This is a genomic window from Pseudomonas sp. P179 (assembly GCF_000478485.2).
Lineage (GTDB): Bacteria > Pseudomonadota > Gammaproteobacteria > Pseudomonadales > Pseudomonadaceae > Pseudomonas > Pseudomonas aeruginosa.
In genome coordinates, this window is the sequence record NZ_KI517358.1 from 1 (window position 1) to 41,716 (window position 41,716).

The window sequence follows — 41,716 nt, forward strand, 5'->3', positions numbered from 1 at the left end:
GGAAGGCGGCGCTGACTCGCTTTACGATCAGCTACGAAGACCGCCTGCCGCAGCAGTAACCCTAACCCCGGTTACACAAAATTCTGCACACCCTCACCGCTGGCGAGCGGGACGTAGTCATAGCTCGAGTCCAAGTTCCAAACCGTAGCCCCAGCGTAGAAAGTGTCACCATTTCTGGTTGGGGCGTTCTCACTGATGGACGCCTGGATTTCCTGGACACTCCTCCCCGTCACCCAGTAGTGCTCGACTTTAAAGTTGACCACGGGTTCGCCGGTGGGGTCAGCCAGTACGGTTGCAGGGGCTAGGCCTACCGCCATTACCAATAGCATGGCTGAGGGGCCCCTGCGGAAACTATCAAACTCCGCCATAGGTGAGGGTGACACCCACCTTCTTGGCTTGGTTCTCGATGTCCCGGAGTTCCTGTTTTAGCTTGTGGCGGTTTCCCAGCTTCTGCCCTTGCATGAAGGTCGCCAGGTTGAACGCGAAATTGAGTGCTTCCTTGTGACCGATCTGCCATGCCTGACGGAGGTATTCGAGAGAGGGCTGTAGCCTTTCTGCCTTCAGTTCCCGTTCGGCCAGATACACATTTGCGTCCGGATCGCCAAGCTGTGCAGCTTGAGCAAGCAAGGCCCAGGGGTCGATCCCTTGGATGTTCATCTGCTGGACGAACACGGCAAGGTCCGACATTGCCAGCGGATAACCGGCTTCGGCGGCCGCGCCAAAGCAACGCAAGGCCGTAGCTTGTTCCCCGGAGGACACCGCACCGTGCGCAAGAGCATATGCGCTCAAGGGATGCGCGGTATCGATACGTCGATACAGCTGAAGAGCTTTTTCTCGGCTCTCCTCATGCCCCGTTGCTTCGTATCCTCGTGCCAACGCAATCCCTGCATCCAATGCACCCTGATCGAAGGCGTGCTCAAGAGCAGATATGGCAGATTTACGCTTTTCAGTTTCTTTCGGGAGCGCCTGGCCGAATGAGAGCTTCACCCCTGCCGCCCAGATGAGAAGTTCTTCTCCTCCAGAAGGCATGGCTTTTCGCTTTTCGTTCCAGAGGTGGCCGAGAATTGCCAGACGATTGGATTCGTCATCATGCGCCAGCAGATGACCAGTTGTTGGCTCAACCGCCATATTGCCGAGGAGCCCTATGGGGATGATCCGGTTAAAGGCCACGCCGTTGATTCGCTGGCCGAGTGCCCATGAACTGGCAATGCCGCCCTCAAGGCGAAGTAGCGACAGAGCTGCCTTGACCAGGGCAACCTCGTTGTCAGCGCGCCGCACCTCGGAATCAGTCAGGTGACAGAGAACTGCTCCCCACCCTCCTTCCAGGCCCACGTTTCGGCTTGAAATGCCAAAGCGGTTGATCGCTTTGCTCCCCCTCTTCAGACCCTCCCCGAGCGGGACGAGATGGAGGCCTGAGCTGCTCAAGATAATGTTCTGTCCATGAAGGTCAGTCTCATTGAACACGCAGGCAGCGACGGGCACTGCTTTCTTCTGAAGATGCACTGCGATTTGGAGATAGTTCTGCTCATCGGGAGAATCGACTTCTGCGGCGGGGTGTACCCAGATCGCCAGATCAATCTCCGGTCGATCCGCAGCGAGGATTTCCTCATTGAGCATTACGCCGCAGTGCGGAAGCCGTAGGGCCTGAGCCACGGGATACATACTGGTAATGGCTTGCTCAGCCTGGGTTAGGAAAATTTCGACCTCTCCGGGGCGCCCGAGCATCTCGCCGGCAAGGCTCGCCCAGACCGAATGGTCCAGTCGAATCATGGGATCACGTCCAATGAGAAGAACACGCAAAGGCGTTTTCTCATCCGCAAGCCCGGTCTTCAGAATAACTTCCGCCACCAGAGCGGCAGGAGCGACGAGAGAGGCGGTATCTCCGACAGTAAGCTTCACCGTGGAAACCACGTTTTCAGCCTTAGTGCGGGCGGTTATCTCTCGTATCCATGCTTGGGTGAGGTCGCCCAGGTTCTTACTGGACTGCAACGCTTTTTGAAGAACCACCGAGGAGAGCTCCATTCATCGAATAGAGAGCATGGTAACGACTTCGGTGACGGTTCCAACTGAAAGGACGGTGCGGAGATCCCCCGGGGGACAGCGATGGCTAATCCTTACTCGGCCAGGGCTCCAACGTCGAAGTTGTTCGCCGCGTAAGTCATGTTGCAAGACCAGACCTTCTTGCCCTCGTGATAGAAATAAGCCGTATCGCCTTTGATGACCATTCTGGCCTCTGGCCAGATGATGGAATGCCCGTTCGAAGCTGCGGCCAATAGGCTCGACTCGCGACACCGCGCCAAGTACACCCCGTCTTTCAAGGTCTTGAACGTATTCCTCTTTGCCATTCCTTGTCTCCGTGGCGTGCCGATTGATCAACTATCCTTCGTTATGAAACGGGCCAGCAGCCCCAGGACTCCTGTCTTTCGGCTCGACAGCTAAGTTGATCGCAAACACTTCCACATGATGCGGGCCAAAGTGGCGGTGGATGATTGTTTCCCTTTGGACCCCTTTCCAAGGCAGTGTCAGCCGGTTCTCGGTATCACCCCGTTTAGGATATCCCCGCGCCAGCTCGATACAGTCGTAGGAGCGCCCTACCAGCCGCTTTTCCCAGTATGGGGTGACCAGTCTGTATTCCTTGGGCTTGCGGCCAGCCTTGATTTCATCGAAATACTCCCCTTTCAGGTGGAGGATCAGCTTTCGCATGGACGTATTCCTAGCTCTAGTGCCTGCGGGATGATGGTTTTCTTCATTCCCCTCAAAATAACGCTTGGTCCTCAATTTCCCACCTGGTTCCCGCAAGCTTTGATACTACAGAGATAGCCACGATGCCTTCACTTCCCTTTCTCGGCCGTTAAAGTGTCGATATCAAACTAAACGGTGTATGCGAATGAGCTTCCCCCGGACCATCGAAGAAGAATGCAGGGAGCTGATACCAACCCTGGACAAGTCACTCAAGGAACTGGCCTTCTTGCTGGAGAAATCGAAAGCACATATCCGGATCGACGCCCTTTTCCAGGTGCCTCTCAGGAAGTCTCCTACGGTTGACAAGAATGCTGGGATCGAAATCGCCACGCCAGATGGCGAGACGGGCATTTCCCTTGCCATTGAAACCCTGACAACCATTTGGCTGGGTGAGGGGCAAAGTGCCAAGGAAACTCTTCGCTCTCCTGGTGCCATAGGTCTGCCCGCATTGGCTTTGGATCGAATCCGCGAAACCAATAGGCTTCGAATGCATCTGTTCGACCTGATCGAGAAGGCCAAGCCTGCTGAGCGGAAGCGGATCTGGAAAGCGAAAGATCACTACGGCATATCCAGCCTGCAGGCTATGCGGGTAACCCCGATTCTGCATGACCCCCAGCTGATTCGCTTCTACTGGGATACGGGCTCGATAACGAAGCGATGGTTGGTGCGAGACCTGATCAAGGTCTGTGAAGACGAGCTTCATGCCACCTTTGGCCACCGGCCATCTCGCGACGAGGTAGTTCAAGGCTCGGTGGAAAGCAGCGTGCTGCTTTCGCTTGAACAGCTTGAGGAATTGCCTCTTGATGAACAGGTAGCGGTTCATCGACTAGGTACTCCCCATGTACGGGCAAGGGTGACCGATGGAGACATTGAGCCGTACATCTGCTCTGCACCGGTGCCGTTCGTTTATGACGTTTCCTGTGCCCGGCCGCTCATAAAGCCTTTAAAGAACTACTGCCCAATGGAAGAAAAAAAGAAGCGCTCGATCCGAGCGCTTTTGGAACCAGAGCCTCGCGTACCGGGAATGAACGTTCACCAGTACGACGTGAAGCACAGGGCTTTTGGGGCGTTTGAATCACGTAGCCGTGGGCGCAACAAGCGAGCAGCGCAAGAATGATAGGGAACACGAATTTGAGCCGTGCAGTAGACACCAAGAGCCGAGAAACCCTCCTGCGGCTTGCCAGCCTCACCAGAGATCTCTCATCCAATGATGATCGCTGCCGAGGGAATGCGTACCGCGACTTGCTGGAGCTTGCCGAGGAGGGAAGCAGCGATGCGATGTTCCAGGTTGCCCGGTGCTTGAATCAGGGGATTGGCGTGGAAGTCGATCAGGTCAAGAGCGATCACTGGCTCAGATTGGCGTGTGTGACCAATCCCCCCTCGAAGGTCGCCCTCTACTCATTCGGCATGCAGAACCTTCTTCGTAAACGACCCGATGCGGACCCCATGCTCGGTCTCAATCTCATCGAACGTGCTGCCACTGCGGGATACGTGACGGCGATCCTCGAGCTGGTAAAGCTCCTGGAGAACGGTACAGCTGACATCGTTCCTGATCTCCGCAGGGCATACCGCCTGCTAGCAGGCGCGATTACTGACCATTCCGATATGAAGCTGCACGAAGCCTATCTCAGCTTTGTCGAGCGCAACCAACCACTCTCTACGCTTTTGGACTCCTGATTCATGTACCAAATTCAGTGCAAACGCCTTGTCGACCAACTGGCCTTCGGCCTGTCGTTGTCCCAGGCTGAAGCCATAGTCGCCCGGGCCTATGGACGCGAGAGTTACAGCAGCACCTCTGACACCTTCGGTCCAGAAATCCCTGGGCTCCAGGCGATTCGCACTCCCGCGGAGATTCTTCAGCTTGAACGACCTCAACAAATGGTCGAGTTCATGCGCATGGTCTTGAACCTCACCCTGCCTGGCCCTGAGCCCGTTCACCAGCAGATCCCGCCGAAGAACTTGGTGGCAACCATGTACAACTTTGGCAACTTCGACGCCCTGGTGACGTATGTGAAGAACGATCCGATCGATCCAAACGATGACAAGCCCGAAACTCTTCTGAAGTTCAAGAACCGTTATGGCTACATGGCGAACTCTCAGGTGATCATGGGTCGGGGATATCATGGGCATACCTTGGTAGCCCAACCCGATGCCAAGTTGGCCAGCCGCTACATCGATCAAGAGGCGATCCTGAACAAGCTGAATGGGCTGCAGGTGATCATCGTTCGAGATCGGGTGGACGGTGACAGCTACATCAATCACTACAGCCGCAACCACCTGGTGATGCGACACGCTGCATCTGAAGACCTGAGTTCGCTGATACTCGGCTCTCGTGCAAAGGATGCCTGTCTCACTGTCTCGATCGTTCCTGCAGAACGGTATTCGCTTGAAGCGATCATTGCGCCTCATGTCGCAGCGTTGACGAAGAATTCACCGGCCGGCCGCTCTATTATCCTGGACGGCTTGAATATCGATGAGGATTCAGCGAGCTTCCAGGCAGGCCTGCGTTTAGCAAGCAGCCAGGGCATCAACGTTGTGCTCATGGCCCCGGTCCTCAAGGCATCGCAGTGGGACCATTTCGAAACCCGACTGATCTTCGGGTTCGATCTGCAAATGGCTCAGACTGCGAATGCTGAGATGAACCGGGCTATCGTCCAGGCGGCGCCTTACGTAGGGCTCAAAGGGGACAGAATGCAGTTCCTCTACTACTCGGCTGCATCCGGGGCGCGCTATGGGGCTATCCCGCTGATTCCCGAAGAGGAGAAGCGGGCCCCGCTTCTCAAGCGAATCTTCGGCAGTCCAGCCCGAGCTTAGCCCCTAACGCCCTCCCTGAGGGCGTTTTCAGTTTCGCATGCGAAACTCGGCTCATGGAACTTTTTCAGGCCACGACGGTCGTAGGTCATGCCCGGGCAGAGTGAATCGCCGACGAAATGGTGTGTTTAGTCGGTTGCGTCTGATGTCATCTGTTGATCTCGAATGCTCAGTCTGAGACAGAACCTCAATTTCTGCTAAATTGATTCTGAAATGAAGGCTATTGGCCTTCTCACAGGCTTCCGCTTCGGTGAAAATGTGGGCACAGGGGCAAATGTGTCGCTTAACGCTACGCCTTGTCCCTTCTGCCATGGCAGAGGTACTGAATTTTGCTTTTTGGGGAAACGCATTAGGTCCCTATCCTAAGACACCCCCCCCCTCAACATCGTCTGTGGTGCGCGCGTTTCCCCGACTTATAAATGCCCGACTCCATGAGTCGGGCATTTTATTCATCTAGGCCACTGGTCGGTACCGATCCTGCAGCTGCAGCAGGAACCCTTTTTCGCGACGGTCCGCCTCGGGCTCACTTAGGGCTACCCCAACTCGAAACTGGTGGGTGATCGGGTCCTTAGAGCAGTTGGCAACGGTGCCTTCGAAATCCATCACCCCGCCATCCTTTTCGGTCAGGCGCAACAGCACCTGATCACCGATCCCGATTTTCTTGTCCGTCAGAACCAGCGCGCCGGCGTAGGAGATGTCGCGCACCCGGCAATCTCCCCACCCCGCAAGGAAACCGAGCACCCCCTTGGTCTTGATCTGTTGTTTTTGCAGTGAGTTCTCTGGAATCGCGTACCGCGTATAACGACGATTGGCTGCCGTCATTCAAACGTCCTCATTTCGTACTTCTTGGGTGCATCAGCGACCGAAAATCCCGAGGGCAATTTGGCTGGTAGCTGTACAGGAACTCCATAGTATCAATGGCTTCCAACGTTTCGAGCCAAAAGCTATGCCCGCGATTTCCTCTTTCCTCACTTGGCCCAGGACCTGGTCTACCCGCTCTCACATCATCCCTTGGCAGCTCCATGCCCCACTATTCCTGGTCGTGTTTGCTCTTGTTTCGGCGCTGAACTCGATTCCCAGTGATGGGAGCTGGCGTGACCTGACGCTGAATCAGGTGCTGGAAGACTTTGGGGTTTTCATCTTCTTCACGGCGTTGTGGTGTGGGATCTACTGTCATTTCCGCAGGACTGTCGACTTGACTTGGCTGCTGATCATTTTCGTGCTTGCGATCTGCCAAGAGGAGTTCAACCTTTGGAACAAGCTGTGGCAACAGATCTGCCTTCTATTTGGGCATGAGATTTCTTCCAGCGAGCGCCAGCGCGGAGACGTGTTCATGATGGCTCTCGTGTTCGGATCATTGTTGGTCAGGTTTGTATTAGGGGGATTCAAGTCCTTCTTTCGTATCCACATCACCTTTTTCATCTGCGTTTTCGTCACATTTCAGGGGTGGATTCATTTCATCTTCCCCTACTACATCCAGCAGCACTTGCTGAACGAACGGTTGACTTACCAGAAGGAACTCACTGCTACCTACGAAGGCCGTTTCCGCTTTCAGTGCGATCATCTCCCCATCACTTGTTTCGAGTGGGTGGGTGATGCGGTTCCGGTCAGCTCGATCGCCAAACACGTTTCGACTGAGTCCATCACCCAAGTGCTGCAGTCGGTGGGCAATGCAACAACGAGTCTGACCGGCTGGCTGAGTGTGGTTGACCGAGGTGACGTAGAGGTTTTCCGAGGAGTTGACGCCAACCAGAAAGTGCTGGTTACGTTGTACAAGAATCACGAGCTCTACCGCGTTGTCGTCGACGACGAATACCCAACAGAGGCCCACAATGTGATCAGCTCAGCCTTACTCTCTTTCGCAACGCCTTTTGCGCTGGTCTGGTTTTTCGGCGGACTGGGGGTGGTTTTCATGCACCAGGCCCGGGTGTACCGGATAAAGTACGGCAAGCAATTCAGAGCAATGGAGAATCACCAGTGAAGCTGTTGGAGTCCTGGAAAAAGGCTGCGATCGAAACGGCGCTCGACCGGCACAAGAAAACCCTCACCGCTGTGCTCGAACTGGATGATCGAGCTCTACTCGATAGCTATGACCTGGTGTTGGGGATGCTGGCTGGGCCCAAAAGCATCCAGGTCAGGCGAAACCCGCGGGTACTGGATGTGCTGCGCATCCGTGGAAGCCAACGCTCCTTTGAAAAAGCCGTCTATCACGCGCGCAAGGCGCTGACCTACCAACAATAATTTTCACGAAACCCTGAAATAGGGGCAGTCAGTTTCCACTATTAGGGAAACTGACTGCCTCGAGGGGCTCGTTGAATGCTTGTGGAAGCAAAAACCCATGTTGCTTGGGACCTGGCCTCGCCCCGAGCGAAGCGAAGCCAATTTCGCGCCGACAGCTTCTACGTCGTTATCGACGGCTTGCACATCCAGACCGTTCGACAAGCTGCAACTCTGATCAAGAATGCCCTCCTCTCCATTGAGGGCGTACAGGTCAGGGGACCCCTGGCGCTGAAAACTGAGCGCCGGCGCTATGTCTTCCTTCGAGAAATGGTGAGTAAGGGCCAGAAGGGGCTCCGCATTCCTGAAGCGAAGCGACTCAGAAATGTCCTTCTGGTAATGAACCCCACGTCCATCGCTGTAGCGTCTCTGATCGCCTTACCCGTTCCATCAGGGGTGAACCTGCGGATAGAGACGTACCAAGCGCAATACGAACTGAAGGACCCTGCCAAATGCCAAACAGCACAGCCAAGCGACAAGTGACTGTGTCGGTACTCTCCACGCCAGAACCCAGCTGGTTCAAGAGTTCCTCGCTGACCGCGGGTAGCTGGGCTAGCTGGTTAATGATGGCGCACCAATACGGCCGAGTGGTCGACCACCCAGCCGGCATTGAAATCGACGCAAATCACGGTGACTTCTACATCCTCCTCAACGGGACGATGGTTGTTTCGACCGTCCCGCCGGACCCGAACTTGAAACCGCTATTCATTGACACACTGCGGCGCGGCGACATCATCGTTCCTTCCCGACATACCGACCTGAAATTCACCTATGTGGTCCGAGGGAGCGCTTCGCTCCTAAAAGTATCGAAGGACAAGTTCAACGCCTTCATGAACGACATGAAGAACAGTGAGGTCGTGCTGATGGCGGCCGAGCTGAACCTTCTGACCAAGCACGCAACCGCTGCTTCGACGGTGCAAATGAAGGACCAGGACAAGATCTGGCGTGTAGTCGTGAATCTGGCTTCCCACCCCGATGTCGCGCACCGGCCGGGTGGTGTAGAGGTGAAGGCCACGAGGGAAGAAATCCGCCGCCTCGCGGGCGTGGAACGCCGCTCAGCTTCTCGTGCCTTCCACCTGTTCCAGGAAAAGGGACTGGTTGTCTTCAGCGGCTACAAACGTTTCTTCTTTGCACATGGCAAGGAGGGCCTCAATGCCGACTGAAGCCAATATTGCGGTAAGCAAAATCGCTGCATACGCTGAGTCACCGGACGATTACATCAGGGCTGGCGGTAAAGCCTACAACGCAAAAGCTACCCGCTACGGTAATCGCGCTCATGAGACTATCGGCAAGGCACCGAGCAAACTCGCCTTCCTCATAGGTGCCGGCCTGCTCATCGCTGCTCTGATCTACTTCGAGGTTCTACCTCAATGAACCTAATCATAGTCATTTCTGTACTGTTAGCCGCATTTTTCCTCTACCTCGCCGTCAAAGGAAAATCCAAGGACGATATTTTCCGGGCTTTCGGTCTTGATCCGGCAGCTTACGAGTTAATCAGCTCCGATCTTGGGAAAGGGCATGCAAGGAAGAGAATTCGCTGGCGTGGTGTCGGTGGGGAGCCTGACGCAATCTTCCGCCATAAGCGTAGCGGTAGGATCATCGTCGGCGAGTTCAAGAGTCGGCGATGGGCCAGGCGTGTCCGGCCGAGGGAGTATTTTCAGATCGTGCTCTACATCGGTATCGCCCGGGCCGAATTCACCTCCAACAATGTGCTTGGAATCCTCGCTTTCAAGGACAAGATTCTGGAGATCGAGCACCACCCCGAGTTGTTCTCCAACCTGATTCAACTCCGAGCTGAGGTTCTTGCCTCGATGAAAAAGAAGAAGGCGCTTAATTCGCGCCCTCTCCTTTCCAGATTCCGGTTCTCGCTACCATTCAAACTGGAGCGCTTCTGACCTCAGGTCTCAGGCCACCTCAACCAGGCGGTCTACTGCCGGCAGGAAGAGCGCCAGCTTCACTGGCAGGGTGACCCCGGCATCCTGGACCGCCTGCTTGTATTCCCGCATTTTGGGCGCATAGCGATTCACTTCCCGGCTGAGGAACTGCTCAACAGGCATTCCTTCCGGGCAGTCCGGTGTTTTCCAGTCAATGATCCAGTACACCCCATCATCAACGAAGGGACGGTCCAGGTATCGATGCACCCACCGCGAGTTTCGGTAGGAGCTGACCTGGACTTCTTGGCCACCACTCTCCCGCTTTTTGAGAATCCACCGACCATGGGTGCTGCTGATAGTCCGCTCCACCAGGTGGTGGATTCGCGCAACACCAGCAGGGACTTCAGCGGCGGGATAACCTTCACGACGCAGAAGTGCGGCGATCGCCTGTTTCTTGGTTTGCAACCGCTCGATGCTCCAGGCCTCGATCCCTTCTTTGGAAATCAACTCGACGACTCGGTGATAAACAACCCCGATGGTCTTCGCTCGGTAGTCATTACCCTCCTCTTCCCTCAACTCGTCTGCCAGTTCGTTCTCGGTCGGGATCTGATCGTTACTCGCCGCAGGGATGAAGATGCCGCGCGGTAGTTCGACGGTGAACGATGCGCTCAGTCGCGCCTTCGAGGGAACCTCTACTGACACGTCAGCAGTAATGGGTACACCCGGTTCAGCCTCGTAGAAGTCCTCCTCCAGCTCAGGCCAGAGGCAGCTCAGCAGCGAACCGGAAGCTACTCGGATCGGCTTGTCCTCGTCGAATTTGTCGACAGCCGCCAGCAGGTAGCAATCGCATTTGGCGCGGGTAGTACCCACGTACGCCAGGCGCGACACCTCATCCAAGATGTCCTTCTTGACTTGTCGACCGATGAACTTGAAAAGCCGGCTCTCTGGAGAGGATTCGTCTTGGTCACCAACATTCGGGGCCAGGGCAAAGGTGCCGGCCAGGTTGCGCCAGTAGAACAGCGGTGTGTCGTCGGTTGCACCGGTGCGATTAAGGCCTGGCAGGATGACGCTATCGTATTCGAGGCCCTTGGCATTGTGGATTGTCATGACCTGGACAACCCCTGCTTTGGGGGATGCGTAGAGGTTATCCAGGGCACGGAAGAACGCTTGCGGGTCCTGCAGGGCCCCGTTGCTCGTGTGCTGAGCGAGCACGCGGAAGACGGTCTCCACATCAGCCATTTCGACGGAATCAACGGTAGCAGGGCCGCCCAGGGCAACCCAGGCGGCTTTCGCGGCCCAAACCAACTCAGTGCCGCGCGCGGAGCGTTCGATACGCTCCATTACCTTGTTCAGGCGCTCAACACGCACTTGGCCATCTGGGCTCAGAGTGGCAATCAGCTGATCATCTTTCAGGGCACCACGGATCACCTTGCCGCCCTGAGCAATGATCCGGCAATCGTCCCACGAAAGGCCTACGAACGCCGAACGGAGCATTGCCAACCACGAGGTACGATCAGCTGCGTGCCAGAGGGCGCGGATCAACGCGATTACTTCAGACACAGGGGCAGATTCGGCGATCGGATCGATATTCTGGCCAGCCGTAGGAATTCCGGCTTCCTTCAGGGCTGGCAGGATGTGCTTCAGGTGAGACCGGCCACGTACCAGGATAGCAATGGTCTGCTCCGGGTTCTTGGCCAGGGCCTCCTTGATGATATTCACCACCTCCTGAGCTTCACCAATGGGGCCAGTGGTGATGGGCCGAATATGCACGCCCCCGTCCACGGTTCGAAACGGAATCGACGGCACGAAAGGAAAGTCCGACTTGGCGAACACTTTTCCGTAGGCTCGGTTATTCCACTCCACCACACCCGGCGCAGAGCGGAAATTGACAGTGAGGCGGTGAATCTCCAGAGACTTCGGGCCGAACACCTTGCTCATCACCATGTTGATGAACAGCTCCACGGTTGCTGCTCGGAACAGGTAGATGGATTGGAAACCATCACCACAGAAAAATACCGATCGCGAGTCATCGTCTTCCCAGTGTGCGACCAGGCGCTGCAGGAGCTCGAACTGAGAGGGCGAAGTATCCTGAAACTCGTCCACCATCAGGTGGTTGATACGGTCCTCGTCCAACAGAGCGTCGCCGACTTCGTCACCGAAGCCCAAGGACTGAATTGCGCGCTGAGCGACTTCCTGGAAGTCGATCGTGGCGGTGCCATCGAAGGTGAGGGTTAGGTTCGCGAGCAGGTAGCGCAGAATCACTGTGAAGTGCTGACACATCGCGGCGCTGCCCTGGGGGTACTGCAGGTCTGGGAGAGTCTTGAGGGTGACCAAGGCTTCGCTGTAGAGCTCCACCTTTGGATCGTCCTTCAGCCCCTTGAGCAGGGCGTTCATGTCCTTGGTGAGCGGCTCGCCTGCGGGGAAGCCATTCTTCACGTTGACGGACTTGCGAAGAGTGTTTTCGCTTGTAAGAGCAAACCCGGCAAACCCGCGCAGATAGTCCAGGGAGGTCTGGTTGATGGCCAAAACGGGACGCTGGGCTGCCCACGCGAAACCATCGTATACCCCGGAAGCGTGCTGCAGGATGTCCATCGCCTGAGTCAACGGAGAGCCGCCCAGTACCGTGATGGCCTCGGCGGCATGCTTGGCAACCATTTCAGCGATCGCCAGCTCCATGCCTGGGATGTCCAAGGTCATGATCTCGCCGGCCCACTGATCGCGCTTGGAGAGCAGCGCCGAGAACATCGGCACCAGCAGTTCGAAACGGTTGCGGGCAAAGGTGAGCACTGCTTCCAGCGCTTCACGGAGCTCTTCAGGGATGTCATCCGAGTTCACGCTGCCAAGGGTGTCAAGAATCGCGCTGCGGTAGATCAACGCAGGGTCCTCGACGGTTTTACCGCCACCCAGTCCACTCATGATCGGAGTTTTGCCGGCCAGGTAGGCGCAGAAGGCATCGAACGTCATGATGCGCAGGCGAGACGGGTTCAGGATCAGGTTCCAGCCCAGCAGCCGATCACGTTCGAGAACCAGGCGGCCGAGCTGGTACAACGGCTTATCGTGAGCTTGGACCGGTTCCACTCCTGCGGCAGCCAGGGCCAGGGCACTGGTCACGCGCTCCAGAATCTCGCCGGCAGCCTTCGTAGTGAACGTAATAGCCAGAATCTCTTCCGGGCGCTCTACTACCGTGAGGCAGGCCAGCATGCGGAAGAGGAGCTGAGTGGTTTTTCCTGATCCTGCGGGGGCGAGGAGTGCCAGCGAGCGACGGGGGTCGATGGAGTCCGCCCGGGCTTGGCCGTCATGAGGATTAGCAGCTGCAATGGCTGCAAAGATCGGCTCAAGGTGCGGGATCGCAGGTAGGGATTGGAAAGCGGTCATCAGTGTGGCTCCGTTCGATTGATGGAGCCAGATTAACGACCGCTTTGTGTGCCACCACCCCTTACGGCTGAAGCCAAAAAGCGAGCTCAGGATACTGCGGTAGCGCTCTATACGGAGTCTTACGCCGTACACAGAAGCCACCATGGGAAAGGCCGTTGATGCCTATGTAGGAGTTGGCCTGTAACAGAATCCTGATGTTCCGACCTGAACCGTCGTACTCGTCGTCCTGGATTATTACCTCTGGCGGGATTCCCAGGAATCGCCCTGCCGCCCAGGCCCAGGCTGTAACCTCAGGGTCAGTTGCCTGGATCACTGCACGGTAGAGAGGGCTGTCCGGCTCCTGCGCCAGAAACTCAGGATCTTTGAGCATTCGGTTGAAGCTTGCATAGAGGTTCCCAGACATCCAGTGGCGGTAGCGTTTTGGGACCACCGCCAAGTGCCCAGCCTCATGTAGGAGCCCAGATGCAGGGCAGCGCGGATCTATCTGGAGGCCGCCATCCTTGATCCTGACGTGATCGATAAACCCGGCAGCCCCAGGGACGACTTCCACTGAAAGGCCAATGTCGCGAAGAAAGGAAAGAGCCATCTCCGCAAACTGACAGAGCATTTCTGGTGATGAGGTTTGTTCCACGATTTGGTTCTCAAGGGAGGTTCCCCTGGTCCTATGGACCAGGGGACGGGATTAGCGGGTCAGGATACCGAGATACTCATATCCCATGGGAAGCGGTGCTCCATTCTGCAGCCAGGCTTCCCCGTCGGTGAAGCCCTGACTCATTTCATCCAACGCATTCGTCCACGCCTCGCACTGGCCATCCCATGCGCCCTCGGTATCCACACCACTATGCTTGCCGGTCCTTGGTGCCAGCTCACCCGTGAAATTGGATCGGGTATGGAACCCCAGGCTCTTGCTGTTGACCTGTGCCAGCGCGATACCGTCGATGCGCTTTCCGCCATTCTGTTGGAAGTCAATCTTGGTCGCGTAGATGGGCAGTTGAGGCTCCGTAAGAGTGTCAGCGTTCAGGCTGGTCATCCTCATCGAAGCTCCAGACTTGTAGTCAATCACCACGTCCCTGAACTCAGTTTCATCCTCGGTCAGGAAAATCCGGTCACGCCGGTCGACCTTGACGGTAATGTTTACCAGCCCAACTGCAATGTCATGTGGTTCCTCGAAGCCGAGGACCTCGAAGTCGTGGGTGCGCTTCGACTCCAGATAGAGCCAGTCATTGATCAGTGATTCCAGGCGCAGTCGCTCAAGCGCGATAACACGCTTTCCGTAGCGCCAGACCAGTTTGTTTAGCAACTGCTCCGATGCTTTCGCAACCGTATCGCGTATCTTGTCCAGCAGTTGGTCGTGACTCATCGCCTTCAACGCTTTCGAGCTCCGAACGTCAGTCCAGAACAATTCGAGCACCAGGTGCACCATGGTTCCCTGAATGCGTGGGTCGAGACCGATAACAGGCTCCGGGAACATTTCGGCGCGCAGTCGATTTCGAGCGAAGGACAGGAAGGGGGCTTCTGCATAGTCCTTGAAGATTCTCACCCCGCCTTTGATCCAGGCGAGCTCATCAGCGGATACGGGGGCGACCGTTTCAGGGACCACCTGGCTGCGATCGAGGATTCCCAACAGCTGGTCGACAAACAGCCCATGAGTGTGGACGGAAGGGGCTGCTGCTGGCCAGGAGCCGAACAGTTCGCTACAAGACACCGAGGCGCCTTTGTCGTTATGACTGGGGCAGGAAACTGTTACATCAGCACTCGTGCTCAGCAGTGCTGCGACCACCTTCTCTGCCCGAGCCAAGGCGCCCTCACTGGAGGCGCCTGGAATCCCAGCCGCCACCTGGAGCTCCAGCGGCAGGAAGGGGGAAGGCTCCACTCTGGCGGGCAACACAGTGCTCGATGCCCCCAGTACCCACACTGCGTCGAAGTGCAAGCCGATTGCATCCTCATACCCCAGGATCGAAACCGGGGCCACGTGCGAGATACGCGGTTGGAACTGTCGGGTATCGATGATTTCCCGCAGCCACATGTACGCCCGTGGATATTCCACACGACCAAGCTGTGTGTCGAGGGTGCGGAACAGGGTCAGTGCCTCGTCCCAGGCCTTCAGTGTCTGGAAGTTGGCTGAGTCCAGTTCTTTGCTTCCCGGCCAGCCCATCCCTACCAACGCCTGGCTGAACTGCTCCGCCCATTCCGACGGATAACGCTTCGTCTCTCCATTGACCTGGCCAGCCAGATAGCCTGCGAAGCGTTCCCGGAAGTCAGGTACTGCATCACCTTTGTATACGCCGATTGCTCGGAGGAAGTCCTCACCCCCCATGGAAAGGCCCATGTTGTCGCGCAGCCAGATATCCAGCAATGCACGCGCGCGGCCTTCAGAAGCTTCACCGCCGATCCACGGCGAGCGCAGAACACGACTGAAGGCCTCGGAGTCCGCCTCTTGAGGAGTGATGGACAGAAGGTCCATAGCGGCACGGACCAGAGGGCGACTGCCCAAGGTCGCGCCACTGGAGATATCCCATGGAGTCCGCATATCAGAATCGGACTCGCCAGGAATCAGCGTTGCCGGGCTGCAGTGCAGTGAAAGTGCCTCAATCAGCGGCGCTTGGAAGTTCCGGATATCCGGTACCAGGATCGCAAGTTGGGGCGCAGCGAGCGGAGTGTCAACGTAAGGTGAGAGGTGATTATTCACCCATTCTGCAACGAGCGTGAACTCATCGCCCTGGTTCGTTGCACGGATCAGTCGGGGTGTGGAGCGGTCACCGGCGACATCCACTTCTTCCACTTCGACACCACGAGCAGCAATTGCCTGGAAGAGCACTTTCTCTGCAGGGTTCATGTCGAGGATACCGACAATGACAATTTTGTTTGGAAGCTCAACCAGCCCTTCTTGAACCGCATTCAGCAGCAAGCCTGGGAGCTGAGCTCGGAAGACAACGCCCTGGGAGGAACACTCCCGACGAAGCATTTCTTGCAGTTGCCAGAAGACTTCCAGCTCGCGCTTGAACCGGAACCGCTCTTGATCCATCGGGATCTGGTATTTGAGGGCTTCGGAGTACGCGCTACCAATACGGCGAGAGGTCGCAGTAGAGGAAATCAGAGTTGCTGGCATCAGGCCGGAGCTATCTGCGAGGCCCTTCACCACTGCCAGTTCCTGTACCGGATACAGTAGTTGCTCTGCCGGCATCAGTTCGAGCCACGCATTTTCAATCCAGGACGTGACGGTTTGAATTCGCCCTTTGTTGAACCAGGCTTTTTTGCCGGACATGGACTGCAGCAATGCCGACTGTAGCCTCAGGTGACGGGCAACCCGCTCGGTAGATGTCAGCACCAGGGTGCCTTCGTTCAGGTCGCTCAACTCTTTCAGGAATTTCATCTGTTCTGGTCTCCACAGTGGATGGAGCCAGATTAACGACCGTCTGCTGTGCCACCAGCCGTCGGGCGAACCAGTTTCGCATACAGATTTTCACGCCCGACCACCGGATTTGGGGCAGTCGATTTCCACTATTGGGGAAAGAGCCAAAGCGATTCCCCTATCATGATGATCAGCCGTCCCCGAAGTATTGCTGTAGAAGCTTGTGCAGGGCCTGACTTGGAGCTCGCTCTGGTTGTCCAACCAGTTATGCACCTCGGCAACCGCCATCCCTCAGCTATTGCCTATGAGTGTTTGCTCCGTGTGGTCGAAGGGACTCAGTTAGCTGCCCCCGCGCGTCTGATTGCAAGCGCGGAGGCTGATGGCTCGATTGTCGACCTGGATAGGTGGGTGGTCTCTCATGCAGCTCGGATCGCTGGAGCGTTTCCGAATGTGCATCTCTGGGTGAACGCCTCGCAGATCTCCGTCAGCGATATCCGATTCATTGAGCACGCAATATCGGAGTTTGACCGACACGAAGTCACATCTCGAATGACGTTCGAAATCACTGAATCCGCGGATGGAGATGCCTACAAAATCGTTAAAGGTTTGGAGCGTCTCAACCTCAAGGCGATGCCTGTGATGCTGGATGACATGAGGGATGGATTCGCAAAGAGGCAACTCTTGATGAACCGCGCTGTGACCGGTTGCAAGCTGTCACGTCGGACCACACGAGAAATCGCTGAGAGCCCTGTAGTCCGGGGTGAGGTAGAGAAGCTTGTGCGTGACTGCAGGGCGGCTGGGAAACGTGTGGTACTCGAGGGGATTGAGGACGCAGCTGAGCTTGAAATTGCTAAGGCCCTGGAGATCGATTTATGCCAAGGCTTCTACTTTGGCCGCCCTGGACTTCCAGAGTGCCTCCTCAGGTAGCTGGCCAGGAAAACACCGAAGTGATACAGGTCATCGATATGGTTTGTATGCCAGTAAGCTAGGCGTCCCTGCCTTGTAGCTATGAGTTAGAGCTCATTGATTCGTCCACGACGATCTGTGAATTCGCGTACTTCTTCTCGCGACACCTTATTGGCTGTCACCCATGCCATGGCGGTTTCCGCCATGTTCCGCCGCCCCTGGCGCTTCATCTCGTTCGCCAGCATAGGCAGCTTCTCCGGACCACCCTGCAGAATCTGACGCACAGCCCCAGTCACCTCGATCGACTCATAGATGGGGAGTGGAGCACGCTGCCCGTCCGAGAAGCGCAACATGTGCTGCCAGAAGATTCCGCGCAGTGTCTGTGGGACAAGTCTTTCATACCGGGGATCAACCAGCGCCAGCATCCGGGTGTACGCATCGGGTGCGCTATCAGCGTGAATAGTCGCGAAAACCGAGTGACCGGTCGATGCAGCTAGCAGCGCGGCATTGGCCGTTTCAGGATCTCGAATCTCGCTGACCATGATGGTTTTTCGGTTCTGCCGGACACAGTCCCGGATGGCCTGCTCAAAGCTTTCTACGTGCTCTCCGACTTCACGCTGAATGACGCCACCGCCTTCGAAGATGTACTCGATGGGGTCTTCACAGGTACCGAGTAGACCTCTTTCGAGAGGGTCCATATTCTCCAGAGCTGAGAACATGGTTGTGGATTTACCCGAACCCATCACACCTGCGAATAGCGTCAAGCCCGCACCTTTCATGAGGGACTTTACGACGTTGTAATCGAGTTTCAGGTCCTTTTGGAAGTTCAGCTTTCCTTGGAGCAGGCGGCGCATCGCGATTACCCAACCATCCATTGAATTGGCCAGGTTGCAGCGGTAACGGTAACCATTAAAGGGGATCGTGAAGTCAGCAGATTTGCGCTTATTCCCCTTCCCTTTTTCCGCTAGCATTTTTTCATAGAAATCCTTCCAGATCGGCAGGATCTCCGGACTATGGACCTGGCCAAAGTTGTCGACCATCTCCATGGTGCGCTCGCTGAGTGTGATGTTCGTCGCTTCCTTGGCAAACGCTTCGGCGTCGAACTCCTTGGGTTTAAGTAGCATGGAATCTCCTAATACAGCGTGACGGGACCGCTCAACAGCGGCTCGATACCGTTGCGAGCAATAGCGTGCGCAACGAAGCGCTTCGCACCGAAGCATTCATCGTTGGGCTTATTGGGTTTGGCGAACTCCAACAGGCATGCGTTCCTGTACTCGCAGTGCCGGCATTCGGGATTGTTGTTCCGCGTGCTCTGTCGGCGCATGTACAAGATCCTCTCCCGAGAGCAGAGGATGTCTCGGAACGTTGTCTCCGGCTTCAGGATGTTGCCGAAGGAGTGCATGTACTCCTTCCATCCATCCCGATAGTTGGGCAGTACAAACTCTCCGTCAGGGAGTAGAAACAGGGTCTGACCTGCCATGTTGCTAAGGTCGCCGCCGCCGGCGCGATCGACTGCAAAATGAGCCTCACCAATGCTTGGCATCTTCAACCCCTGGACCTTGCCCCTGTACCAGTGGTTGAGCATCTCGATCATGAAGTCGTTGAAGGCAGTCATGGTTGGGGCGAAGCGATCGTATTGGCCCGGCCTATCGTTCTGCTCGTTCAGCATGAAGGGCAACCAACCAGTCTCCTCGACTCCAAGTTCGGCAAGCAAATCCAGTGTCCGGGATGCGCCTTGTTCCAGCAGGGCAGAGTTGACCACGCTGATCGTGGCCACTTTCAAGCCGCGGCCGACTGCTTCACGTACCTTGGCCTCCCACTTACGTACGTAGTTGCTGGAGCGCATGTCTCCGTCGTAGGAGGTCTGAACATAGCCATTACAGTGCTCTTGCCAGATTGGCGCCCAAACATCGAGGTCCACACCAAGCATCGAGGTGAGCATCACATGGCGGACTTCATAGCCGACCGATGCCGGCAGCTCCTCATCCATGATTCTTGAGTAGGCGAGGAAGTATTCAGGGCCCGCTGCGGTGGGCTCACCGCCGTAGTTGTAGGCGATGATCGTCCGGCGGGGCGGCTGCTGCTCCTCGAAGTAGATGTGAATCTTCCTGCAAACCATCCTGAAGTCGTCGAGCGACATCAGAGTCTTGTCGCTGCGCTGTTCCTTGCTCAGGTAGCAATGCTTGCAGTTGTAAGGGCAGTACAACGACGGCATCAAGGTGAAAACGAAATACCCGTTCTCAATTGTGTCCGTGAGACCTTCAAATGGCTCACTTTGGGTTACGGGCAGCACGGATGGCCTCCTCGTTTACTACCAGGCGGTCACCGGCAGATTGCTCAAGCAGTTGTGCAATGCTCGGTGTCGGTTTGTGGCCAGGTTCCATGTTGATCTGCAACTGATGTGGGTTACGTTCCAGCGCCTGGTCCAGGGCTATCTCCTCAGGAGTGCGCTCACCTGAACCCACTCCCGTTTTCTTTTCCAGGCTCACGAGTGTGTCAACGCTCAGCAAACGCTTCCCATACGAGAACAGCAGCTTTGCGAGAATCGGAAAGATCGAGAGAAAACTGGGCCCTTTGTCAGTGGTCATGGTCAGCCCACCGCAATGAGGTTCTGAGGCAGCTGGTTTGCGCCCTGTAATACGGACTTCGGTCGCACTCCCTTTTCCTCTACCAGGAAGCGAACCCTCTTGATGAAGGTCTTGAAGCCCGGGCACTCGTCCTGCTGATTCCACTGCTCGTGAAGAACGCCGCAGTTAGCCTGGCAAAGCATCCTCTCATCGCAAGCCCGGCAGGCAGCGGGAAGTCGCCTAGCATTGGCCACTTCTTTCAGGTAGCTCGGCGAGGTGAGGACGTCATGAATGGTATTGACGAATTCCACGGCCTTGGAACCGTCACCTTGAATCACCTCGCGCGTTTCAAAGATGTTCCCATGGCTGGTGTAATCGTTCGTACCGCCTTTCTCGATGCAGCTGATAGTCCGCCCATCGGAGTCGATATCAAGTGCCCCATGGACAATCGGGCAAACCACATCATCTAAGCTCTCGCCGCGGTAGACAGCCTCCAACCAGGACTCACATGGGTTGATCCAGAGGTCGGTTATGGTTTCGCGATGCTTTAGGTACCAGTCAAGCGCCTCGATATAGAACTGAGCGGTCTCACGGTGCTTTGGTTGGATGAGTTTCGCATTGAGGTCGCCGTCACCTGACGGGATGAAGAACCCGAAGTGCATCTTGGTGAACCCAAGGTCGACCAGCTCCTCGATCATCGAAGCTGCTCCGGCTTGAACGACCGGCCGTACAAGTGCCGTGGTGACAGAGAAATCTTTCGGCCCCGAAACCCCAGGCATCTTGGCTTCAGCCATCAGGGTAACCACGTTGCGCCGCCAGATTTCTTCCTGTTTACGCTTGTTGAATCTCGTTGACCGTTCGTAGCTGGTGGACACCTTATCGAACAGACGGGCCACCTCAAGGGCTTCTTGAGTCACCAAGTTGGTGACAATGGAAAAGTCGACGGCCTGGGGGATGCCTCGCAGCAGAGCCTTGGCTTTCGGGAGCGCGGATTCGAAGAACCGAACCCCTAGCATTGAAGGCTCCCCGCCAATCACATGGATGTCCACGTGGTTGTAGCGCTGGGAGAAGTTGTGATCGGCTTGCATGTGCTCGACGATCCCCCTCACAACATGCAGGAATTCTTCTTCCGTCATGTCGGGGCTCTTGTCCTTTTTGTCCGAAAGGATGTAGCAGTGGGAGCAGCGAAGCTGGCAACGTCGAGTCACGTTTATCTGAAATAGAAAACTGTTTCGCCCGGTTGCCCCGGACGATGAAATGCCTGGCTGCATTAGGTAATCCTCAGGGCGAGCGCTGTCCGTAGATCGTTGTGGCGGCCCTTCTCGGAAACGTCTGTAACGCTGACTCGAGCCTGCCCAACTCTTGAACAAGTTGATGCTTCTGGATGTAGAAACCGGGATGGGTGTGAGGTAAGGACCACTAGCCCAGTGCTTACGAATTCAAGCTCCCGATGATTGAATTGAATCGAGGGCAGACGAGTGGTGATGACCTTCCAGAATGGGTGAAGGCCGGCCTGCTGCCTGATCTCTGGTCTTAAAGGGAAGAGCAGATGCTTGCCTGGGGCGCCGCGGCAAAATCCACGGTCACTCTGCAGTGCCGTGTCCTTGATGATTGAGACTCTACCCGTCTGCTTGCAGCCCTCGCAGAGCGCGCCGATTGCTGATGCAATGCTTCCAACCTCGAAGTCCTTGCCGAAGCGAGATCCGAGTACCTCCGCCATTTCACCAGTCCAGGTGCTGAAGATGGCCAGGTTGTTTGCAGAGTAGTGAGGATTAGGCCACGATTCGATGTCGAGATTATCGGGGCTTATCAGCACCTCAAAACCGCATTCGGCCAGATGTAATGCCAGGGCTAGGCTGACCAGAACATCGTTCCCGACCACCAGGACCTCTGGGTGCAATGAGCCGTAGATGCCATCGAAACAGGCATCAATTACTCGCAGCAATCTCCCGCGCCAACTCAACTCCACAGGCGAAGTGATCAGGGCATCGTGGAATCTGAAACGGCGGAGTGATAGCTGATTTCTGCTCATCGGAGAGCTTCTCCGTAGCGTTTCCGTACAGTGCTCCGCATAACGTTCTCGCGATATCCGAACTGCCCAATGAGGGTGTACCTGGGCTTATCGGTGTTGATTGCGGTGACCTGGTGAACCCACCGGGGATTGGTGTTGATGCACCAAACAAGCGTCCCGTGATTCGGGGAAACCGAGGAGTGAACATGGATGTCCTTGGTGATGAACCCCATGTCGTCGATATCGCCTTCACCGAGTTGAAGCAGGCCCCCGTCCTCGGGGGTCCACAGCTCGTCGCTGAGATAGACCATGCAGATCAAATGCATGGGGTCGTATGCGTCGTGATGCCATCCCATAGAGTCACCACGTCGTCCACGCTGCAACATGACATTCACTCTGCTCCAATCCCCCATGTGTGCCCGGAAGTGCTCAAGGTCTGGGCTGCTGCCGAGATTCTCCATGAACGAGAGATACTCTGGCGGCACGTTCAAATTCTTCGAGGGGTCGTCGGACTCCCACTCTGCAATGTCAGGACTTCCAGGTTTGTCAGGAAGGAAAGTGTCCTGCTTGACCAAGCGAAGCAGCGCATCAGCTTGGTCCTTGGGAATCGAGCCTACACAGTGTCCAGTGCGGAACAAGTCATTCAGTACCACGGAAATTCCTCGGCTATGCAGAGGCCAGACTTGCCTTGAATAGGCCGTCTAGCTTGTGGTTGTGATGTCGGGTTTCGATGCGGTGGAGCCAGCCTCTAACCTCCTCCAGTCCGTGTTCCTGAATGCCGGCATCGATGCGTCTGAAAAGCGCCTTCCAACTCGCACAGTGCGCAGAGCGGCCATACATGCCGCTCCCTTGTTGGATCGATTCGAACATGCAGCCGCCCTGGCACTCCTTAACAAATGGGCAGGCCTGGCAGTCGGCAGATAGCCGCCCTGAACGGGCCGCCAGAGCTTCTAACAGTCCCGTATCGATCACACCGTCCAATGCATTGCCCACCCGAGATAACCCCGCGTCCGCCATTTCTTGGCACACGTGTAGGTCGCCATTCGGCTCCAGGCTGAGAGACCGCTGAGTGCAGTCCGCTTGGAATGCGCAGGCATGTGGCATATGGTGGTTACCACCGGCTAAGGACGCCACGCGCGCGGTGGTGAGGTGGAAAAAGGGCTCCACGATAATCGGGTAGCGCATAAACCAGTCGTCGAAGGTCTCTAGGAGTGCCTTCATCGTCCGTTCTGCCCCTTGAAGGGCTTGGCCAGGCGTTCCTCCCTGAAACAGCGGACGAAGTGTCAGCATACGGCCTTCTCGTGCGGCGAGCCGAGTCTGTTGCCTAGCAGAGTTCAAGCCTGACTGATCCAGGACGAAGACCGCGCCCGGGGTGCTCCGCTGGTTTCGAAGGTAATGGTCTGCCTCTTTCCAGATCAGCCGGTAGTTGTCCGCCGAGCCTTTCACTGTGCGCGCCTGGCTGAAATCGTCGACCGAGGTGCCAAGGCGGCCTTCGAACAGGTCGTATAGTCGACTGATTTTCTCCGGAGTGCCGATCAGGTTGCTCTGTGCACCATCCTGCATCTCTATTCCGTGCTGGGCGCACACTTTTCGCAAATACCGAACGCACTCCTTCAGCTCTTGGAAAGGAACGGTGAGAATTTCGCCACCTATGTACTGGGCCGATAGGAACGTCGGCGCAGCCCCGAGCTGGGGGAGTGCTCGGTTGAAGATGAAGTCGATTGACTTCATGAAAGCGGCCGGCGACATCCGCGACGAGACATTCTCCATCCAGCTGCTGCAGTAGCTGCAGTCCGCGTTACATGACTTCGTCATCCGGATGTGCAAGGTGAAGGGCTGATGAATCATGCGGCGAGCTCCATGGCAGCCATTGCCTCCCGGCACATCAGCACCACTTCATCGAGATGCGCGCCCCCCAACAGCGCCCGAACTTGGTTCCCTGCGGCCAGGTCGGCGATGATATTTTCAACCAGGTGCGCGAGCTTCCATTGCTGCCGGTACCGGATTTCGCTGATCACGCGCACTGGATCGAAAGTCAGGTACTGGTAATTGCCAAACAGGATGTGACGGAAAAGCTCCTCACCACCCTCCTCTGCAGCGTCTGCATACCAATTTTTCGGTGTGTCGATCTGCGCGCCGATCGCATCATAGAAGAACAAGCGTTCGGCCCAAGACTTCCCGAACAGGGCGCCTGGCATCATTTCTACGAGCCGGGGTCGGTCGAACTCATTGAAGAAGCTGTCGTAGGCGCCGGCGAAAGAATCCTCGATCAGGGGGACTTCCCGGCCGCGTTCAATGTTCGCGGTCGCAACCCGGAGTCGAAGCGCCCCTTCCCGCTTCCTGGCTTCCATCACTGCCAGGTACTTGGAACGGTCGGTTTCAGCGCCAGCATTGGCCTTGGCCTGCAGCCATACCCGCTTTAGGCCAGGACAGTCTCCGTCGGCGATGATGCTGCGCAGGTTATGGTGAAGGTTCTTGTGCCACGCCCATCCACCGGAGCACACGACGGCAAACTCACATGTGCCACACTCCTCGTTGGGCATGCTGTGGCGCACCAGCATCTCTGGGGCATTGTTGAAGATTGCCTTTTCCGCGAACCGCAGGTCCTGCACTGAGAGTGGTTCAGTTGGCTGTATCGCCTCGTCACCAGTGTAGCTGGAGTTGAAGGTCACCTCGCCGTTCTGTTCTACCTCGAGGTCGTAGCTGTCATTACCCGGGTAGTGGAAATGGGTCGCGGTAACACACGCCGTCTCCATTTCCACCAACGGGCTGATGGTCACCCCGTCGGGCACCAACTCGCTCAGAGCAAGGATGTAGTCGGACACTTCGCCGTAGGTACAAGTCTTGAGAAAGTAACTCTTGCCGCTGCCTGCCGGGTAGAGCATGTCGCAGGTGATATCGGTGATTCCGCGGCTGACGAACTCTTCGACGATGAACATAGGCCCGCGCTCAATTACGGCCTTGCTCATGGTGATGCAGAGGGTTTTGCGCTTGATGCCGGTGATGGCCTCTAGCGTTTTGAAGTATCTGGGGAGAAGCTTGTCGTCCTTCAGGAACCGATTGGTGTCAGGCTCCCATGGAACAAACACATCCAACCCGTAGCCATATCGGTGGCCCATCTCGTTGAGAAGGCTGATGTACCCTGGGTCCTTGAAAATCAGGTTGGTACACCAAATGAGGGCGGCCTCGGCGTTGTAGTCGCGCTCCCATCCGGCCATGACCTCCAGGGTCCAGGGCAGATTTCTTTCCCAGTAGGCCAGCGGCATCATAGTCAGCTCGCCGCCGAGCAATTCGATGTTGATCTTGGTGACTTTCCGGTCTGCCTTGAACAGAGCTTCGATGCTATCGAAGGTCTTCCGGTAGAGGCCCTCATCCATCATGGCCTTATCCCGGAGCAGCTCTGGCTTCACGTAGCAGTGGGTACAGCCGAGGTTGCAGAGGCGAGTTGGTGCAATACAGACGTTGAGCATGTCCAGGGCGTTATGCACGGCACACCTCTCCAGAGGCGGAAATGAACACCAGTGCCGAGTCCTTTTGATCCCCAATGTCGGCGCCGACCACGTGCGGCACTCGAAGACGCCTGGCGTGCTGCATGAGATGAGACAGCGCAGAACCTTCGCGAACGACAAGCGCGCCTGCGCGCGCTATCAGCGGGAGATAGCTCATTTCCGCTCGGTCAATCAGCAGTGCGTCCCCTGGTTGGAACTCATCTTTGCTGGCCAGCCGCAGGCAGATGCCTTTAGCTGGTATTCCCCATACGAAAGCGTTTAGCCCTAGATCTCGGTCATGGCCTGCCAGTAGGTTAGCCAGCGGGAGAGGCCTGCTTTGCATTGCTACTGTTTCTAGCGCTGCCGCCCTGGAGTCAGTATCGGTACCAACTGAAACGTCTAGGGCTGACATGAGGGAGTTGACTGCCCCACGTTGCTCGATCTCGGCGAGCAATGGGCGCAAGCGCTTCAGTTCGTACATGACCTGCACCGCACATTCATCCTTCAGCCAAGCCATTGGAGAGTCGGTAGCCTGTATAACGCCGCCGAGAAGATCGTCTCCGTCCAGACTCGACTTACCCTGGATAGCGAAGCCATTCAGCGAAAGGCATCCCATGCGCTCAAGCAGATCGGCCCGGGCGTCCGCCTCTGCCTCTTCCAATGCCGCGCCAAGTACAGTCGACGATAGTGGCCGCGAAAAACCCTTGATGCGGGCCTTGATACGGAGTTCAGCTGCCAGAGTCGCCAACCGGTTGAATCGCCCGTACACGTCCCGAATTCGACCAAGGTCGTGGATGACCGCTGCAATCAGCTGTTCGGTCTCGGCAGAGAGGTCGGGGAGCCATAAAGTGCGCTGCGCCAGTCGTTCCCGATGCTCTGTTTCGAAAGCTTCAATGATCGCCGCGGAGGGAAATGCAATGGTCGGGGACATCCGGGTGTAGTCAACTGCCGAGGAAATGTCCTGATAGAGCGACAACAATCCGCCAATGAAAGACTTGGCTTGAACCAGCCGGTACCTGCCTACGGTCAGTTGCTCCCCCTTGATTGCGCAAGCGGCGAGTACGGCAGCTTCCAGCTTGCCGGTGTGTGCTACTGGAGCAACGACGAAGCGGCGATTGTTTTTGGAGATACGGTGCTTGAGGCCTATTCTTCCGAGTTGGTCAGTGCTGACCTGCAGGATGGTCAGCTTCCCCGATAACGAGCGGGCCCACTCAATACTCGTGGCCCCCATAACTCGCTGCAGGCGCAGCAGCACCCGGCAGACAGCCCGGTCTCTTGGGTCGAGCCTGTTTACATCCCATATCGGTACTGCAAAACGCGACGTTGCCGCGGTGCCTGCCGTAACCTGGTCAGCATGGCCTCCTTCGCAAATGATCATGTGGTCATCGGCTTCGGTACCGAACATAGCCACCCCGAATGTTTGGCCTTGAATCCGGGGCTGAACGAAACACATACCCTCCTCTCCAGAGCGCTCTATCTCGGCAATGACCTGAGCGGCCGAGGCCCAGACCTGGTGCTCGCCGTCGGCGTATAGGGAGTCGTAGATTCCAATAGTCGTCGCCTCACAGCTCTCCGACCGTGCAGCAGAGCGAACAATAGTTGGCTTCATGCGCGCCCAGCGTGGGAGATGTCTACCCGTCGAATTGACCAGGGCAGGGGTGATGACGACGCCAGGCAGGACGTGGAAGCCATGCTCCGCAGCTTTGGCCAGTAAGCGAATCTTCTCTGGTAGGTCGGTAGGATGTACGCCCATTGGGACAGTGAACCGTCTTTTCCGATAGCGCCGGTGCGCCGTCCAGCAGAGAGCACTTAGAAGACCTGCCGTCAGCTGCACAGCGATAACCCAGTCCGTAGGCACGTCGGCTCGTACCCACTCTTCAAGGGTCCAGCTAGAAACCTGGAAGACGCCGAGTGCTGCAACCGCAACCAGCCCCTTAGCGGCCACCGTTGGAGTTGCGCAGAAGGCGATGGTCAACACTAGGGCCAGTAAGGCGCTGAACAGGAGATAGCCCTTTATGCCATCTCCCAGAAGGGAAACGGCCTTGAAGCCCGCCTCGCCAAGTTCATTGCGGGCCTTGGCCGAGAATTCGCGCCAACCGTCGTAGAGGTCGGGATTCGACAGTCGCTCTCGGCTAAATAGCTCCGGCTCAGTGTTGATGCCCAGCCAGCCGGCCCCCTTTTCCGACAGGTATTCGCCGGCCAACAGTGAGTGGTAACTGCTGCGCCGGTCATAGCCCAGTCCGGCGTAAGTGGCAGTAGGGTCCAGCTTGGCCAACTCCTCGGTCATCTGGCCTCTGGCGACCTTTTCCATGTCGATGTGGACTGTCCCGCGAATGCGTTCGCGGGTAGTTGCCCAGTCTGCAGCAGGCTGGAAGTCCAGAAACACGACACGAGGCTTGCGTTCTAAGTAGGAATACGTCTCCGAGTTGCCGAATAGTCGTTCGTCATTCTTGAAATGCCGGTAGTACGGTGGCTTTACCAGAAGCTCATCCTCAGTCGGAAGGATGAACTGAGGATCGAGGCCTCGGGACCTGAGGAGAGTTAGGATTACCCAGGTATTACCGGTGAAGTAACCTTCCGCCGCAGAGATCAGGATAGGCCGATCGCCGATGGTGGCGACGATGTTATCCAGACCGGCGAGGAAGGTTGGAAGATCCGAAATCATGTCGCCATGAAGCCAGCCGTCATGTTCAAACTGGTCCCGGGTTGTGTCACTTATGATCTGCAAGCCAGGTGTTGCGGCAATCACCTTTGGGAATTGGCTTGGCAGGATGGCCCGAGGGTCTTCCTCATTTGCAAGGTGCTTCCAGCCGTATGGATGCAGAGATTTAGTGCCACCGACCAGAAATCGAACCTCAATACCGAGTCGGGCATTCAGAGCCTCTGAGATAGCAGCGGCCGAGCTTCCATACTGGTCGATAAGCACCACTGGCACCGACGATTCACGAATCAGCGCCAGCAATTTAGCTGGGCTTTTGCCGAGCTCTTTCGCTGACACTCCATTTCCGAAATCCTGGAAGAACGGTTCAGGCATTGGGTCAATTCGAACCGCGCGGATGGTGCGCTTGGCCAAACTGTCGATGAACTCTGCCGGGTCCATAGCCGTTGGCATCTGCGCCTGCTCATCCAGAGCAACTTCCCGAAACGGAATCTCGGTTATGCGTTCAGCCGGCGAGCCTGAGTCGATGAAATTCGCATCCAACTGACTCGCCCGCTGATCATTGAGCACCAGCGCCAGCACGGCCAACCCAGCGGCGAATCCCAACGCCAGGCTTTTCACCTTGCCATGCTTGCCCGAACAGAATCGGAGGTACCCAAAGACGCCAGCGGCGATCAGTAGTGCAATTACCGTTGACGGTCCGCCGAGGAGCATTGCGCCACCGGCGATAACGACGGGGAAGGCTTGCGCGTTGCAGGACAGTACCAGGGCAAATGCGCCCAGAATCCAAGTCAGACGCATGTCATCCTCTCTTTTGTGATCTGCCAGTCCCTTATTGCCGCGTGCGCCTTTCGCGAAAAAGACACGGCCTGCAGGTGGATGCGTGACAGGTACTCGTAAGCATCCGGGGTCAGGAAATGGTCACGGCGCTGGTCCAAAGAGTCGGCAATGTCTGCAGGCACGGCGCAAGTCATCCCCCACATGATCAGGTCCTCGAACTTGAAGGACACTTCAAGCCCGCTGTTCCACCGTGGGAAACCGCCTACAACTTCAATTGGTAGGTCCATCCACCTGGCCAACTGCACGGCATCCAGGATGAAGCCAGACAGGTGGTGATCGGGCCGACGGCGAACAAAGTCCCAGATGAGGGCATCATCGATCCCAAGGGAGTGATAATTGCCGGCCAGCGAATGCGCGATGATGGAAGCTTCCTCGCCGAAGCGACTTAGTCCACCCTCGAAGAGGACTTGTTTGCCCAGGCGATCGTAGAACCACAGCCGCTGCCGGACGGTGCAGCCGAAGAGCATTTCGGGTATCACCCGCACCACGACGGCAGATCTCACTGCATCAAAGTAGCCCTCGTAGTCGTCGACATAATTGGTTTCGAAGAAGGCTGGGGCCTCGCCGGCAGCCGCCCGTGCGATAGCTCTGATCCTTCTCTCGCGGCGGGCATTGCCGTATCGCGTCACACCCACTTGATCGAAGCTGGTCTGAGCCTGCTTTTCCCATAGCTGGAAGAATCCTGGGCAACTGAACTCCCCTTCCGGAGCAGCCATGTACTTTCCGAGCACTTCAGGTGAGAGCTGCTTGTGAGGGTACCAACCGGAGTTGCAGGCCTGCAGGTAGGCACACCCTCGACAGAAGTCATGCTCGTAGGACAGTTTTGCATCGAGCTCGCTGTTGTTCCCCCAAACCACCTTCAGCGCGGCATTCCGATCCCAAACATTCAGGTTGATGTATGGGCGCACCGCTTCAGTACCGGTTTGGTTCGGGTTCAGCGATAGCTCCCCGCGGTGATCCCAGTGGTACTCGTAGGCGTCGTTGAGTGTGTTCTGAGAACGGGAAAGTGTGCGGAGAGATTTCCTCATGTCGTCCAGATGGTCGACAGTCAGGCCGTAGGGAGCGCCAAGTTCAGTCAAATCCTCAATGAAACGGGCCACGTCACGGTAGTGCGGCTGCGCTCGATCAAAGTAGGACCGGCCTGATCCCCACGGGAAGATCATGTCGCAGGTCACGTCGCTGATCCCGCGCTTCACGAAGGTGTCGATGATGTACTGCGGACCAAGGTCAATGAGGCCCTGCCCCATCACCAACACCAGGTTGAGCATGTTGCACTCGCCCAGCGCTTCGATTCGTTCAAGGTATTTGGGGAAGATGGCCATGTTTTTGCCGAACCGGCCACTCTCTGGTCCCTCGAAGGGGATCGCAATGTCCATTGCGGGATGCCCCTTGAACTGCCTAAGCAAATCCAGGTAGCGGTCATCCTTCCACATGAGATTCGAGCAGAAGGTGAACTCGGTAGGCGTGCCGGCAGCATTCAGGTCGGAAATACGGTCCAGAACCCAAGGTAAGTTCCGCTCCCAGAATTCGAAGGGCATCAGCGTCGCCTCACCCCCCAGCACGTCTAAATGCAGATAGGTGACGGACTGGTCGAGATGGAATGCCTCGACGATAACCTCCACTTCGCGACGGAAGGTTGCCTCGTCTATGTATTCCTTGCGCCTGAGCAGGTCTGGTTGGATATAGCAGTGCTTGCAGGCCAGGTTGCAATTGAGATTGGTCGAGATGGTGGTACTCATCATCTCGATCGACCGATTGCGTGGAAGGGCGTAGGGCAGAATGTTCATGCCCTAATAGTGGAAACCGAGTGCCCCTAATTTGGAAAAAGGGATGCTAAATCGGGTTCCGCATTTTGGTGGATCTCAGCGAGGCCTCGCGCCGGAGTTGCATCGATACGAATTTGATCTCTGGCTCAGGGTGCTCTCCGGAAGCCCCCCCCGCCGGCGAGGGATGGGAGAGCACCCAGCGCAGCAGTTGAGTATTGTGGCCGGCCAGAATGAGGTCCTTGTCCTTCACTTGCAGGCCCTGGGCAAGTAGAGAGGTTTCCTCCACGATTGTGGCCAACTGGTCATCTGGCGAGGTTCTCACCCACTCCCAGACCATCGCGGGGTCCAGCTGCAGAGCCGGGGTGTCCCCGTATACCAGGTGCTCAATCACCAGGCGTTTCAGATCGTTGGAAAGAATTCCAAAATCGTCACAGCTTAGGTTTATCGTTGCTCCTACAGCCTGGTACGCCCAGATTCGCTCCATGAGCGGTCTGCCGATTTGGGCTCCAGGGTTCAGAGCAACCCGACCATTCTCCACCTGCTTTAGCCAGGCGTAAAAAGGCATGCCTTGGCCGGCCTTCTCGTCATGGACTTGTTTGGATGTGACGCTATCCGGCGGTGACTGGAGGATGGCACGCATGGCCTCATGATGAGTGTTCATCCGTGTATCGAACTCCCCGAATCGATCCTTCACTTTCGACCAGAGGCGCTTGTAGCCAGGACACTCAGCTGAGTCCCATGCTCGTACATCCTCCGGTTCGGCAATTCGATAGTGGTACCAGCCACCAGCGCAGTAGGAGTGGAACTCACATTGGAAGCAGTAGTCGTGGTAGCGGGAGAGTTTGTTATCCAACTCCGAGGTGTTATCCGCCAGAACCTTGAACGCCCAATCCGGATCGTCAATGTAGATCCTGGTGTCACCGAGGGCGGCCTCCGAAGTGGTCTGTGAGGCATTGAAGCTGGTGAGTCCGTCTGGCTCAACCGCCAGGTCATAGCGGAAGTTGCCGATGCACTGATAGCTGGTGCCCCGGAACATGGCGCTCGTCATCTCGTCGGCCGGCGTGAAGGTGATGCCTTTAGGCGCTATCTCGAAAAGCCTGCACAGGTAGTCACTCATTTCGGCGAAGCTGATCATGTTCGGCTGCCAGAACGCCTTGCCTGAGCCGTAGGGGCTGATCATCTTGATGCTGAAGTCGGTGACACCCAGCGGTAGGAACTGTTCCAACAGATAGTCCGGCCCCAATTCGACCGTGGTCTTTGTGAGGATGACGTCGAGGATCTTTTGCCGCACCTTCAGGGCGCTGACTGTCTCGCGCCAGGCGGGCATCAGCTTATCCCGCTTACCGAAGCGGTTGGTTTCCGGCTCCCACGAGGTGTAAACGCACATTTCCGGCCAATCGCCGTACTGGTTGAACAGGTCGATGTAGTCGGCTCGCCTGCGCTGGTCAGAGAAAATGAGGTTGGAGAGGACGTTGACCGAGCCCGGTGTCTTGAGTTGTGCGTTGAAGTCCCGGCATTGCTCTAGGGCGAACGGCAAATTTCGACGCCAGAACTCGACTGGCATCTTGGTGATCTCGCCGCCGATGATTTCCCACTCGACCTCCTCCAAACCGCGGTCCAGGGCTACGAGGTCTCGGACACGGTCGAATACCCCCCGGAAAACCCCTTCCTCCATCTCGACGGGATTGGCCAACTCCAACGGATCGATGTAGCAGTGAGTGCACCGCCGATTGCACCATCGGGTAGCGGTGATGCTGATGTTGGCCTGATTCAACCGGGATTGTTTATGCACAGCGCATCTTCTCCAGTAGCAGGTCCCACATTCCCTTCCCACCCGCGCACTCCCCAGAGCCATCGGTGACTGGCACATGGGCAGGTCCGCCGGAGCAGTAGCTGAAATGAGGGCAGGACCTGCAAGGCAGGAGACGGCGCCGTTCGGCAATAACGCGGGCCAGGCGCCGGGGTGATGAGAGCAATTCGTCAAGAGGTGCGTCTTGGAGGTTTCCAAGGAACGTCCCTTCGAGATCGGAATAGAGGGGGTTTGTCGTTACAGATCCGTCCGGGTTCAGGGTCAGAAATCGATCTTCTGACAGGACGTTAAATTGGTTGTTGGCCTCGCCGGCTACCTGTTCCAGTGCGCCGATGGTAATCCCGGCGTCCCTAAGCTGCCGGCCATGGGTGGCTTCCAGCGTGTGAAGGAAGGTCCAAACGGCTGCATAGCTTGCGGTGAGCGGGAGCTCCGGCGCCGAGGATGCTTGGTAGATTGGCTCTGCCAGGAAGGTCCGGAAGTCAACAGAGATGTCGAACTCCCAGACCTTAGCCTTCGTAGAGAGCATAAGCTCCGCCAACGCGGTCGGGCCGCGCTTGATGGTCTCGGAATTGAGTTCGACGTTGACGGTACAAACCACACCCGCATCCCAGAAGCGGTTCAGGCCAGTGAGGAAACGCCGGGTATACAGATCTTCTGAGCCCGATAGGCTGAACTTGTGCCCTAGGGCGAACGTTGTCTCAACCTGGCCGTTGAAAGCCGAATGAGAGAGATCAATGAGCCAATTGGGGACAGAAAAGCAGTTGGTCACCATGGTCTGGGAAGCGTGTGGGAGTAGGCCTCGGGCCTGGTCCACGTACAACTGCATGCGACTAGGGCCCACGATTGTTGGCTCTCCACCTTCCCAGATCAGGGTCACCGGGCGGTCAGCCCAGAAATCGGATGTCAGGAAGGCTTTAAGCGTGTAGGTGGGGAGTCGCTCACCGGCGGCCCGGTTGGCCTCGGTTAAATAGCAGCGCTTACAGTCGACGTTGCACTGGCGCGTTACGTTGATGAACCCAACAGCTTCAGACCTTGCCATCACTCCCCCTATCCCCCCATCCCATTGAGATGAGGGACCGATCAGCCGACAGCGATGAGTCCGCTGGCGGGTGCAGGTACTGGTTTGGGTGATGAAGGCGGAGGCGGGCTCACATGGTTTCCAGCCTCAAGAACTGCTCGAATCATGGAAAGGAACTCACCAGTGGCCAGCGCTGCAATCTTCGGCTCAACATCCATCGCCACGGCTATGCGCGACGCAACGGAACCAGGTTGAACAGTTCCGTGATCGAGGTTGATGCGTTCTTGCACCTGCAGGGTGGACTCAACGCCTGCCCATGCCTCGTCCATCTCATCGATACCGAATGCTGCAGCAAATGCAGCACCTAAAGCATTGGCGAGTTTGGCCTGGCGGGTATTCACCGGAGGGGTAGCCTGCCCTTCAACCGCGGGCTCATCCGGTGGTAGATACTTATCCAATACCGTGTGGACGCCGTGCTTCAGCTCGTACAGCATGCCGGCTGCGTTGGAAAGGCTAAGCCCCGTGGACTTGCTCACCATCCGAATGAGATTGGGCAGAGGAGTTCGTAGGTCGAGTTCCTCCTCCAGGATGCGCGCTCGGGAGTCACGGAACTGCGCTTGCTTGAGGTGAATTGCCTTGGCCACCTTTTCGAGGATCTCATTGAAAGCATCCTCAGTCCCAAAGTGCTCCATGATGACGTCGTGAATTACGACTTTCACGTGCTCCATAACCACTTCAGGCATGCCATCGGTGAATAAGGTATTCATCATCTCGTCGGTCGAGATGGATGCCGGAATGTGCCCTGCCGCCACACCGAAAAGGTATTCGAGGTAGCCATCGATTGGCGCGACACGGATATTCGATTGAGGCGAGGAAAGCCACATCCTTCCGTAGGTACGGAGTACCTCGCAGTAGCGTTCCACTTTCTCGTCGACGACGGTGGTGTGCCCTGGCGGGAGCAGGTTGATGTTGAAACCCGAGGATTCAGCGTGCATCAGCAATTCGTCGGGCGATACGGAGCAATCGTAAGGGATGTCGATCGACACCGAATTGAGACTGCCGGCAGCCAAGATCAAGCTGAACGTGAAGTCGTCGCTGGGAAGGTCCGGTGAGTCTGGGTGACTCTGCGCGCGCAAGCCCAAGTGACAGGCATCGCGAGGGATGCGCTTGAGCGTCGTGTCGCACTCTATGTTGAAGTACGAAACGTCCCGCTTGATCTCGTGCTCGGGCGAAGTCTGAAGATGGCTGGACTGTGCAAGGAAGATCCCTTCAAGGTCCGAAACTCTCATTCCAACTTGAACTGTCATGGAACCCCCAATCAGCGCCAGCCACGCGAGCCATGGCACGCGCCGTGGCAGGCACCATGACAAGCGTTATGGCAATAACCCCAGTCGCCGATCCGGGTGGAGTCCATATCTTTTGCTGTGGCTGTGGCCGCCAGCAGCATGTTGTCGATGCCGCCCACCATGTTGCCCACCACGATCTCGCTCAACACCTTCTGGTGTTGTTCAACCATAGGCTTGATCGGGTTCATCTCCAGGATGGCGCGCAGACGGGCGATTTCCTTGTCTGCAGCGAGATCTTCAGTCGACTGCTCCACAGTGAATGACTTGTGAGTTTCGGCGTAAGCGCTGGCGGTCAAGGCGCTGACCGCGATTGCGACCATGACTCGATTGCCGGTGAACTGCTTCATCTTCCCCTCCATTTCTACTTGCCCAAAGGGCAGATTCTTACCCAGCGATTGCTATCAATCCGGGGTTGTCTCTGGTTGCGATGTGGTCATTCAGAAGCCTGAACGTCATGTATCCCCCTGCACACTCCTGGCTCTCGTCCATTCGGGGCGTGGCCATACAACCTGAGCTACAAATAGGCTTGAACTGGCAGGTAGTGCAGTCCATTTGACGCTCCACTCGGGCAGCCTCAAGCTGGGTGTGCTCCACCACTGCCACTCCAACCGCATTCCGGTTATCCCGCTCCGAGGTCAACGCAGTACAGGCGGAGTAATAGCCGTTCTGGTCGAACGTATGGAATCGAGTATCACAAGCGCCGGAGAGACACCCGTAACCTCCTCTCTCACCGCGGCGCAGTCGTTCCACGCTGGCGATAAGCCCATCCAGCGGAGAGATGTTCAGTTCCTGCCGACCTTCCCGCTGCTGAGACATGAAGCGGCTGTAGGCCATGGCAAAGCGTCCAGTCCACATGCTGTAGTCGCGGTTCGTGACTCCGAGCCAATCCCAGTTGGTTATCGCATATCCAGTTCTGGTCAGCCTCTCAAAGTGGGCCAGTGAAATTCCGCGCTCGAGAAGGAAGTCAATGAGGTCAGTTGGGTTCCTGAACCTGTTGATCAGTGGTTTGGTCACCGTGATGACCATGTACGGTGTCAGCTGAAGGCTTTGGAGTGCGTGGATGTTGGCCCAGAACTTATTTTCGAACTGCTCGTTCGATTCGGGACGTCCAGCCCTTAGAAGGCGGATCTCCGGGTCCCAGGACACCCCGACAATGCCATCAAAGAACTCGTGATAGAGCTCAGCCCAACGTAGGTCGAAGGTCATCAAGTTCGTCTGAAGCGAGAAACGCACGTCGAACTCGGACAGTTCAGTCTTCAAAAACACAACTGTTTTGCGCATGAACTCCTGACCAACCAGCGTTGGCTCCCCCCCGTGGAGCTGGAACAGCAGGACCTGGCCTGGTCGAGCAAAAGAGCGGACCTTCGTCGGAATCTGCTCGATATTTTTCCAGTCCATCCGCTTCGGATTGTTGGGGATGAAACAGTGTTGGCAGTGGAGATTGCATGCCTCGATGAGCCGCACATAGATCATGTGATCGAAGTCGGGTGCCCCCTTGCTCATGCGATGCGCTCCAGCCCGATGGTGTACGGGTCAAAGGGCAGCGCGCCTGCCGCGGACAGGTAGCCGGTAGCAAATCGGCGCCCCTCCTCGTTGGCAACAAACTCTTTGACTTTCGCTAGGTGTGATCGATAGCCGGCACACTCCCCTGCACCGGTATGAACCTGGTGATCGGTGATTGGGCAGCCGCTCTTGCACCACGACCGGAACTCGCACTTACGGCAGTGATTCTCGATGTGGTCGATGTGTTGAACCTTGATCCAGCCCAGTCGTTCAGGGCTGGATTGGAAGGCATCGATGCCGTCCTGGACCTTTGGCCAAAGGTCCGTCTCGTACTCCATCCGATCCGGGCAGGTGTTGAGCGCCCCGTCGGGATTAATCACTAGAAAGTCGCGCTGGCAGGTTCCGCCCCAGCGCTCGCCGGGTTGGTTGTGCAATACCCCACCAATGGCTGCTGCCACGGCATTGTTTGTTACGCAGGAACCGGTCCGTCGTAAGTCTTCTATCGACACATCGAACAGGTCGCTCAGAAAATCGCTGTGTTCCTTGTTGCTTGGACGGTCTGCGTCGGCCCCGTAGGGGTTGTACCGCTCGATGTTGAAATGGGTGAACCCGTGTTCCTTGAACCACCCATAGATCTCCGCTACTCGAGCAAGCTCATTGCGCGTCGGCACCATGATTGGGCCCACGTGAAGACTATGGGAGCGGGCCAGGTGGACCTTCTCGAGCCACAGATCGATGTACTTGCTATTGGAGCCCTGTATGGTGCGGCCGCTGAAGTCGATAGAGGAGCCGACGAAGCCATCACACCGCTCCTGCAAAAATGGGATGTGTGAACGACGCAGTGGAATGAGCGAGGTCTGGATGGCTTCCTGAATTTCAATTCCGGAGAGGCCGCGCCGCACCTTGTCCGAGAGATCCATGAGTACCCCGGCACTCATACTTAGCGGCTCGCCTCCGTGGTACAGGATGGAGACTCGGTCGTGCCCCTCCCGCTCGGCCAGGTTGCGGATCAGATCCAAGCTGTCCTGGAGGGTAGCCTCCGACATACGGGACTTATTGGCCCGCACATCCTCTGGGAGGTAGCAGAAGTCGCAACCTACGTTGCAGAAGTTTGTTGGCTTGAGATAGACCTGAAGCATTAGTTCACCCACCCGTATGCGGAGAGTCGCGCGCGGGCGCTATCGGGAGTGATGCCGAGCTTGTAGAGAATGCGGTCAGCCTCACCAGTCACAACCGACTGCTTGAGACGATTGAAAACCATCTTCCAGCTCTGGCAATAGCCGAACTTGCCCCCCATCCCTTTTTCGAAGAGCACCGCATCGCGGGCACAGCCGCCCTCGCATTCGGTGAAGTGCGGGCACGTCTTGCAGTCTGGTGGAAGGTTGACTGCTCGCCCCATGATTTCTCGGGAGGCAGGTGATGCGGTCAGCGCGGGGGCGATGTCGGCACCCGAGTAGAACTTAACCTCAACCGGTTTCGCTTCCTGCACCTCACCGGTAAGGATGTTGCCGAAGCGAAAGCGCTTGTCGCCGAAATCGCTGAATTCGCTGCAGTTGTACACCGAGCCGTCAGGGTCGATGGTCAGGAACCGACCTCCACAGGACTTGGTCCAGGGGCAGAGCATGCTCTTGTAGCCAGCCACCTTCTGCAGCATCAAGTCCAGCGGCGTGATGCGGAAAACCGGTACTTCATCGATCCAGCGGTCGTAGAGATCGACAAGCATCTGCCCATAGGTCGCAGGGTCAATGAGCATGCCCGCCTCCCTGGCACGACCAGCGGGGTAGGCGTAGTTGAACCGGATGTCGAATCCAGCCGAGCCATATGAGAGGGCTCGCTCATACATGTCCATTGCGGCCGTGGCCGCCCCTTCGTCGTAAACGCCGATTACGAGCGGTCGAAAGTCGTCGGCGATTACCTGGTCCATTGCTCGCCAGAACAGACGGTCATACGTCTCAGCGGAGCCTTTAACCGTTCGGTATTTCTTGTAAGGGTCGAAACTTGTAGAGACCCGGCCCTCAAAGATTTCCGAGAACACTCGCTTCCAACGATCGGACTTGTACCCCAGAAGGTTGGTTTGGATTGCAAAGTGAACGCCACCATGCTGAGCCAATGCGTACTCAGCGCACGCTTCGAAGAAATCGGGGCCCATGAGCATTGGCTCGCCGCCATGCCAGATCCAGTCGATATTTGGTGTGAACGATGGCTGCAGGCGATCAAACATCCGCTTGAAATCATCAAGCGACCAGCTGCCCTCGCCGTCAGGGGGCGCAGAGCAGTAGGTGCAGTCCGCGTTGCAGTTTTTGGTTGGCTTAGCGATAACGACTGAATATGGCATTAGGGGTAATAGCAGTAGACGTCGACAAGCGACTGAAGGTTGTTCCGCTCTACCTCAGAGCCAATGATGTTCGTCGAAACGATCCAGTAGCTACCGTAGTCGAGGAGTTTGTACTCGTAGCCGAAGGCCCCGTGGTTTACCTCTCCCTCCTGCCAGCCACCACGCATTGTTCCTGGGCGCAGAGATGCTCTTGCAGATCCTCCGCCCGGGCACGCAGGCTTTATAACTCCGTCGCTGTGTCGGACAAGGTAGGTTCCCTTCTGCACGAAATTCGGCAGCAGATCGATGAGGTTGGCGTTCCCCCGTTGACGAAGGGTTACGTTTTCAACCGAAAGGTTGGTCCCATTCTCGATGGCCACCTCGCCGCCATAGGGAGTGCTGAGGATCAAGCGCCCAGCATCCGTTTTTACTCGAGCATCCGCACCACCGTTGTTCAGATACATGTTCGAAACTTCGTTGATCGAATTGCTCCCAAGCAACAACGGGGTGCGCATCCGATTCATCTCAGGGTCACCGGTGTAGACTCGAGACAGCTTAGAGTTTAGTGCGGGCTCACTGCCTGGAATCCCGATCGTTGAGCGAATGGTGTACGTCGCTGCATTGCTGATCACTGTCCCAGGCAGGTTGTTCGCAACTACACCATCCCAGTCTTGAGCAATGCTTTGGGTGATCGAGAAAGTGTTTGCATTGCAAGCTGGGGTAACTGCCTGGTTGTACTTGTTGGTTGCGCTGATGCCGGCAAGTGTTGGTGGAGAGGTGCTCTCAAGCACGCTTTTGGCATTTGCACAGTTGCTTGCTTGGCCTGGCCACGAGCCATTCTGCATGCGGTATGAGCGTGCAGCGTCCAGAAAAGACTGAGTTTCTTGCGCAGTCAGGATTGCACGCTTCTGGTTGAGCTGCTCCATGTACCTGGGTGTGGCATAGACAGCAATCATAGCCATCACGGCCAGCACTATCGCCAATTCAATCAGCGTGAAGCCTCTCATCGAGGCCTGGGAATTAGCGCGTCGTTTCTTCATGGAGGATTCGCTTCTGATAAGACACCCAGGCGGAAGAGGAGCTCTGCGTCGGCCTGGTTGTGATGATAATCCGGGTGTTTGTCCCGACGTTCTCTGTGATGTAACCACCGTAGTTGTTTTCCTTGAAGGGCAGATCTACGGCTATGTAGCAGCGCTGCGAGTCGAACTTAACGAGGATGTTTGAGCCAAGAGGGTTGGTAGCTGGCAGGCGGTAATCGGCACTCAGCAGGTTCTGAAGATCCGCTGTTTTCGACCAGTTGGTCAGTGATCCATATGTATGGGTAACCTTAAGGTTCGCCCCGACGGTGGAGGACACTGCTTTTGTCCGCGCAATCTCGCACACAGGAATCAGGTTCTTGGCCTGCTCAATCGAGGAATTGATTTTTCCCTGCTGATACTTCTCCATCGCGCCTGGAAGGAGCGCGACCGTCATGACTGCGACGATTGCCAAGCAGACTGCCAGCTCGATGAGGGTGAAGCCGCGGGAACGAACCATAGCCACAGTCATCGCATGGCCGACGCGAGGTTAATGATGGGCAGATAAAAGCCGATCGCGAACATCATGATGGTCAGGAGCATCATTGAGAAACCGATGACCGATGACATCTGGGCTACCTTCTCCGAATGCCGTAGGTAGTACGCCTTAAGAGCATCAGCCATATTGCTCAGCACGTTGTCTCGGCCAGCTGGTGACTGGTTGTCGAAACCCTGGAGGTTCTGAGTAATCAGGGGTGGCCACTCGGGGTTGTCGAAAACATCGGATAGCTCACGGCCCTCGACGAGGCGTGCGTGAGCTTCTTGATAGAGAGCATGTGCGCGGCCCCGCGAGCGTTGCATCATGAACTTGAAACTTTGGGGGTTAGTAAAGCCACTGCTGAGCAGTAGCTGATAAGTCTGAACAAACTCCAGGCCCATCCGCACCTTGTTTCTCTCATTGAGAAACGAGAAACCTGGCAGGTTCCTCACCATTTCCCATACCCGAGCACGGAACACATAGATCCCGGCAGCGATTCCAAGCAGGACGTAGAGATACTGGGTATAGACAGTGTGCAGAAGCAAGATCAGCTGGCTCAGGGAGTTGAGCTGCAGGTCGAGGCGCTGTACATGGATGAAGTCGTGGATAGTTCCACCTGCCCATAGCGGAATGCCGATGATGAAGCCAAGACCAAAGCATGCGTTGATCATGGCTTTCTTCATCAGAGCAGAGAACTCTTTCTTCGCTGCCAGACGTTCTGCGATTGCTTTGGATGCCCTGTTCAGAGCATCAGGCAATCGCCCTGTCTTGTCCCCGGCCTCAGCCAGAAGGACCGCGGTCTCGTCGAATCGAAGAAGCGACAAGTATTCTTTTGGGGTTTGACAGGAGTCGATTTGAGCAAATGTGATCTTCAGTGCTTTGTAGTCCACTGACTCCTGGACCGCCTTACCGAAGGTCTTGCCTGAAGAAATTTTTGAAGCAATGGCTGACAACATGAGGACCTGCTCGACAAGGGGAAACTTCTTGTCGAACAAGGCCGATTTGATACCCCCGAGGTGGTCAACAGCAACGCTATGGATGACCGACTCGGGGATGCCGGACATGGCAATGGCCTGCTCTTTTGTTTCCGCCTCAACACCGACGGAAACCACACCACCCGATTCACCTAGATACTTCAGTTGGTAGTAGGCCATGGCCAATCCCTTAGTTGCAGCGGTACGCCACGGTCACTTTGGTGTTACCGGTCGCGGTTGCGGAGTTCTTCACGATGTTGTTGCTTTGGTTCAATGCTGTTGCGAGGTCAGCAGCAGCATTGGTGTCAGTGCTGTCTATGGTGTAGCTGATGGTCACCTGGTTGCTGGTGACAGCATCAACGCTCCAGGCTGTGTTCCAGACTGTCAGGTCGGGCAAGCCGCGTTCCTTCAGCTTGGCTGCAGTGATGGTGGTCGTGCTGCAAGTGTTGGTGCGGCTCACCTGCCGGGCGATTGCACCGGGGAAGTCTTTCTGCAGCTGAGTGATCGCAGTGCTCAGCTTGGAGTCTTC

38 protein-coding genes are annotated in these 41,716 nt (G+C 56.6%); 10 read left to right on the forward strand and 28 right to left on the reverse strand.

The window, feature by feature from the left end; translation table 11 throughout:
• Positions 1 to 71: 71 nt before the first annotated feature.
• From HMPREF1224_RS46275 to HMPREF1224_RS42840, 4 genes are all read right to left on the reverse strand, one after another.
• Positions 72 to 368 (reverse strand): DUF922 domain-containing protein, encoded by a 297-nt coding sequence (locus HMPREF1224_RS46275; RefSeq protein ID WP_371106356.1) that lies wholly within the window; start codon positions 366 to 368, stop codon positions 72 to 74.
• Entirely contained in the window at positions 355 to 2,007 is a 1,653-nt protein-coding gene (locus tag HMPREF1224_RS0112755; RefSeq protein WP_025991906.1) for an SEL1-like repeat protein, read from the reverse strand. The genes HMPREF1224_RS46275 and HMPREF1224_RS0112755 overlap by 14 nt, the downstream gene beginning before the upstream one ends.
• 107 nt (positions 2,008 to 2,114) lie before the next feature.
• Positions 2,115 to 2,345 (reverse strand): hypothetical protein, encoded by a 231-nt coding sequence (locus HMPREF1224_RS0112760; protein WP_019486682.1) that lies wholly within the window; start codon positions 2,343 to 2,345, stop codon positions 2,115 to 2,117.
• A gap of 31 nt (positions 2,346 to 2,376) precedes the next feature.
• On the reverse strand, positions 2,377 to 2,703 hold the full coding sequence (locus tag HMPREF1224_RS42840; protein WP_010794316.1) for a hypothetical protein: 327 nt from the start codon (positions 2,701 to 2,703) through the stop codon (positions 2,377 to 2,379).
• Between the two features lie 184 nt (positions 2,704 to 2,887).
• On the opposite strand from HMPREF1224_RS42840, the gene HMPREF1224_RS0112765 reads away from it, so the two are divergent.
• Genes HMPREF1224_RS0112765 through HMPREF1224_RS42850 form a run of 3 tightly spaced genes read left to right on the forward strand, consistent with a single transcriptional unit; the run spans position 2,888 to position 5,556 of the window.
• Positions 2,888 to 3,859, forward strand: coding sequence for a DNA replication terminus site-binding protein (locus tag HMPREF1224_RS0112765; protein ID WP_031628695.1), 972 nt, complete (start codon positions 2,888 to 2,890; stop codon positions 3,857 to 3,859).
• Positions 3,860 to 3,873: 14 nt separating this feature from the next.
• Positions 3,874 to 4,419, forward strand: a complete 546-nt coding sequence (locus HMPREF1224_RS42845) for a tetratricopeptide repeat protein (RefSeq protein ID WP_170831727.1) — start codon at positions 3,874 to 3,876, stop codon at positions 4,417 to 4,419.
• Between the two features lie 3 nt (positions 4,420 to 4,422).
• Positions 4,423 to 5,556, forward strand: a complete 1,134-nt coding sequence (locus HMPREF1224_RS42850; protein WP_010794319.1) for a hypothetical protein — start codon at positions 4,423 to 4,425, stop codon at positions 5,554 to 5,556.
• A gap of 450 nt (positions 5,557 to 6,006) precedes the next feature.
• On the opposite strand, the gene HMPREF1224_RS42855 is transcribed toward HMPREF1224_RS42850, so the two are convergent.
• Entirely contained in the window at positions 6,007 to 6,375 is a 369-nt protein-coding gene (locus tag HMPREF1224_RS42855) for a PilZ domain-containing protein (protein ID WP_010794320.1), read from the reverse strand.
• Between the two features lie 124 nt (positions 6,376 to 6,499).
• On the opposite strand from HMPREF1224_RS42855, the gene HMPREF1224_RS42860 reads away from it, so the two are divergent.
• The 6 genes from HMPREF1224_RS42860 (at position 6,500) to HMPREF1224_RS42885 (ending at position 9,725) form a co-directional block, all read left to right on the forward strand.
• Positions 6,500 to 7,534, forward strand: coding sequence for a hypothetical protein (locus HMPREF1224_RS42860; RefSeq protein WP_010794321.1), 1,035 nt, complete (start codon positions 6,500 to 6,502; stop codon positions 7,532 to 7,534).
• Positions 7,531 to 7,794 (forward strand): hypothetical protein, encoded by a 264-nt coding sequence (locus HMPREF1224_RS42865; RefSeq protein ID WP_010794322.1) that lies wholly within the window; start codon positions 7,531 to 7,533, stop codon positions 7,792 to 7,794. Before HMPREF1224_RS42860 ends, HMPREF1224_RS42865 begins: the two co-directional genes overlap by 4 nt.
• Before the next feature lie 75 nt (positions 7,795 to 7,869).
• A complete protein-coding gene (locus tag HMPREF1224_RS42870; protein ID WP_010792534.1) occupies positions 7,870 to 8,313 on the forward strand; it encodes a hypothetical protein in 444 nt (147 codons plus the stop codon).
• A complete protein-coding gene (locus HMPREF1224_RS42875) occupies positions 8,283 to 8,993 on the forward strand; it encodes a Crp/Fnr family transcriptional regulator (RefSeq protein WP_010792535.1) in 711 nt (236 codons plus the stop codon). Before HMPREF1224_RS42870 ends, HMPREF1224_RS42875 begins: the two co-directional genes overlap by 31 nt.
• Complete coding sequence (locus tag HMPREF1224_RS42880; protein WP_010792536.1) at positions 8,983 to 9,204, forward strand: hypothetical protein; 222 nt, start codon at positions 8,983 to 8,985, stop codon at positions 9,202 to 9,204. Before HMPREF1224_RS42875 ends, HMPREF1224_RS42880 begins: the two co-directional genes overlap by 11 nt.
• A complete protein-coding gene (locus HMPREF1224_RS42885) occupies positions 9,201 to 9,725 on the forward strand; it encodes a hypothetical protein (protein ID WP_010794323.1) in 525 nt (174 codons plus the stop codon). The genes HMPREF1224_RS42880 and HMPREF1224_RS42885 overlap by 4 nt, the downstream gene beginning before the upstream one ends.
• Positions 9,726 to 9,734: 9 nt before the next feature.
• Here the strand turns inward: HMPREF1224_RS42885 and HMPREF1224_RS42890 are convergent, their stop codons facing one another.
• A complete protein-coding gene (locus HMPREF1224_RS42890) occupies positions 9,735 to 13,079 on the reverse strand; it encodes a UvrD-helicase domain-containing protein (protein WP_010794324.1) in 3,345 nt (1,114 codons plus the stop codon).
• A 682-nt stretch (positions 13,080 to 13,761) separates the two neighbouring features.
• Complete coding sequence (locus HMPREF1224_RS42895; RefSeq protein ID WP_010794325.1) at positions 13,762 to 16,452, reverse strand: PD-(D/E)XK nuclease family protein; 2,691 nt, start codon at positions 16,450 to 16,452, stop codon at positions 13,762 to 13,764.
• 165 nt (positions 16,453 to 16,617) lie between these two features.
• Here HMPREF1224_RS42895 and HMPREF1224_RS42900 point away from each other — a divergent pair, with 165 nt between their 5' ends.
• Positions 16,618 to 17,358: an EAL domain-containing protein gene (locus HMPREF1224_RS42900; RefSeq protein ID WP_256220530.1), complete on the forward strand. Its 741-nt coding sequence runs from the start codon at positions 16,618 to 16,620 to the stop codon at positions 17,356 to 17,358.
• An 86-nt stretch (positions 17,359 to 17,444) separates the two neighbouring features.
• On the opposite strand, the gene HMPREF1224_RS42905 is transcribed toward HMPREF1224_RS42900, so the two are convergent.
• The 21 genes from HMPREF1224_RS42905 to HMPREF1224_RS45735 all read right to left on the reverse strand — a co-directional run.
• Entirely contained in the window at positions 17,445 to 18,461 is a 1,017-nt protein-coding gene (locus HMPREF1224_RS42905) for an ATPase, T2SS/T4P/T4SS family (protein ID WP_010792542.1), read from the reverse strand.
• A gap of 8 nt (positions 18,462 to 18,469) precedes the next feature.
• The gene (locus HMPREF1224_RS42910) at positions 18,470 to 19,630 is read right to left on the reverse strand and encodes a radical SAM protein (RefSeq protein ID WP_010794327.1); all 1,161 of its coding nucleotides are present in this window, start codon (positions 19,628 to 19,630) and stop codon (positions 18,470 to 18,472) included.
• Complete coding sequence (locus HMPREF1224_RS42915; protein ID WP_010794328.1) at positions 19,608 to 19,925, reverse strand: hypothetical protein; 318 nt, start codon at positions 19,923 to 19,925, stop codon at positions 19,608 to 19,610. Before HMPREF1224_RS42915 ends, HMPREF1224_RS42910 begins: the two co-directional genes overlap by 23 nt.
• A 2-nt stretch (positions 19,926 to 19,927) precedes the next feature.
• The gene (locus HMPREF1224_RS42920) at positions 19,928 to 21,040 is read right to left on the reverse strand and encodes a radical SAM protein (protein WP_010794329.1); all 1,113 of its coding nucleotides are present in this window, start codon (positions 21,038 to 21,040) and stop codon (positions 19,928 to 19,930) included.
• A gap of 134 nt (positions 21,041 to 21,174) precedes the next feature.
• Positions 21,175 to 21,936: a hypothetical protein gene (locus tag HMPREF1224_RS45085; RefSeq protein WP_010794330.1), complete on the reverse strand. Its 762-nt coding sequence runs from the start codon at positions 21,934 to 21,936 to the stop codon at positions 21,175 to 21,177.
• Positions 21,933 to 22,568: a 2OG-Fe(II) oxygenase gene (locus tag HMPREF1224_RS42925; protein ID WP_010792547.1), complete on the reverse strand. Its 636-nt coding sequence runs from the start codon at positions 22,566 to 22,568 to the stop codon at positions 21,933 to 21,935. Before HMPREF1224_RS42925 ends, HMPREF1224_RS45085 begins: the two co-directional genes overlap by 4 nt.
• A 13-nt stretch (positions 22,569 to 22,581) precedes the next feature.
• Positions 22,582 to 23,763, reverse strand: coding sequence for an SPASM domain-containing protein (locus HMPREF1224_RS42930; protein ID WP_010794331.1), 1,182 nt, complete (start codon positions 23,761 to 23,763; stop codon positions 22,582 to 22,584).
• Positions 23,760 to 25,403, reverse strand: coding sequence for a radical SAM protein (locus HMPREF1224_RS42935; protein WP_010794332.1), 1,644 nt, complete (start codon positions 25,401 to 25,403; stop codon positions 23,760 to 23,762). The genes HMPREF1224_RS42930 and HMPREF1224_RS42935 overlap by 4 nt, the downstream gene beginning before the upstream one ends.
• Positions 25,396 to 28,863 (reverse strand): PEP-utilizing enzyme, encoded by a 3,468-nt coding sequence (locus HMPREF1224_RS42940; RefSeq protein WP_010794333.1) that lies wholly within the window; start codon positions 28,861 to 28,863, stop codon positions 25,396 to 25,398. Before HMPREF1224_RS42940 ends, HMPREF1224_RS42935 begins: the two co-directional genes overlap by 8 nt.
• On the reverse strand, positions 28,854 to 30,689 hold the full coding sequence (locus tag HMPREF1224_RS42945) for a radical SAM protein (protein WP_010794334.1): 1,836 nt from the start codon (positions 30,687 to 30,689) through the stop codon (positions 28,854 to 28,856). Before HMPREF1224_RS42945 ends, HMPREF1224_RS42940 begins: the two co-directional genes overlap by 10 nt.
• A gap of 46 nt (positions 30,690 to 30,735) precedes the next feature.
• The gene (locus HMPREF1224_RS42950; protein ID WP_010794335.1) at positions 30,736 to 32,460 is read right to left on the reverse strand and encodes a radical SAM protein; all 1,725 of its coding nucleotides are present in this window, start codon (positions 32,458 to 32,460) and stop codon (positions 30,736 to 30,738) included.
• Entirely contained in the window at positions 32,453 to 33,517 is a 1,065-nt protein-coding gene (locus HMPREF1224_RS42955; RefSeq protein ID WP_010794336.1) for a radical SAM protein, read from the reverse strand. The genes HMPREF1224_RS42950 and HMPREF1224_RS42955 overlap by 8 nt, the downstream gene beginning before the upstream one ends.
• A 41-nt stretch (positions 33,518 to 33,558) precedes the next feature.
• Positions 33,559 to 34,803 (reverse strand): hypothetical protein, encoded by a 1,245-nt coding sequence (locus tag HMPREF1224_RS42960; RefSeq protein WP_010794337.1) that lies wholly within the window; start codon positions 34,801 to 34,803, stop codon positions 33,559 to 33,561.
• Between the two features lie 11 nt (positions 34,804 to 34,814).
• Positions 34,815 to 35,189, reverse strand: a complete 375-nt coding sequence (locus tag HMPREF1224_RS42965) for a hypothetical protein (RefSeq protein ID WP_010792555.1) — start codon at positions 35,187 to 35,189, stop codon at positions 34,815 to 34,817.
• Between the two features lie 37 nt (positions 35,190 to 35,226).
• Positions 35,227 to 36,345, reverse strand: a complete 1,119-nt coding sequence (locus tag HMPREF1224_RS42970) for a radical SAM protein (RefSeq protein WP_010794338.1) — start codon at positions 36,343 to 36,345, stop codon at positions 35,227 to 35,229.
• Positions 36,342 to 37,484 carry a radical SAM/SPASM domain-containing protein gene (locus HMPREF1224_RS42975; RefSeq protein WP_010794339.1) on the reverse strand — a complete coding sequence of 381 codons (1,143 nt, stop codon included), beginning with the start codon at positions 37,482 to 37,484 and terminating at the stop codon, positions 36,342 to 36,344. Before HMPREF1224_RS42975 ends, HMPREF1224_RS42970 begins: the two co-directional genes overlap by 4 nt.
• Positions 37,484 to 38,566, reverse strand: a complete 1,083-nt coding sequence (locus HMPREF1224_RS42980; RefSeq protein ID WP_031628701.1) for a radical SAM protein — start codon at positions 38,564 to 38,566, stop codon at positions 37,484 to 37,486. The genes HMPREF1224_RS42975 and HMPREF1224_RS42980 overlap by 1 nt, the downstream gene beginning before the upstream one ends.
• Before the next feature lie 113 nt (positions 38,567 to 38,679).
• Positions 38,680 to 39,699, reverse strand: a complete 1,020-nt coding sequence (locus tag HMPREF1224_RS42985; protein ID WP_228757906.1) for a type II secretion system protein — start codon at positions 39,697 to 39,699, stop codon at positions 38,680 to 38,682.
• The gene (locus HMPREF1224_RS42990) at positions 39,680 to 40,195 is read right to left on the reverse strand and encodes a type II secretion system protein (protein WP_021263643.1); all 516 of its coding nucleotides are present in this window, start codon (positions 40,193 to 40,195) and stop codon (positions 39,680 to 39,682) included. Before HMPREF1224_RS42990 ends, HMPREF1224_RS42985 begins: the two co-directional genes overlap by 20 nt.
• A gap of 8 nt (positions 40,196 to 40,203) precedes the next feature.
• Positions 40,204 to 41,367, reverse strand: coding sequence for a type II secretion system F family protein (locus HMPREF1224_RS42995; RefSeq protein WP_010794343.1), 1,164 nt, complete (start codon positions 41,365 to 41,367; stop codon positions 40,204 to 40,206).
• 10 nt (positions 41,368 to 41,377) lie between these two features.
• Positions 41,378 to 41,716, reverse strand: a 339-nt coding sequence (locus HMPREF1224_RS45735) for a hypothetical protein (RefSeq protein WP_010794344.1), incomplete at its 5' end; no start/stop codon positions are given.

Bases quoted from the DNA above. Each gene is read 5' to 3' on its own strand.
- HMPREF1224_RS46275 (WP_371106356.1), bottom strand. From the start codon at position 368: ATGGCGGAGTTTGATAGTTTCCGCAGGGGCCCCTCAGCCATGCTATTG.
- HMPREF1224_RS0112760 (WP_019486682.1), bottom strand. From the start codon at position 2,345: ATGGCAAAGAGGAATACGTTCAAGACCTTGAAAGACGGGGTGTACTTG.
- HMPREF1224_RS42840 (WP_010794316.1), bottom strand. From the start codon at position 2,703: ATGCGAAAGCTGATCCTCCACCTGAAAGGGGAGTATTTCGATGAAATC.
- HMPREF1224_RS0112765 (WP_031628695.1), top strand. From the start codon at position 2,888: ATGAGCTTCCCCCGGACCATCGAAGAAGAATGCAGGGAGCTGATACCA.
- HMPREF1224_RS42850 (WP_010794319.1), top strand. From the start codon at position 4,423: ATGTACCAAATTCAGTGCAAACGCCTTGTCGACCAACTGGCCTTCGGC.
- HMPREF1224_RS42855 (WP_010794320.1), bottom strand. From the start codon at position 6,375: ATGACGGCAGCCAATCGTCGTTATACGCGGTACGCGATTCCAGAGAAC.
- HMPREF1224_RS42860 (WP_010794321.1), top strand. From the start codon at position 6,500: ATGCCCGCGATTTCCTCTTTCCTCACTTGGCCCAGGACCTGGTCTACC.
- HMPREF1224_RS42870 (WP_010792534.1), top strand. From the start codon at position 7,870: ATGCTTGTGGAAGCAAAAACCCATGTTGCTTGGGACCTGGCCTCGCCC.
- HMPREF1224_RS42875 (WP_010792535.1), top strand. From the start codon at position 8,283: ATGCCAAACAGCACAGCCAAGCGACAAGTGACTGTGTCGGTACTCTCC.
- HMPREF1224_RS42880 (WP_010792536.1), top strand. From the start codon at position 8,983: ATGCCGACTGAAGCCAATATTGCGGTAAGCAAAATCGCTGCATACGCT.
- HMPREF1224_RS42885 (WP_010794323.1), top strand. From the start codon at position 9,201: ATGAACCTAATCATAGTCATTTCTGTACTGTTAGCCGCATTTTTCCTC.
- HMPREF1224_RS42890 (WP_010794324.1), bottom strand. From the start codon at position 13,079: ATGACCGCTTTCCAATCCCTACCTGCGATCCCGCACCTTGAGCCGATC.
- HMPREF1224_RS42895 (WP_010794325.1), bottom strand. From the start codon at position 16,452: ATGAAATTCCTGAAAGAGTTGAGCGACCTGAACGAAGGCACCCTGGTG.
- HMPREF1224_RS42900 (WP_256220530.1), top strand. From the start codon at position 16,618: ATGATCAGCCGTCCCCGAAGTATTGCTGTAGAAGCTTGTGCAGGGCCT.
- HMPREF1224_RS42905 (WP_010792542.1), bottom strand. From the start codon at position 18,461: ATGCTACTTAAACCCAAGGAGTTCGACGCCGAAGCGTTTGCCAAGGAA.
- HMPREF1224_RS42915 (WP_010794328.1), bottom strand. From the start codon at position 19,925: ATGACCACTGACAAAGGGCCCAGTTTTCTCTCGATCTTTCCGATTCTC.
- HMPREF1224_RS42920 (WP_010794329.1), bottom strand. From the start codon at position 21,040: ATGACGGAAGAAGAATTCCTGCATGTTGTGAGGGGGATCGTCGAGCAC.
- HMPREF1224_RS45085 (WP_010794330.1), bottom strand. From the start codon at position 21,936: ATGAGCAGAAATCAGCTATCACTCCGCCGTTTCAGATTCCACGATGCC.
- HMPREF1224_RS42930 (WP_010794331.1), bottom strand. From the start codon at position 23,763: ATGATTCATCAGCCCTTCACCTTGCACATCCGGATGACGAAGTCATGT.
- HMPREF1224_RS42940 (WP_010794333.1), bottom strand. From the start codon at position 28,863: ATGCGTCTGACTTGGATTCTGGGCGCATTTGCCCTGGTACTGTCCTGC.
- HMPREF1224_RS42945 (WP_010794334.1), bottom strand. From the start codon at position 30,689: ATGAACATTCTGCCCTACGCCCTTCCACGCAATCGGTCGATCGAGATG.
- HMPREF1224_RS42955 (WP_010794336.1), bottom strand. From the start codon at position 33,517: ATGGCAAGGTCTGAAGCTGTTGGGTTCATCAACGTAACGCGCCAGTGC.
- HMPREF1224_RS42960 (WP_010794337.1), bottom strand. From the start codon at position 34,803: ATGACAGTTCAAGTTGGAATGAGAGTTTCGGACCTTGAAGGGATCTTC.
- HMPREF1224_RS42965 (WP_010792555.1), bottom strand. From the start codon at position 35,189: ATGAAGCAGTTCACCGGCAATCGAGTCATGGTCGCAATCGCGGTCAGC.
- HMPREF1224_RS42970 (WP_010794338.1), bottom strand. From the start codon at position 36,345: ATGAGCAAGGGGGCACCCGACTTCGATCACATGATCTATGTGCGGCTC.
- HMPREF1224_RS42975 (WP_010794339.1), bottom strand. From the start codon at position 37,484: ATGCTTCAGGTCTATCTCAAGCCAACAAACTTCTGCAACGTAGGTTGC.
- HMPREF1224_RS42980 (WP_031628701.1), bottom strand. From the start codon at position 38,566: ATGTTTGATCGCCTGCAGCCATCGTTCACACCAAATATCGACTGGATC.
- HMPREF1224_RS42985 (WP_228757906.1), bottom strand. From the start codon at position 39,699: ATGAAGAAACGACGCGCTAATTCCCAGGCCTCGATGAGAGGCTTCACG.
- HMPREF1224_RS42990 (WP_021263643.1), bottom strand. From the start codon at position 40,195: ATGGTTCGTTCCCGCGGCTTCACCCTCATCGAGCTGGCAGTCTGCTTG.
- HMPREF1224_RS42995 (WP_010794343.1), bottom strand. From the start codon at position 41,367: ATGGCCTACTACCAACTGAAGTATCTAGGTGAATCGGGTGGTGTGGTT.